55 protein-coding genes and 1 pseudogene (1 of these 56 running past the window's edge) are annotated in these 57,347 nt (G+C 62.2%); 31 read left to right on the top strand and 25 right to left on the bottom strand.

Going from position 1 to position 57,347, the window contains the following annotated elements; genetic code table 11:
* Together F6X37_RS01200 and F6X37_RS01205 are read left to right on the top strand one after the other, a co-directional pair.
* On the top strand, positions 1-362 hold a 362-nt coding region (locus F6X37_RS01200; protein WP_187610027.1), incomplete at its 5' end, for a Tim44 domain-containing protein.
* A gap of 280 nt (positions 363-642) precedes the next feature.
* Entirely contained in the window at positions 643-1,491 is an 849-nt protein-coding gene (locus F6X37_RS01205) for a hypothetical protein (RefSeq protein WP_187610165.1), read from the top strand.
* A gap of 340 nt (positions 1,492-1,831) precedes the next feature.
* Here the strand turns inward: F6X37_RS01205 and F6X37_RS01210 are convergent, their stop codons facing one another.
* Both F6X37_RS01210 and F6X37_RS01215 read right to left on the bottom strand, forming a co-directional pair.
* A complete protein-coding gene (locus tag F6X37_RS01210) occupies positions 1,832-2,695 on the bottom strand; it encodes a class I SAM-dependent methyltransferase (protein WP_187610028.1) in 864 nt (287 codons plus the stop codon).
* A gap of 95 nt (positions 2,696-2,790) precedes the next feature.
* Positions 2,791-3,684, bottom strand: coding sequence for an NAD(P)/FAD-dependent oxidoreductase (locus tag F6X37_RS01215; protein WP_187610029.1), 894 nt, complete (start codon positions 3,682-3,684; stop codon positions 2,791-2,793).
* 285 nt (positions 3,685-3,969) lie between these two features.
* Between F6X37_RS01215 and F6X37_RS01220 the strand changes: the two genes are divergently transcribed.
* From F6X37_RS01220 to F6X37_RS01245, 6 genes and pseudogenes are all read left to right on the top strand, one after another.
* Positions 3,970-4,602: a TetR/AcrR family transcriptional regulator gene (locus F6X37_RS01220; RefSeq protein WP_018421953.1), complete on the top strand. Its 633-nt coding sequence runs from the start codon at positions 3,970-3,972 to the stop codon at positions 4,600-4,602.
* Positions 4,601-4,710 (top strand): annotated as a pseudogene (locus tag F6X37_RS01225) (IS5/IS1182 family transposase); the annotation flags it as partial. The gene F6X37_RS01220 and the pseudogene F6X37_RS01225, both read left to right, overlap by 2 nt.
* A gap of 547 nt (positions 4,711-5,257) precedes the next feature.
* On the top strand, positions 5,258-5,521 hold the full coding sequence (locus F6X37_RS01230) for a hypothetical protein (RefSeq protein ID WP_187610030.1): 264 nt from the start codon (positions 5,258-5,260) through the stop codon (positions 5,519-5,521).
* A 650-nt stretch (positions 5,522-6,171) separates the two neighbouring features.
* Positions 6,172-6,393, top strand: a complete 222-nt coding sequence (locus F6X37_RS01235; protein ID WP_187610031.1) for a hypothetical protein — start codon at positions 6,172-6,174, stop codon at positions 6,391-6,393.
* Positions 6,394-6,441: 48 nt separating this feature from the next.
* Positions 6,442-7,599 carry an iron-containing alcohol dehydrogenase gene (locus F6X37_RS01240; RefSeq protein ID WP_187610032.1) on the top strand — a complete coding sequence of 386 codons (1,158 nt, stop codon included), beginning with the start codon at positions 6,442-6,444 and terminating at the stop codon, positions 7,597-7,599.
* Positions 7,600-7,754: 155 nt separating this feature from the next.
* On the top strand, positions 7,755-9,266 hold the full coding sequence (locus F6X37_RS01245; RefSeq protein WP_184066426.1) for a CoA-acylating methylmalonate-semialdehyde dehydrogenase: 1,512 nt from the start codon (positions 7,755-7,757) through the stop codon (positions 9,264-9,266).
* A 113-nt stretch (positions 9,267-9,379) separates the two neighbouring features.
* Here the strand turns inward: F6X37_RS01245 and F6X37_RS01250 are convergent, their stop codons facing one another.
* From F6X37_RS01250 to gcvA, 7 genes are all read right to left on the bottom strand, one after another.
* Positions 9,380-10,387 (bottom strand): MDR family oxidoreductase, encoded by a 1,008-nt coding sequence (locus F6X37_RS01250; RefSeq protein WP_187610033.1) that lies wholly within the window; start codon positions 10,385-10,387, stop codon positions 9,380-9,382.
* 145 nt (positions 10,388-10,532) lie between these two features.
* Positions 10,533-11,372, bottom strand: a complete 840-nt coding sequence (locus tag F6X37_RS01255; protein ID WP_187610034.1) for an ABC transporter permease — start codon at positions 11,370-11,372, stop codon at positions 10,533-10,535.
* A 4-nt stretch (positions 11,373-11,376) separates the two neighbouring features.
* Positions 11,377-12,639 (bottom strand): ABC transporter permease, encoded by a 1,263-nt coding sequence (locus F6X37_RS01260; RefSeq protein WP_090805028.1) that lies wholly within the window; start codon positions 12,637-12,639, stop codon positions 11,377-11,379.
* Between the two features lie 52 nt (positions 12,640-12,691).
* The gene (locus F6X37_RS01265; protein ID WP_187610035.1) at positions 12,692-13,729 is read right to left on the bottom strand and encodes an ABC transporter substrate-binding protein; all 1,038 of its coding nucleotides are present in this window, start codon (positions 13,727-13,729) and stop codon (positions 12,692-12,694) included.
* 39 nt (positions 13,730-13,768) lie between these two features.
* On the bottom strand, positions 13,769-14,860 hold the full coding sequence (locus F6X37_RS01270) for an ABC transporter ATP-binding protein (protein WP_187610036.1): 1,092 nt from the start codon (positions 14,858-14,860) through the stop codon (positions 13,769-13,771).
* A gap of 377 nt (positions 14,861-15,237) precedes the next feature.
* On the bottom strand, positions 15,238-17,736 hold the full coding sequence (locus tag F6X37_RS01275; RefSeq protein WP_187610037.1) for a CoA transferase: 2,499 nt from the start codon (positions 17,734-17,736) through the stop codon (positions 15,238-15,240).
* Positions 17,737-18,020: 284 nt separating this feature from the next.
* Positions 18,021-18,929, bottom strand: coding sequence for a transcriptional regulator GcvA (gene gcvA, locus F6X37_RS01280; protein ID WP_090805019.1), 909 nt, complete (start codon positions 18,927-18,929; stop codon positions 18,021-18,023).
* A gap of 333 nt (positions 18,930-19,262) precedes the next feature.
* Between gcvA and F6X37_RS01285 the strand changes: the two genes are divergently transcribed.
* The 6 genes from F6X37_RS01285 to F6X37_RS01310 are packed head-to-tail and all read left to right on the top strand — an operon-like array spanning position 19,263 to position 24,082.
* Positions 19,263-19,994 carry a succinate dehydrogenase/fumarate reductase iron-sulfur subunit gene (locus F6X37_RS01285; RefSeq protein ID WP_187610038.1) on the top strand — a complete coding sequence of 244 codons (732 nt, stop codon included), beginning with the start codon at positions 19,263-19,265 and terminating at the stop codon, positions 19,992-19,994.
* The gene (locus tag F6X37_RS01290) at positions 19,991-20,323 is read left to right on the top strand and encodes a succinate dehydrogenase (RefSeq protein WP_187610039.1); all 333 of its coding nucleotides are present in this window, start codon (positions 19,991-19,993) and stop codon (positions 20,321-20,323) included. The genes F6X37_RS01285 and F6X37_RS01290 overlap by 4 nt, the downstream gene beginning before the upstream one ends.
* A complete protein-coding gene (gene sdhC, locus F6X37_RS01295) occupies positions 20,320-20,739 on the top strand; it encodes a succinate dehydrogenase, cytochrome b556 subunit (protein WP_187610040.1) in 420 nt (139 codons plus the stop codon). The genes F6X37_RS01290 and sdhC overlap by 4 nt, the downstream gene beginning before the upstream one ends.
* A gap of 29 nt (positions 20,740-20,768) precedes the next feature.
* Positions 20,769-21,638: a fumarate hydratase gene (locus F6X37_RS01300; RefSeq protein ID WP_187610041.1), complete on the top strand. Its 870-nt coding sequence runs from the start codon at positions 20,769-20,771 to the stop codon at positions 21,636-21,638.
* Between the two features lie 46 nt (positions 21,639-21,684).
* On the top strand, positions 21,685-22,296 hold the full coding sequence (locus F6X37_RS01305; RefSeq protein WP_090805009.1) for a FumA C-terminus/TtdB family hydratase beta subunit: 612 nt from the start codon (positions 21,685-21,687) through the stop codon (positions 22,294-22,296).
* 34 nt (positions 22,297-22,330) lie between these two features.
* The gene (locus F6X37_RS01310; RefSeq protein ID WP_187610042.1) at positions 22,331-24,082 is read left to right on the top strand and encodes an L-aspartate oxidase; all 1,752 of its coding nucleotides are present in this window, start codon (positions 22,331-22,333) and stop codon (positions 24,080-24,082) included.
* Here F6X37_RS01310 and F6X37_RS01315 read toward each other — a convergent pair.
* The 6 genes from F6X37_RS01315 to F6X37_RS01340 all read right to left on the bottom strand — a co-directional run bounded on the left by F6X37_RS01315 (position 24,022) and on the right by F6X37_RS01340 (position 29,753).
* Positions 24,022-24,930, bottom strand: coding sequence for a LysR substrate-binding domain-containing protein (locus F6X37_RS01315; protein ID WP_187610043.1), 909 nt, complete (start codon positions 24,928-24,930; stop codon positions 24,022-24,024). The genes F6X37_RS01310 and F6X37_RS01315 overlap by 61 nt on opposite strands.
* Before the next feature lie 34 nt (positions 24,931-24,964).
* Positions 24,965-25,717, bottom strand: coding sequence for a sulfite exporter TauE/SafE family protein (locus F6X37_RS01320; RefSeq protein ID WP_018422887.1), 753 nt, complete (start codon positions 25,715-25,717; stop codon positions 24,965-24,967).
* A 28-nt stretch (positions 25,718-25,745) separates the two neighbouring features.
* Positions 25,746-26,666 (bottom strand): ABC transporter permease, encoded by a 921-nt coding sequence (locus tag F6X37_RS01325; RefSeq protein WP_187610044.1) that lies wholly within the window; start codon positions 26,664-26,666, stop codon positions 25,746-25,748.
* Complete coding sequence (locus F6X37_RS01330) at positions 26,659-27,468, bottom strand: ABC transporter ATP-binding protein (protein ID WP_244144794.1); 810 nt, start codon at positions 27,466-27,468, stop codon at positions 26,659-26,661. The genes F6X37_RS01325 and F6X37_RS01330 overlap by 8 nt, the downstream gene beginning before the upstream one ends.
* Before the next feature lie 2 nt (positions 27,469-27,470).
* On the bottom strand, positions 27,471-28,490 hold the full coding sequence (locus F6X37_RS01335; RefSeq protein ID WP_090804997.1) for an ABC transporter substrate-binding protein: 1,020 nt from the start codon (positions 28,488-28,490) through the stop codon (positions 27,471-27,473).
* A 477-nt stretch (positions 28,491-28,967) separates the two neighbouring features.
* Positions 28,968-29,753: a GntR family transcriptional regulator gene (locus F6X37_RS01340; protein ID WP_187610045.1), complete on the bottom strand. Its 786-nt coding sequence runs from the start codon at positions 29,751-29,753 to the stop codon at positions 28,968-28,970.
* Between the two features lie 254 nt (positions 29,754-30,007).
* On the opposite strand from F6X37_RS01340, the gene F6X37_RS01345 reads away from it, so the two are divergent.
* From F6X37_RS01345 to F6X37_RS01365, 5 genes are all read left to right on the top strand, one after another.
* On the top strand, positions 30,008-30,277 hold the full coding sequence (locus F6X37_RS01345) for a UxaA family hydrolase (RefSeq protein ID WP_018422892.1): 270 nt from the start codon (positions 30,008-30,010) through the stop codon (positions 30,275-30,277).
* 83 nt (positions 30,278-30,360) lie between these two features.
* Positions 30,361-31,536 (top strand): UxaA family hydrolase, encoded by a 1,176-nt coding sequence (locus F6X37_RS01350; protein WP_018422893.1) that lies wholly within the window; start codon positions 30,361-30,363, stop codon positions 31,534-31,536.
* 226 nt (positions 31,537-31,762) lie between these two features.
* Positions 31,763-33,097, top strand: a complete 1,335-nt coding sequence (gene dctA / locus F6X37_RS01355; protein WP_187610047.1) for a C4-dicarboxylate transporter DctA — start codon at positions 31,763-31,765, stop codon at positions 33,095-33,097.
* Between the two features lie 14 nt (positions 33,098-33,111).
* A complete protein-coding gene (locus F6X37_RS01360) occupies positions 33,112-34,095 on the top strand; it encodes a hydroxyacid dehydrogenase (RefSeq protein WP_187610159.1) in 984 nt (327 codons plus the stop codon).
* The gene (locus tag F6X37_RS01365) at positions 34,092-35,093 is read left to right on the top strand and encodes an Ldh family oxidoreductase (RefSeq protein WP_187610048.1); all 1,002 of its coding nucleotides are present in this window, start codon (positions 34,092-34,094) and stop codon (positions 35,091-35,093) included. Before F6X37_RS01360 ends, F6X37_RS01365 begins: the two co-directional genes overlap by 4 nt.
* Before the next feature lie 33 nt (positions 35,094-35,126).
* Here the strand turns inward: F6X37_RS01365 and F6X37_RS01370 are convergent, their stop codons facing one another.
* A complete protein-coding gene (locus tag F6X37_RS01370) occupies positions 35,127-36,173 on the bottom strand; it encodes a substrate-binding domain-containing protein (protein WP_187610049.1) in 1,047 nt (348 codons plus the stop codon).
* Between the two features lie 197 nt (positions 36,174-36,370).
* On the opposite strand from F6X37_RS01370, the gene F6X37_RS01375 reads away from it, so the two are divergent.
* The 8 genes from F6X37_RS01375 (at position 36,371) to F6X37_RS01410 (ending at position 44,527) form a co-directional block, all read left to right on the top strand.
* Entirely contained in the window at positions 36,371-37,153 is a 783-nt protein-coding gene (locus tag F6X37_RS01375) for an ABC transporter permease (protein ID WP_187610050.1), read from the top strand.
* Positions 37,150-38,058 (top strand): ABC transporter permease, encoded by a 909-nt coding sequence (locus F6X37_RS01380; RefSeq protein WP_187610051.1) that lies wholly within the window; start codon positions 37,150-37,152, stop codon positions 38,056-38,058. Before F6X37_RS01375 ends, F6X37_RS01380 begins: the two co-directional genes overlap by 4 nt.
* A gap of 39 nt (positions 38,059-38,097) precedes the next feature.
* Positions 38,098-38,904, top strand: a complete 807-nt coding sequence (locus tag F6X37_RS01385) for an ABC transporter ATP-binding protein (protein ID WP_187610052.1) — start codon at positions 38,098-38,100, stop codon at positions 38,902-38,904.
* A 65-nt stretch (positions 38,905-38,969) separates the two neighbouring features.
* Complete coding sequence (locus tag F6X37_RS01390; protein WP_187610053.1) at positions 38,970-40,028, top strand: ABC transporter substrate-binding protein; 1,059 nt, start codon at positions 38,970-38,972, stop codon at positions 40,026-40,028.
* A gap of 100 nt (positions 40,029-40,128) precedes the next feature.
* Positions 40,129-41,442 carry a histidinol dehydrogenase gene (hisD, locus tag F6X37_RS01395; protein ID WP_187610054.1) on the top strand — a complete coding sequence of 438 codons (1,314 nt, stop codon included), beginning with the start codon at positions 40,129-40,131 and terminating at the stop codon, positions 41,440-41,442.
* A gap of 43 nt (positions 41,443-41,485) precedes the next feature.
* On the top strand, positions 41,486-42,253 hold the full coding sequence (locus F6X37_RS01400) for an SDR family oxidoreductase (RefSeq protein WP_184066472.1): 768 nt from the start codon (positions 41,486-41,488) through the stop codon (positions 42,251-42,253).
* 32 nt (positions 42,254-42,285) lie between these two features.
* Positions 42,286-43,293, top strand: coding sequence for a galactitol-1-phosphate 5-dehydrogenase (locus tag F6X37_RS01405; protein WP_187610055.1), 1,008 nt, complete (start codon positions 42,286-42,288; stop codon positions 43,291-43,293).
* A 163-nt stretch (positions 43,294-43,456) separates the two neighbouring features.
* Positions 43,457-44,527, top strand: a complete 1,071-nt coding sequence (locus tag F6X37_RS01410; protein ID WP_187610056.1) for a DNA-binding protein — start codon at positions 43,457-43,459, stop codon at positions 44,525-44,527.
* Between the two features lie 124 nt (positions 44,528-44,651).
* On the opposite strand, the gene F6X37_RS01415 is transcribed toward F6X37_RS01410, so the two are convergent.
* Entirely contained in the window at positions 44,652-45,059 is a 408-nt protein-coding gene (locus tag F6X37_RS01415) for a hypothetical protein (protein WP_187610057.1), read from the bottom strand.
* Between the two features lie 296 nt (positions 45,060-45,355).
* On the opposite strand from F6X37_RS01415, the gene F6X37_RS01420 reads away from it, so the two are divergent.
* Entirely contained in the window at positions 45,356-46,708 is a 1,353-nt protein-coding gene (locus F6X37_RS01420; protein ID WP_187610058.1) for an MFS transporter, read from the top strand.
* Positions 46,709-46,762: 54 nt separating this feature from the next.
* Here the strand turns inward: F6X37_RS01420 and F6X37_RS01425 are convergent, their stop codons facing one another.
* On the bottom strand, positions 46,763-49,291 hold the full coding sequence (locus F6X37_RS01425; RefSeq protein WP_187610059.1) for a penicillin-binding protein 1A: 2,529 nt from the start codon (positions 49,289-49,291) through the stop codon (positions 46,763-46,765).
* Positions 49,292-49,425: 134 nt separating this feature from the next.
* Between F6X37_RS01425 and fabV the strand changes: the two genes are divergently transcribed.
* Complete coding sequence (gene fabV / locus F6X37_RS01430) at positions 49,426-50,622, top strand: enoyl-ACP reductase FabV (RefSeq protein WP_187610060.1); 1,197 nt, start codon at positions 49,426-49,428, stop codon at positions 50,620-50,622.
* Between the two features lie 130 nt (positions 50,623-50,752).
* Here the strand turns inward: fabV and F6X37_RS01435 are convergent, their stop codons facing one another.
* From F6X37_RS01435 to F6X37_RS01445, 3 genes are all read right to left on the bottom strand, one after another.
* Positions 50,753-51,097, bottom strand: a complete 345-nt coding sequence (locus F6X37_RS01435; protein WP_090804882.1) for a hypothetical protein — start codon at positions 51,095-51,097, stop codon at positions 50,753-50,755.
* A gap of 152 nt (positions 51,098-51,249) precedes the next feature.
* The gene (locus F6X37_RS01440; RefSeq protein ID WP_187610061.1) at positions 51,250-51,873 is read right to left on the bottom strand and encodes a glutathione S-transferase family protein; all 624 of its coding nucleotides are present in this window, start codon (positions 51,871-51,873) and stop codon (positions 51,250-51,252) included.
* Between the two features lie 84 nt (positions 51,874-51,957).
* On the bottom strand, positions 51,958-52,857 hold the full coding sequence (locus F6X37_RS01445; protein ID WP_187610062.1) for a LysR family transcriptional regulator: 900 nt from the start codon (positions 52,855-52,857) through the stop codon (positions 51,958-51,960).
* A gap of 94 nt (positions 52,858-52,951) precedes the next feature.
* On the opposite strand from F6X37_RS01445, the gene tam reads away from it, so the two are divergent.
* Together tam and F6X37_RS01455 are read left to right on the top strand one after the other, a co-directional pair.
* Complete coding sequence (tam, locus tag F6X37_RS01450; RefSeq protein ID WP_187610063.1) at positions 52,952-53,749, top strand: trans-aconitate 2-methyltransferase; 798 nt, start codon at positions 52,952-52,954, stop codon at positions 53,747-53,749.
* Positions 53,750-54,010: 261 nt separating this feature from the next.
* Positions 54,011-54,376, top strand: coding sequence for a hypothetical protein (locus F6X37_RS01455; RefSeq protein ID WP_026225375.1), 366 nt, complete (start codon positions 54,011-54,013; stop codon positions 54,374-54,376).
* A gap of 203 nt (positions 54,377-54,579) precedes the next feature.
* Here the strand turns inward: F6X37_RS01455 and F6X37_RS01460 are convergent, their stop codons facing one another.
* From F6X37_RS01460 to F6X37_RS01475, 4 genes are all read right to left on the bottom strand, one after another.
* On the bottom strand, positions 54,580-54,945 hold the full coding sequence (locus tag F6X37_RS01460; protein WP_184033686.1) for an ArsR/SmtB family transcription factor: 366 nt from the start codon (positions 54,943-54,945) through the stop codon (positions 54,580-54,582).
* Positions 54,929-55,390: an SRPBCC family protein gene (locus F6X37_RS01465; RefSeq protein WP_187610064.1), complete on the bottom strand. Its 462-nt coding sequence runs from the start codon at positions 55,388-55,390 to the stop codon at positions 54,929-54,931. The genes F6X37_RS01460 and F6X37_RS01465 overlap by 17 nt, the downstream gene beginning before the upstream one ends.
* Before the next feature lie 118 nt (positions 55,391-55,508).
* The gene (locus F6X37_RS01470) at positions 55,509-56,876 is read right to left on the bottom strand and encodes an MFS transporter (protein ID WP_187610065.1); all 1,368 of its coding nucleotides are present in this window, start codon (positions 56,874-56,876) and stop codon (positions 55,509-55,511) included.
* A gap of 170 nt (positions 56,877-57,046) precedes the next feature.
* Positions 57,047-57,347: the 3' portion of a bifunctional nitrate reductase/sulfite reductase flavoprotein subunit alpha gene (locus F6X37_RS01475; RefSeq protein WP_187610066.1), read on the bottom strand. Its footprint extends 3,884 nt past the window's final position; 301 of the gene's 4,185 nt are visible here — the last part of the coding sequence; its start codon lies off the right edge, out of view — the gene reads right to left on this strand; the stop codon is at positions 57,047-57,049.

Raw genomic sequence — 57,347 nt, forward strand, 5'->3', positions numbered from 1 at the left:
ATCAGGCGGCGTTTCTTGTATCGGCAAAGACCTTGTTCATGCGCCTTCAAGGCGCATGGGACCGGAACGAGCAGGGTGACCTGTTCGAATTGACGACGCCGGAGATGTTCGCGCAAATCAAGCGGGACCTCGAAGCTCGGGGTCGCCAGGTGAGTCATACGGAAGTCACGCAACTTGACGCGGAAGTGCTTGGCACAGAACGCAATGCGGATGAAACGCTGGTTAGCGTTCGCTTTTACGGTCAAATGCGGGAAGACGATGCGCCGACTGCCCAGCCGTTCCAGGAAGTCTGGAACATGGTCAGCGACGCACGTGGCAACCAGGCGTGGCGACTGGCCGGCATTCAGCAAATTGACGGATGAGAGTGTAGTTGAAACCGGCAGCGGCCTGCTGCCGGTTACTCGTGAGGGTGGCGCGCGCCGCGGAACTACCTGAGACCAACCTTTCGCCAGCGACTGTGCGTGAGAAAGTCGAGCGCCACTTGTGGAGCGGCAAACGCTGGGCGCATCAGGCGATAGTCGGCCAACTGCGGACAGCCGAAACAGCAACGAACATCGTCAGCAATCTACGATCGTTTCCGTTTCAAACAGAAGCTACAACTCGATATACTTACGGGAGTGCACTCCACCATGGACGGAGGAAATGGCGAACAACAATCAGATGACCATCAGCCGATACACCGCGATACTGGCTGAATACGATCTAATTCTGGACGAAGCCTGCGGCTTTTCCAGACGTCTGACCGGGCGAACGGTCGTCGAAGAGCATCTGAAACTTGCCGAAGTCATCTTCACGAAGATTGTCTGCCATGCAATAAGCCTGCGACGCATCTCGCCGACGTTTCAAAACGGTTCGAATCCGGAGCTGTGGGACATCGGTGCCGCATGCGCGATCGCTCGTACTCTGGTCGAGTCATTCGATGCGCTCGCGTATATCGCATTGCAACCTGTGACTGATCCCGAACGTGAAATGCGAATTCTGTTATGGGAGCTTCATGACAAGGAACATCGGCTGACCATGTTAGATGGTATCGGTGCGGCAGGTCCGGACATTGAGCAACTCCGGGATGACGCGAAAATGCTACGTGACGCTGCGATGGCCCATCCGTTCTACGGAAAACTATCAAAGAAAGTTCAGCAGAAAATTACTGCCAGCGAAGCGCCCGCGTACATCCGCATCCAAAGCGATCGCAATCAGTCGAGCGGGATCAATCACGATTACTACCTCAGCGTGATCATGCAGTTATCTCAGTACGTGCATACGCTGCCGTTCGCGTTGAGCCAATTGCGACTAACTCACGCAGGCGATCCCGGCGCATTGCGGATAATGGCGCTACCGCTCCAGTACAGTATGGCTTTCATGGCAAAGGCGATCGAAGGCATGGGGCAGCTGTGGCCAGCTCTGCGCATAAAATTGCCTGAGGACACGCAGCGCAAAATTGACCTATGGATTCTGCTAGCCGCCGACGGGGTGAAAGGCGCAGGAAAGTAGAGCTGGCGTGCTACTCCAAATTGCTGATCTGTAGCCCGGCAAATCGACCGTTGAACGGCCGCTTTACAGATAGCCATCGGGCTGCCTTGGGTCGAGTATCGCCGCCCCCCTCGCCGACGAGCAAAGCGTGAAATATGCAATTTGCATCGGTCGGCACCCGGCCACAAACTGCCGGTCACATGCGCCGCCGGAAGGCCGCTCAGGCGTCGGCTCTGCTTCGCAACCGGCCATCTGATTGTCGCAAGGCGAGCGCTCGTTCAGCGGCCAGAAGGGACATCAATCTGGCCGGCCAAAGACGCCCTGTTCCACCGAGCGGAGGCATCTCCCCTGTTAATCCCTGTCAGCTTGCCGGATTTCGTGCCATGACGACCCATGCCGCGCCGTTGATCATCACCGACCCCTCGCCGGGGAGGCTCGCGAAGGCGGCACGAACTGCGGCGGAGGCACGGGCGCGGATGTCGTCGGGCTGACCAGCGAGCGCACGCGACAGCGGGCCGACCTCAAGCGACATCCTCACTGCGTCGTCGATCGCCGCGTCCCGCGTTTCGCCCTCGCCGAATGGGACGGCCGCGTCGAAGGGCGAGATAACGATTTCGGTGAAACCGGCCGCCGTCAGGATGCGCGCCACGTGCTCCCGGTCGCCGAACGAAAACGGGCCGGGCGCTTCGGGATCGGGAAGCGCGCTCGGCGGGACGATGTCCTTGAGCGCGCCCACCGGCAGTCGCATCCAATCGTTCTCGGCCGCACCGCGCCAGCAGACGAAAGCGACCCGGCCGCCCGGCCGGAGCGCGCGTCGCATATGGGCGAACGCCGCTGTCGGATCGGGGAAAAACATCACGCCGAAACGCGAGAACAGAATGTCGAACGCGCCTTCGGGCAGCTCTGCGCTGCTGGCGTCGGCCACCTGAAACAGGGCCGGCGTATCGTGGCGCGCAAGCGCGCGCGCTCGATCGATCAGCGGTTCGGATATGTCCACGCCCAGCACTTGGCCCCCCGCGCCGACGCGAGCGGCCAGAGCCAGACTTGACGCACCCGCGCCGCAGCCGATGTCCAGCACGCGCTCACCCGTCGCGGGCGCGGCGGCTTCGATCGCGGCCTGGCCGAACACCGCCACCAGAGCGTCGAGCCGGGCCTGGTTGGCGACCCAGCGCTCCCCGCTTTGACCATTCCAGTCACCCACCTGATCAGCACTTTGCTTTGCCATGTCATCTCCTTGACTCGACGATCCGCCTTTCGCCGCGTCGATTTACGCCAACCTTTTCGAAGGCGACGACGCAACAAGAGCAGGGATCTGTGCTCTCAAACCACCATCGACTGCTGGGCGAAGATACCCGCCATCGCGCCCTGCGATGAAGCCTGGGTGACCGAGGGCAAGAACGGCGTGGCGAGGTCGCCAGCGGCGTAGATGCCGGGCATGCTGGTTTGGCGGCGCTCGTCGACTTTGAGGACGATGCCGGTGGGCGTATCGACCGTGGCGAGGCCCAGTGATTCATGCAGGCGTGCGGACGGCTTGTTGCGCGGATGGGCGAACAGGACGTCGACCGCGACATTGCGGCGGGTATCGAGATTGACGGTGTTGATATGGCCCTTGTGATGGGCGATCTCGACGATCCGGCCATCGACGACAGGTATGTTGCGACGCGCCAGATCGACTTGGATATCGGGCGCAATGTCATGACCATCGGCGAAGACAGTCAGCTTGTCCGTCCAATCGCGGAACAGCCTGGCAGACTGGTGCGACTGCGGGCTGGACCAGACGAGGCCCCAATGCTGGCCGGCGACTTCAAAGCCGTCGCAATAGGGGCAGGGCACGATGGACGTGCCCCAGCTTTCGGCAAAGCCCGGAACATCAGGCATCTGGTCGGCGACGCCATAGCTCAGGATCAGGCGGTGCGCCCTCAGGCTTTCGTTATCGTCAGTGACGACGCAGAAATCGTCGATGGCGCCAGACACGCTCTCGGCCCGGTCATTGACCAGCCTGATCGTTGGATAGCGCGTCAACTGCTGCCGCGCCTCGACCAGGATGTCCAGCGGTGGCTTGTGATCGTGGCCGAGCAAGCCATGCGAGTGGCCTGCAAAGCGGTTGCGCGGCCGGCCGGTATCGAGAACCGTGACCTTGCGGCGGGCACGGCCGAGCTGCAGGGCGGCGGCGAGGCCGGCGAAGCTGCCGCCGATGATGATGACGTCATCCATGGTGATGGGCTCCGTGTTGTGATTGGAGGGGTGGACTGGGCGTGGTGTGCAATATCGTCCAGCGATACGCGCTTGAGACGGTCAGCGAGTAGGGCTTCGGCATTGGCGAGAAAGTTGCTGATGGCTGTATTGATCGGCCCCACAATCCCGCATTCGATATCGCCAGGCGCCCCGGGGAAACCTGATTTGGGCAACTGGTTGAAACCTGTCCTTGGCTTGCACATTTAAGATACTGCGTGGTATCGTAGTGCAAGAATTTGAATACTGTCAAGTACTGGAATTGTTGTGACCGAAAACAGCCAGAGCCGGCGCGGCCGGCCCGCCAACGAGGCGCTTCGCCAAACGATCGTCGACGCCGCCTGCGAACTCTTTGTGGAATTGGGTTTTCAAGCGACGACCATGGACAAGGTCGCGCAGCGGGCGAAGATATCCAAGCTCAGCATCTATCGGCACTTCGAGAACAAGGAGGCGCTGTTCAGCGCGGCCATGGTGGCCCACTGCCATCAATTTGCACCCCAGGCCCTTTCTGAAAGCGTCGACGGTTCAGCCGAAGATCAGCTCATGGCGGTGGGATCATCCCTGCTTCGCACCCTGTTGAGCCCGGACGTCCGCAGTGTCGAAGCCATGGTTTTGGCCGACAAGACGAATCAAAAGTCGTTAAGCAAGCTCCATTACGAAGCCGGGCCCGCCCATGTCATCGCCCAAATCGAGGCCGTGTTGCGTCAGTTGCACGCGAAAGCGATTCTGAACGTACCCGATGCTCTCCGATCCGCCCGCTTGTTTGCCGCGCTTTTCAAAGGATCCGATCTTCTGCTTGTCGCACGCTTCGATGAGGCGAGAGCAGAGGATGACAACGAAATCGAATCCTATTGCCGGTCGGCCGTCGCCATGTTCATCGCCGCGCACGGTGGCATCTAAGGTGCGCTATCGCGGCTTGATGAAGAACCCGCAGAGTTGCACACGCTGTTCGCTCTAAGCAATCTGTGGATGACGCGCGAACGACTGATGCGCGAGGCCGCTGCATGAGCGCAAAAGCCGCCCGCGCGGGCAGGCAATCGGCGCCTTCCTTATGCCGAACGTAGCGCTGCATTCGAGCCAGGTGCCGCACCGCTTCCACCGCATCGGCCCTATGTGGCTCAGTGCGGCAAAACGAGTTCTGAACACCATCCCTAACCTTGCGGGCGCTTCCTTTCGATCTGGTGAACGACAAGCTGATTGCTTATAGAGAAATCAAACTTAAGTTCGAGAGCAATTCGAGGGTCGAGCAAGACGTCATCCTTGCACGGCGTAAGCCGCCTCACCAACTCACGGGTCTAAGCGTCCGCAGAGGCCGATGACTTGTCCCCCAGGCGACGGCACGGAATGACCGTTCCACTCCGATACCTACCCTTAGAACAGAGACTGCTCGACCGGCTGCAACGGGTCGATGCCGGCCTCTCGTTGCCACGCACGCCGCTCGCTCAACATACGCAATCACCGATCCAGGCACGACGCCGACAGCCACGTCGGTCCCGCCGATGCCCCACCTTTCTGGCCTAAAATATCCCAAAAGAGCATCCGCCCGGGCGGCATCATGAAAGCACTTATCGTCGCTGCGACATTGACGGCTGGCTGTTCCCTCGCCTACGCGCAGACTTACCCGCAGGAAGCGCTGGCTGACCAAAGCATGGGGGCCTATAGAGCGCAATTGGAAGCGCAGAAGCAACAGATCGAACTCCAGAACGAACAACTCCAATTACTGAAACAACAGCGCGACCTGGATTTGGTGAGGCAGCAGCGCGAACTGAATTCGCTGAGACAACAGCGCCAATTCGACTTGCTGAGACAGCGGCGCTAGATCGCTGTGAGGCGCGGCACCCGCCTCAAGATCCGGCTTGGCAACGGCCATTGCAGCGCCGAACGCTCAGTCTGTATGGCGCCACTGGAGGGCATCAGGCGTTGAAGTCCTATACGCAAGAAAGGCGTTCCTGCTCGCACCAGCCGAACGTCGCGACCGACATCGTGTTCGAAGCGGGGAAGAACTGCTTGTCATATCGATCGAGGGCGGCGGGGCGGATCAGCACAAATATCCCCGCCGAAGGTCGCTCTCGCGCGCGACGACCGCTCACATGACGTGGGCGAGGTTAATGTAACTGCTTCTTCAGATCGCTCAGTTCGGCGGGGGATGGGCAAAAATAGCCTTCCACCTCGCCCCGACGGCCATAGCCATAAGTAAAGCGGACCCATCATCGGCTTTTTTATTGCTTTACCCGCTCCTCGTTCTAACCGACAGTAACCTCAGCGCGCCGCCCCGGCAGCTTGCAGCCGAAACGCGATTGACCAGTGCTGACGGCTACCGACGACAATGATGACCTGCATTGCAGCAAATCTGCGGGTCCGGGAGACGAGACGATGAGTCATGTGGAAGCTTAATCAACTATCGGCTTACGAAGTCAGGGCCATTCACTTCGGGCAACGCACGGCCGGCGCGGCCATGGGCATATCACTTTGCCGCTATCTCTGTTAATGACGCTGGATTTATTGCGTCATCGCGATGCACGCCTGCAGGGACCTCTCGAACAGGTGATGCCTAACTGGGAATTAACGAACACCGAAAACTATACCGCTCCGGCAAGTTTCACCATTCCCAATAGCAAAGATATCGATGTCTGGTTATCTAAATTATCAGAAAGACCAGGCATCGAGATGAATACTTCAATTAATGATTAGATCCCGGATTGCTTTTTATTTTTAACCGACATTCATACTGGATTCGATATGTCTAACCATGTGATTTTGCCGCGCATCCTCCAGGTCGGCGCCAACGCCAGCGAGACAGTTCCCACGGTTCTGGCGACTCTCGGCTGCAGTCGACCTCTGATCATCACCGACAAGATGATGGTGCAGTTGGGCTATGCCGGGCGCATTCAGGAAAATCTCGCCGCCAATGGCATGACAGCCGAAATTTTCGCTGATACGGTCCCCGAGCCCACGGTTGACTCGATTCGAGCTGGCGTGGAGAAGGCTCGCGCAGGAGACTACGACAGTATCATTGCACTGGGCGGCGGCAGTCCGATCGACAGCGCCAAGGCGATTGGCATTCTTGCCAAGCATGGTGGAGAAATGCGCGACTATAAGTTTCCGCGCGTTGTTACCGAGGTTGGGTTGCCCATTATCGCGGTGCCCACCACTGCGGGAACCGGCTCGGAAGTGACCCGTTTCACGATCATCACTGACCAGCAGAACGACGAAAAAATGCTCTGTGTGGGCATCGGCTTCATGCCCGTGGCAGCCTTGGTCGACTACGACCTGACCCTCAGCCTGCCGCCGCGCGTCACCGCCGATACGGGTATTGATGCGCTGACCCACGCGATCGAAGCCTACGTCAGCCAGAAAGCCAACCTGTACAGCGACAGTCAGGCCCTGGCGGCCATGCGCTTGATTGCCCCCAATCTGCGTAAAGCCTATCGATCCGGCCAGGATACAGCCGCCCGCGAAGCCCTGATGCTCGGTTCGACGCTCGCCGGTGTGGCGTTTTCCGCTGCGTCCGTGGCGCTGGTACACGGCATGAGTCGACCGATCGGCGCCTTTTTCCACGTTCCCCATGGGCTGTCCAACGCCATGCTGCTGCCCAGTGTGACCGCGTTCTCGATCCCGGCGGCGGAAGAACGCTACGCTGATTGCGCTCGTGCCATGGGCGTGGCCGACAGGCAGGACAGTACGCAGGCCGCCAACGCCAGGTTGCTCGCTGAATTGCGGTCGATCAACGATGACCTTCAGGTGCCGACGCCCGAACAATTTGGTATCGACCGCGAGCGCTTCTTCAGCTTAATGCCGACCATGGCACGGCAGGCTCTGGCCTCCGGCTCGCCTGGCAATAACCCACGCGTGCCCTCGGTCGAGGAAATGGTCGAGCTCTACCGCGGTCTCTGGTAAGCAAATTCCCCCCTCAAAAAAACCGCATCTGAGCGATCGAAGTGAAGGTCATTCAGATGCGACAACAACTCTTGGCATCGGGAAGCAGAACCCTATTCCCATCGCCCATTTTTGTGGCCCTTAGAGCCTGTTCCGATCCCAGCAAGGAGTATGAAATGCAGCCCTTCAACGACGACGCAGACGTGGTTCACTTCATCAACGGTCGCCGCGTGCCAGGCACCGGCACTCGAAAGCAGCCGATATTCAACCCCGCGACCGGTTCTCCGGCACGCATGCTGCACCTCGGCGACGCGTCCGACGTAAGTGCCGCCGTAGCGTCGGGGAAACAGGCGTTCCAGGGATGGAGTAATACGCCACCCATCCGTCGCGCGCGCGTCATGCGCCGCTTTCTCGAACTGATGAACCAGCACAAGGACGAACTGGCAGCGATCATGACCGCCGAGCACGGAAAAGTGTTCAGCGATGCACAAGGCGAAGTGGCACGGGGCATCGATGTGATCGAGTTTGCCTGCGGCATTCCGCAATTGCTGAAGGGTGACCATACGGAACAGGTGTCGACCGACATCGACAACTGGACGACCCGGCAACCACTCGGCGTTGTCGCGGGAATCACGCCTTTCAACTTTCCGTGCATGGTTCCTTGCTGGATGTTTCCGATCGCGATTGCCGCAGGCAATGCGTTCATTCTGAAGCCCAGCGAGCGTGATCCCTCAGCGTCGCTCTACATGGCCCGCTTGCTGCAGGAAGCCGGGTTGCCTGACGGAGTGTTCAACGTCGTGCAAGGGGACAAGATAGTCGTGGATGCTCTGCTCGAACATCCTGACGTAAAAGCGATCAGTTTCGTCGGTTCGACGCCGATTGCCAACTACATCTACGAGACGGGGGCAAAGCACGGAAAACGGATCCAGGCGCTTGGCGGAGCGAAGAATCACATGGTTGTGATGCCCGACGCCGACATTGATCAAGCCGTCGACGCTTTGGTCGGCGCAGGCTACGGCTCCGCGGGTGAACGGTGCATGGCGATCTCGGTCGCAGTCCTCGTAGGCGACGTTGCGGACAAGCTGATTCCGCGGCTCGCTGATCGAGCACGCTCCGTAATAGTAAAGAACGGCACGGAGCCCGACGCCGAGATGGGGCCGATCGTCACACGTCAGGCGCTGGAACGCATTGAAAACTACATCGCGATTGGCGTCGAAGAAGGCGCGTCGCTGGTTGTCGATGGACGTGGCCTCAAAGTTCCGGGGCACGAGGAAGGCTTTTTTACCGGTGCCACGTTGTTCGACCACGTCACGCCCGAGATGCGAATCTATCAAGAGGAAATCTTCGGACCGGTGCTGTCCTGCGTCCGTGCGAAGGACTTTACAGAGGCCGTCGACCTGGTCAACGCGCACGAATTCGGCAATGGCGTCGCCTGTTACACTCGCGATGGACACATCGCGCGCGAGTTTGGCCGGAGAATTGAGGTTGGAATGGTTGGCATCAACGTACCGATTCCGGTACCGATGGCGTGGCACGGATTTGGCGGCTGGAAGCGTAGCTTGTTCGGTGACACGCACGCGTATGGAGAAGAAGGCGTCCGGTTCTATACGCGTCAGAAGTCAATCATGCAACGCTGGCCGGAGAGTATCGAGCAAGGTGCCGAATTCGCGATGCCGACGGCGAGGTAGTCTTTCCACTGCAAAACCCGCTACAGCTCCCGTGCCGCCAGATCCCGGCACGGGAGAGCACACCACCGGTCCTGAAGTCGCAGACCTTCAAATCCGAACGGAAGCGCCCGACATCATGCGCTACGGCAAATGTCGACAACCGTGCGACCGCTCAGCTTTCCATCCATCATTTGCACGGCTGCCTCCGGCACGTCGTGCAACGCTATCCGGTGCGTGAGTTCGGCGAGCTTTGCTCGATCCAGATCCGCAGCGAGCCGATTCCACGCTATCTGACGATGAGCGATCGGACACATAACCGAGTCGATGCCCAACAGTTTTATACCGCGCAGAATGAAAGGCGCAACGTTCGCCGGGAACTCCATGCCTTGCGCGAGACCACATGCCGTTACGGCGCCGCCATATTTCGTCTGTGCGCATGCGTTGGCAAGCGTATGCGAGCCGACAGAATCCACCACCGCCGCCCAGCGCTCTTTCTGCAACGGCTTGCCGGCTGCCGACAGCGAGTCCCGATCGACCACATCGGCGGCGCCGATACGCTTCAGAAAATGCGCCTGCTCCGGCTTGCCCGTCGATGCCACGACCGTAAATCCCCAACTGCTCAATAGCGAGATTGCCACGCTGCCCACACCGCCGCTCGCGCCGGTCACGAGGACTTCACCGTCGGCCGGCTTGACACCGGCCTGTTCCAGCGCAAGGCAGGATAGCATCGCCGTGTAACCGGCCGTCCCGATTGCCATGCTTTCGGCCGTTGATAGTCCCTGCGGTACCGCAATCAGCCAGTCGGCCTTCAGGCGGGCTTTCTCTGCGAGGCACCCCCAGTGTGTTTCGCCGAGGCCCCATCCGTTGACGAGGACAATATCTCCCGCTTTCCAGCGAGAATCTGTCGATGTCACCACCTCGCCGGCGCCATCGATACCCGCGACCATTGGCCAGGCGCGTACGACCGGACCGCGGTTCGTGACGGCTAGCGCGTCCTTGTAGTTAAGCGTCGAGTGCGCGATACGAATGAGCACTTCGCCGGCTGCGAGGGGATGCTTGTCGAGGGTTCGGTCATCGAGGCTGGTAACCCCGGCCGAAAAACCGCTGTCATTCTGCTGCAGATAAAGGGCTGAAAAAGCCATGCTTGTCCTCTCTGACGGTGAACGAAAGCGGGCAGGCAAGGCGAAATGGTAAATCCAGATAACATAAACCATTCAAGGATGTACCACTACGCCATGCCCGACGGCTTCCACGGGAATAATGCGACAGGTGCCGCGGCAAGCAATGTCACGTCGCTATCTGTCGCGCCGCGCTTCTGGACCTCAGCCACTCCATCGTCACCAGAAGCAGGCTGGAAAATACAATCAGAATTGTCGCAAGAGCAGCAATCGTCGGCGTAATGTTTTCCCGGAGGCCGATGAACATCTGCAACGGCAATGTACCTTGTGTCGGACCCGCGATGAACATCGTGATGACGACATCATCGAGCGACGTGGCGAATGCAAACAGGGCTCCAGAAATAACGCCCGGCGCAATGATGGGCAGGGTGACGGAGAAGAATGTCGTGACGGGCGACGCACCGAGGCTCAGGCTCGCGCGCACGTAGTTCTGGTTGAACCCGGCAAGGGTGGCGTTGACAGTGACCACCACGAATGGAGCAGCGATAGCGGTATGACCCAAAATCAGACCAAGGTACGACCCGGCTAACCCCCACTTCGCAAAGAACAGATACATCCCGACGGCAGTGACGATCACCGGCACGATCATCGGCGAGATCAAAATGCCGATCAGCGCGCCCTTGCCTTTGAACGTCGCCTTGTTGAGGCCCAACGCGGCCAACGTCCCGAGGACAGTGGCCAGGATCGTGGCAAGCGGAGTTACGATGAAGCTGTTTTTTCCGGCACGAAGCCAGTCAATCGACGTAAACAGATTGTGGTACCACTTGAACGAGAACTTGTGTATCGGATAGACCAGGAATGTATTGTCCGTGAAAGAAAGCGGGATGATCACCAGTATCGGCAAGACCAGAAAAAGCAGGATCATGACATTGGTCGATCGCAAAAAGTAGTGCCACGCGATCTCGGGAGCCGATGTATAAGGTGCAAAACGCAATACGGTCGTTTTCATGGTCCTAACCTACCTTCAGTTCGTTGCCGACGATCTTTCGATAAACACCGAAGAGTATCAACGTCACGAGAAGCAGAACCGCTCCCAGTGCGCACGCCATGCCCCAGTTCAAGGCCACATTCGTGAAATACGCGATGTAGTAGCTCACCATCTGGTCGCCGGCTCCGCCCAGCAATGCGGGAGTAATGTAGTAGCCCAAAGCCGTGATGAATACCAGCAGTCCGCCGGCGCCGACTCCTGGCAGCGTTTGCGGAAAGTAGACCTTCCAGAACGCGCCGAACGGGTGACTACCCAGCGAGATCGCTGCCTTCGTATAGCTGGCTGGCACTGATTTCATGACGCTGTACAGCGGCAGAATCATGAACGGCAGGAGGATATGAGTCATCGAGATCAGCACCCCCGTCCGGTTGAACAGCAGTGTCAATGGAGACGATATCAGGTCCAGCGACAGCAACGCCTTGTTGACGAGGCCCGATCCTTGAAGGATGACAATCCAGGCGGAGATCCGCACGAGGATCGAAGTCCAGAAGGGAAGGAGCACCAGGATCATCAGCAGATTTGCCTTACCCGCCGGCAGACTGGAGATCCAATATGCCAGGGGGTAGCCGAGGAGCAGCGCGGCGAGCGTTACCAGGCCGCTAATCACGAACGTTCGCTTGAATACCTCCCGATATGCCGAGGCGCCTGGATCAACCGGAACGATGTCACCGGCAGAATTGCGACGGTAGTCCATCGTCGCGAGGAGATACTGACTTGTGTATCGGGATGAATCTTTAGCGATTACCTGCCAGTAACCGGGATCTTCCCAACGCCTGTCGATTTCGATCAGCTTTTGTCGAACCTCGTGTGCCGGCAGCGCCGAATCATCGTCGCCGAACGGAAGTGCGCTGGAAGTCTTGTAAAACAGCGAACGGAAACCCTCCTTCTGCCCGTTCAGTCGACCGGCAGCGGTACCCGAACTGTTGTTCCCGCCGTTGCGCTCGATATCCAGCATCAGCCCGCGAAAAGCGTCATCCGGAACTGCCGATTTCCGATCCCAGTTTCGCAGCGCCGCCGTCGTGTCTGGCAACGCGTCAACGACTTCCGGACTCTGAATAGACCGCGAAATCATGGATGCAACGGGCATCACGAATACCAGAAAAATGAAAATAGCAAGAGGAGCGACCAGCGCCAGCGCCGCCATTTGCTTACGTAAATTCACGTTCCTAAGCGATCGCTTGAGCTCACGCAAATGCCAATCCTGCTGCTGAGTAGTTACCGCGCTCATGTCTCTCTCCTTCGCGTACCCATGTGTTCGAGCGATGGGTACGCGATTCGCGTTATTGCGCTGCCCACGCGGTGAAACGCTGTTCTAGCGCATCACCATGGTCGGTCCAGAACCCTACGTCGTTGGGGATAGCATCTTTGCCATTCTTCGGCGAGTTAGGCAGGTTTGCAAGAGTGGTTGCATCAAGCAACTTTAAGGCGCCCTTGTTGGTTGGCCCGTACGGAATGTGCTGCGCGAACGCAGCTTGGGACTGCGGTTCGAGCACGTAGGCAAAGTACTTCTCGGCTGCGTCCTTATTTTTCGAGCCCTTCGGAATTACGAAATAGTCCAGCTCATAGATGCTTTGGTACCACGAAATACCCAGGTTCTTGTTCCCCGCCCGCATTGCGGCATCGATGCGGCCGTTATACGCGGTGGACATCGAAACATCACCGGCGACCAGGAACTGGGGCGGCTGCGCGCCAGCCTCCCACCACTGAATGTATGGCTTGAGCTCGGCCATCTTCTTGAACGCCCGATTGACGCCAGCCTCCGTGCCCAGCACGGTGTACACGTCTTTCGCCGGAACGCCATCTGCCATCAGTGCGAATTCGAGGTTATAACGCGCCTCCTTTTTCATGCCACGCTTGCCAGGAAATTTCTTGACGTCCCAAAAATCCTTCCAGCCCTGTGGCGTGCCCTTTGTCAGCGTCGGGTTGTATGCCAGCACGGTCGACCAGACGAATGTGCCGGCAGCGCAGGGAGTCACCGATCCAGGCACCAGATCACCCTTTTTCGCGATCTTCGACCAGTCGAGCTTCTCGAAGAGTCCGTCCTGACAGCCGCGTCCGATGTCTGCCGACTCGACTTCGACGACATCCCACGTGACATCTTTGGCGTCGACCATCGCTTTGACTTTGGCCATTTCGCCCGTGTACTCAATCGCATTCGTCGGAATACCGCTCGCTTTCGAGAACGGTTCAACCCAGGCAGCCTTCTCGGCGTTCCCCACGGCGCCACCGTAATTGACCGTCGTAAGGCCGTCGGCCAATGCGAAAGCGGAACAACACATCATGGCAGCCACGCCGACCGTATTTCTAAAGAACCTCATTTCGTTCTCCTTGGCACAAGGTGATTTCGCTACGCGTGGTCAATTGAAAACTCTTAGATGATCTTCATGAAACGACAACGCGATTCGATTTCCCGGTTGGACATGGGCGGCCCCGTCCTGCCCGAGCGGAACCTTCACGAAACACTCTGTTTCTCCGGGGCAGCGGCAGCGTAGCCGGACGTGATCGCCGAAGTAGATCATCCCAAGCGTTTCGCTGTTGATGACATTGCGCTGCTGTTCGGATTGCCGTCCAATCGAGAGCCGCTCGGGACGGATCACCCCTGTGGCGCGGCTACCGACATTGAGCCCGGCAACATTCAGCGCACGTACGGTCGTACCGTCTGCAATGCGCAACTCGCAATAATTACCATCCCGGCTTACGACGGTGCCTTCCACCCGGTTACTGTCACCAATGAAGTTGGCTACAAACAGATTCCTCGGCGATTCGTAGAGCGAGTCGACCCGGTCGAGCTGTTGGATCACCCCCTGATCAAAGACCGCTACTCGATCAGACATCGTGAGCGCCTCACCTTGATCGTGTGTAACGTACACAAAGGTCAGGCCAAGAGATTCGTGCAATGCCTTGAGCTCTATCTGCATGTGCTCGCGCAGCTGTTTGTCCAGCGCGCCAAGCGGTTCGTCCATCAGCACAAGCTTTGGGTTGAACACCAACGCACGCGCAAGCGCCACTCGCTGTTGCTGACCGCCTGAGAGCTGACCTGGCATTCGCTTACCCAGCTTTTCCATGTGGACCATCTCGAGCGCCCGCTTGACGCGCGCGGCCCGCTCGTCTGCCGGCATCTTGCGAACCTTGAGGGGATACTCGAGGTTCTGTCCGACGGTCAGGTGTGGAAAGAGTGCATAGTTCTGAAATACCATTCCAATGTCGCGTTTATGCGGCGGAATACGATTAAGTAACTGACCATCCAGCCAGATTTCTCCATCGGTTGGGTATTCAAACCCGGCGAGCATCATGAGACAGGTGGTCTTTCCCGAGCCGGACGGACCAAGCAAAGTGAGAAACTCCCCCTTCTGGATGTCGAGATTCAGGTCTTTGACGACGAGTGTTTCTCCGTCGTATGTCTTCCGAACATTGCGGAAGCTCACAAATGTGTTGCCCTGGTCTTGCATGATCGTTACCCTCAATGTCTTTCGGTGCGGAAGGCACCTGGCAGCGCAGGCGGTAGTGCTGTGTCTGCAGATCGGCTGCGGCGACAGGGAGGCGCGCAGGGTACCTCCTTCCCCGTGCCTCGCCATGGGCGTTTTCGCGCCATGTGCTGCGTAGCTCGATTGAGGTTCTCGATAACGATTTCTGCGCCTCGCCGGGTGTTTTCGGTACCCGGGAGCTTGCGGTGTCGTACGTGCATCTTCGTCTCCAATCTTATAAATATTCGAACACCCCTTCGCTACAGCCTTTTTTCTTCTAGGGTGCTTGCTGCTATCGGCCGCGCCCACCCATCAGCGGAGCGGTTGCGATTTGTTCCGGCTTGCCCGCAACGGTGACGTGTTCAGCTGGGCAAGTACTCTTCGCACCAGCTTTCGCCGACCGCCCCTCGCGCAATCAACGTCGCAATCTGGGTATCGCTGTAGCCCATCTTGCGCAGAACCCCTCGGGTCGAGGCACCAAACTTTTCTGCTGGCGCCAGTGCGCGGATCGGAGCAACGTGAGGGCGAATCGCAAAAGGATCGAGTTGGATGACGCGTCGTCCACTCGGATGCTCGGCATACACACTGAATGAATAGCTGGCGTTATCGATACCCGGACGATTGTCTGCAGGGCGGCTGTAGCGTTGGCGCAAGTTGTCGATATTGTCCGGAATGGCTGCCGCCACATTGGCCGCTTGCAACCGCGTCTGCCAGGTTTCGGCGGAGGCCGTGGCGAACGCGGAACTGAGAAACGCTGCGGGATCTGCCGCGTCGCGGATGCCCGTCAGCCCCTCTACGGCGTTTAGCTTGTCCAGTTCCTTTTCGCTGGCGTCCACATACAACCAGTCATCCGCGGCCCGAAAGAAGCGTGACAGGTTGCCAAAGCCCTGGGCGCTACGGCCGGAAGGCTCATCGAACGGGGCCCGCCGTGGGTAGTCGTAGCAGAAGGGAATCTGCACCAGGTTGCCGAGCGATGCCAGGGAGGTCCGGGCGCGGCTGATCTGGCCGGTTCTGGCTTTGCGATATAACGCGGCGGCAACGCCGAGCGCTGCAGCGAACCCGCAATTCACGTCAATGGTTCCGACGTGAGCGTGTTCCTCTGGCGTTGCCATGCCGCCGCCGAAGCGCAGCATGATGCCGGTGCTGGCCTGGATCAAGTCGTCGTAACCGAGATAATCGGTCCGCGGGCCGCGACGCGGTCCCCCAAAGCAATCCAGTTGACAGAAGATCACGCCAGGGTTGACGGCCTGGAGACTGGCTTCGTCAAGACCCAAAGGTGCCAGTTGACGATCCGGTGCATTCATCACGATCACATCAACCGAACGAACCAATTGGTTAAACACCTCGCGTCCGTCAGGGTGGTTCAGGTCGACCAGGACGCTTTGCTTGCCGCGGCCCGAAGACATGCCAAAGACCACTGTGTTCCAGGGATCATAGTTGGGCGTTACGGGGTCGAGCTTGATAACCTCGGCGCCGAACCGGCCGAGGTAGGAGGTCGAATGCGGACCCGCGATGACATTGGTCAGATCGAGGACACGCACACCGTCAAGCCAGCCGCCAACATGCTGTTCAGATGGGGGCGGCAGTGCCGTGGGCGCGCACTTATCCAGGATGGCCAGGGCTTCTTTGAGACTCACCGTGCGGCGTGAGTCGGGCGAGAGCATCAAGTCGGCACTGTCTTCCAGCCAGGCGATCGCGCCGGGCTGTTTCATGTTGCCGTACTGGTGGTCGTCGACATCGACCACCAGACCCGCGGCGTTGGCGTGCTCGTCATGCAACCATTCTTGAGTCGATCGGTGGGGCGCACCGGGAAACCGGCCTTCGCCGAAAATTTTTTCCCACTCGGTCGCTGTCCTGGTCAGGAACACCTCCTTCATGCGTGCCGAAATGCGCCGGGCCCAATGGTCAGGCAACGGGTAGACACCGAGTGAGGCGTCCCCCTCCCACTGAGAGATAGGAAGGTATGGGTCGCTCACTGTCGGCAGCCCGGCAGATAGCATTTCCTCGTACAACCCCATCGCCTGAAGGCAACGCCTGGCGTGCGAGCGGTGTGACGGGCATACCGCATAGAACTTGCGACCGTCCGCGCACTCGTAGGTGCGGTAAAAGGGGTCGAGATATTCTTGCAGTTCTTCGTAGCTGAGGTTCATCGGAAGATTTTCCGACCGCCGCCGCTCAATTTCCTTTTCGCGCAAGGTCTTGTAGCGCTCGGGATAACCGTCGATCTTGATCGAGTTGTAAGAGAGCCCCTCCATCACCGCCGCGGCCAGAGGCACCTCGATTTGATCACCCACTCCCGTGCGCTCCCGCGCTTGCAGAGCGAGTGCCACCGCGGAGACAGCCAGCATGGTGCCGTAGGACGAGGCTAGCGGCAGCGGCGAAAAGCTCGGGTTTATCCCCATCAGTACGCGGTTCTGACCCATATCGGTGAATACCCCGGAGGCCGACGCAATAATCGGCTCGAGGGCGCGCCAGTGACGACGCAACTGGTCGTTGCTGGCGAAGCCAGGGATGGACAGCGTAATGAGCTCGGGTCTTTGACGACGCAGCTCGGCGAAGTCCAGACCCAACCGGGTCATGACGCCCGGCCGGAAGTTCTCGATCACGATATCGGCACGCGCGATGAATGCCATGGCCGCCTCGAGCCCCTGCGCGGACTTCAGGTCAAGCTGCAAGCAATACTTGTTGCGGTTCAGTACGGCATTGGCCGGGCTGTCCCAAAGCGGCCCAGCAGGGGGATCGACGTGAATGACGGTGGCGCCGAGATCCGCCAGGATCATCGCCACGGCCGGGCCGGCGATGTACTGGCCAAAGTCGATGACTTTCACGCCGCTAAAAGGCAGTTGATCATGCTTTCCCATGGCTCACCGACTCATCTCCAGGACCTGCAGATCCGAAACGCAGGTCGTCATTGTGGTGGGTCGCCGCCAGCACCAATCAACCGCATTTCGAATGCGAGGCGAGGGGCCTTGGCGACGAACTGGGGATCACTGTCGGATACAACGGGGAGCCGGTAAAGCAATAAAAAAAACGAGGATGGGGCTATTTTATTTATGACTGAGGCCGGCGGAGTGAACGCGCAGGAAAATGACCAGTCGATCACTGGCAGCCCCGCGAAATGGACGTGCGATGTCAACCTGCCTGATCAGTTCCGCGCACGCCCCTCCTGAGCCTTCGCACTCAACCAGGCCACGAACGCCGCGGCATCAGGGTTGACGATGCTGTGAGGAGAATAGACCAGGTAGAAAGCTTCACTGGTCGTAAGCCGGGATTTGAAAGGCGCTATCAGTTGCCCGGTGTCCAGCATCGACTGGACCAGCGACGAGCGCGCCAAGGCCACCCCTTGACCAAGCTCGGCCATTCTCAAAGCAGAGATCAAGGTATCGAACTGCATTCCCTTCGAAGAGTCGACCTGTCCCGCGCCTGCTTTCTTCAACCAGTATCCCCAGCCCTCCTCGTAGCCCAGGACGTGGAGTAGTTCGTGGTAACGGAGATCCTTCGGCGTAGCCAGTGGCGCCTGTTCGGAGGGCAAGAATGGGGCGCAGACCGGCAGCAACGTATCCCAGGTCAGCCGCTCGGCCTTGAGTCCCGTCCATTCTCCATGTCCATAGCGGATTTCCATATCGGCTTCGACGTCGGTCACGCTCGAATCGCCCCCCCATATGTTGCTGGTGATACGCAGATTGACCTCGGGGTGGCGTTCACGAAAGTCGGGTAAGCGCATTGCCAGCCAATGGGTAAAAAACACCAGGCTGACCCGAACGGTAAGGACTCTGCCGTGACCTTGCCCGAAGATCTCTTCAGTTGCGGCCGCCAGTCGCTCTACGGCCTCGTGGACAACCGGCAAATAGGCTAGCCCGGCCTCAGTGAGCTCGAGTCCTCTTGGCAAGCGCTTAAAGAGGACTGCCCCCAACTGCGACTCGAGTCCCTTCACCTGTTGGCTTACCGCCGCCTGGGTCAGGCTCAACTCGGTCGCCGCATGGGTGAAACTGAGATGCCGGGCAGAGGATTCAAATGCGCGCAACCAGTTAAGCGGAGGTAATCGTTTTCTCATTCTGCAGACCGTTTGACTAAAGCTGTCCGACTTCGTGGATTAGTTGCGTGTTGCGGCAACTCAGGATCCACTAGACCCGCGGACGCGGCGGCGTTCCCAGGCGTCGACGAGTGCGTACGCACTCCAATTGGGCAATCGAACATATGTTAGCGCGGAATTTCGAGCACTCTGAAATGACAAGCCTGGTGGGGCGGTTTCAAGATCGTTCTCACAGGCACTCGCACGCCCGCGAGCATAAAAAAACCTTGAGCTTGCAACAAGAATCTTTGGCTTTGACGGGCGGCGCGCGCCCCTTAGACTGGCTTCGCAATCATTCGAACCTCAACGGTCACGATGCGAATCACTCCCCCGCAACTCAAGGTCGACGTCTGGCGCGGTAACGACGAAGGCAGCTTTCAGCGCTTCGACGTGCCGCGCATGGAAAGTCAGACCGTGCTCGACGTGGTGATCCACATCCAGCGCCATCTGGATGCGACGCTGTCCTATCGCTTTGCGTGCCGGGTCGGCATGTGCGGTTCATGCGCAATGACCGTCAACGGCCGCGCGCGATGGACCTGCCGCACGCACGTCACCAAAGTCATGAAGCACGCCGGTGACGTGCTCGAAATCGCACCTCTCAGTCACCTGCCCGTCATCAAGGATCTGGCGACGGATATGACCGCCTTCTTCGACAAATGGCGCGACGCGAAGGGCTATTTCAAGGGCGAGCACACGCGTAACGAACCTGCCGCTTGCGTCGATCCCGCCTCCGCCGAACGCAAGGCGGCCGACGCGGGGATTGAATGCATCGGCTGCGGTGTCTGTTATGCGAGCTGCGACGTGGTCGCATGGAACCCCGACTATCTTGGACCCGCCGCGCTCAATCGTGCGTGGACGCTCGTCAACGACGTACGCGACATCCAGCAGCAAACCCGCGTCGCAGCCGTCTCCAACGACGCAGGCTGTCATTCGTGCCATACGCTCGGCTCGTGTACCGAACGGTGTCCCAAGTCGCTGCAGCCGACGGCCAGCATTGCCGGCCTGAAGCGGCTTCGCGGCCATGCGCCGAAAGGAGAACCGCGATGATGAGCGGCTGGCGGTTGCAGCGCCTGTCGGCGATGGTGCTGACCTTATGCGTGGCCGTCCATCTTGTCACCATGACTATCGTCGTGCATGGCGGGCTGAGCGCGGCGAACGTGATCGGGCGTCTGCACGGCAATACGGCGTGGGCGGTGTTCTATTCAGTGTTCGTGCTTGCGTCGTCCGCGCATGTGCCTGTCGGCTTGAGAAGGATCGCCGAGGAGTGGCTCGGCTGGCGCGGGCGCAGCGTCGGGGTGGCGAGCGTGATCGTCGGCATTGCGTTGGCGATTGCCGGTCTGCGCGCGGTCTTCGCGCTGGTAGGAGGGCCGCAATGAGCGACATGGCACGCGCAGCGAAACCGGCAACAGACACGAACCACGCCGGACACCGCACCCCTGGCCGGCGCGCCGACTCGCGCGCGCGCAACCATCCCGCGTGGTGGGCCTTTCTTGTGCACCGTCTGTCCGGACTCGCGCTCGCCTTCTTTCTGCCGCTGCACTTCTGGGCGCTCGGCACCGCTTTGCACGGCGCAGCATCGTTCGAGTCGTTTCTCGCCGTGACGAGGCAACCCGCCTTCGTATTCGCCGAGTGGGGCCTCGTCACGTTGCTGGCCGCGCATCTGTTCGGCGGCGTGCGCATTCTGCTCATCGAATACCGGCCATGGAGCGGTTTGCGCAAGAACCTGATCGCGGCGACAGCGGGCGGCGCATTGGTCATCGGGCTGGCGTTTGCGCTGTCGCTCACGTTGTGAACGCACGGTCCCCCGACGGAGATTCATCAATGGACATGCAGCAGATCGAAGAGGTCGCGAAGCAGTTGTACATACGCGCGCTGAAGCATTTGCCGCCCGACATCAAGGACGGTATCGCGCGCCTCGAACGCGCTGAAACCGACGACACCGCGCGCCGCGTGCTGGGCACAATGCGCACCAATATCGCGATTGCCGAAGATCAGGACAACCTGCTGTGCCAGGACACCGGGCTGCCGATCTACAACGTGACGATCGGCACGGGCCTCGCGCTCGACGGCGTCGCGTTGAAAGCAGCGATCCGGCGCGGCTGCGAACGGGCCACGCGCGAGCATCCATTGCGCTCGTCGGTCGTGCATCCGCTGACGCGGAACAACGAACATTCGTCTTGCGGCGTGCTGATGCCCGCGATCCATATCGACTTCGACTCGACAGCCGACACGCTCGTGATCGAAATGATTCCGAAGGGCAGCGGTTCGGAAAACAACTCGTTTCTGAAAATGGCGATTCCGGCGGAAGGTGTCGACGCGATCAAACGCTTCGTGATCGACTGCGTGGTCGATGCGGGCGGCAAGACGTGTCCGCCGACGATTGTAGGCGTGGGCGTCGGCGGTACCTCGGATCTGTGCGTGTGGCTCGCCAAGCGTGCCGCGACGCGCGCGCTCGGTACGCATTGCGACGATCCGGCGGCGGCCGCGCTGGAGCAGGAACTATCGGCCGCGGTGAACCGCCTGGGCGTCGGCCCGCAGGGGCTCGGCGGCGACGCGACATCGTTCGCGGTCCACCTCGAACTGGCGGCGACGCATATCACGATGAATCCGGTTGCCGTGAACATGCAGTGTCATTCGGCCCGCCGCGCGCGCGCCACGCTGACGCCGGCGGGCGTCGAGTACGGCTACTGACACGCGGGCTGTCCGCATCGGCACGCACACCGTCAAGGAACGATCGATGACTCATCACACCCTGTCCATGCCCGCTAGCGAAGCGCAGATTCGCGCGTTGCGCACGGGCGACACCGTTACGTTGACAGGCACGCTGTTCGGCATCCGCGACGCCACGCAGATCCATATGTTCGACCGTGGCCGCACGACTCGCTTCGATCTGCGCGGCCATGCGGTGATTCACACCGCGCCGAACGTGCGCAAGGTGCCACGCTCGGACGCACATCCGGCGGGCTACGAGCCCGTCTGCGTCGGCACGACGACGTCCGCACGCATGGAGCGCTTCACCGCGGCGCTGATGGCGCAGTACGGCGTGCGCATCGTGATCGGCAAGGGCGGGCTCGGGCAGGCGTCGAGCGATGCGTTCGCAAAATACGGCGGCGTGTATCTCGCGATCGTCGGCGGCACGGCGGCGCTGGAGACGACATGGATCGAACAGATCGAAGACGTCGATCTCGACGACCTGAACCCCGAATCGCTATGGCGCTTCAGGATCGGCGAATTCGGCCCGCTGCTCGTCGCGATGGATAGTCACGGCGGCAGCGTCTACACGAAGGTCCAGCAGAGCACGCGCGAGCGGCGCGAAGCGGTGCTCGCGTCGCTGGGCATCAAAAGCTGAACGAACGCAGCGTCGTTCATCACGGGAACCGACCATGAAGCACGTGGATACCGACATCCTGATTCTCGGCAGCGGCGGCGCAGGCCTGTTTGCCGCGCTGCATGCGCAGGCCGACGCGCCGCAGTTGCGCATCACGATCGCCGTGAAAGGATTGCTCGGCAAATGCGGCTGTACGCGCATGGTGCAGGGCGGCTATAACGTCGCGCTAGCACAGGGCGATTCGATCGAACGTCACTTCATGGATACGATCGAAGGCGGCAAATGGCTGTCGAACCAGGAACTCGCGTGGACGCTGGTGACACGCGCGGTCGAGCGGATCAACGAACTCGAAAACGAACTGGGCTGCTTCTTCGACCGCAACCCGGACGGCACGCTGAAGCAGAAGGCATTCGCCGGGCAAACCTTCGACCGCACGGTGCACAAGGGCGATCAGACTGGCATCGAGATCATCAACCGGCTTGCCGAACAGGTGTGGGCGCGCGGGATCGAGCGGCTCGAAGAACATCGCGCGGTGGAATTCATCGAGTCCGAAGACGGCAGCGCACTGGCCGGCGTGCTGATGATCGACATTCGCAGCGGCGAATTCGTCTTCGTGCGCGCGAAGGCCGTGCTGCTCGCGACGGGCGGCGGCCCCACGATGTACAAGTACCACACGCCGAGCGCAGACAAGAGTTGCGACGGCATGGCGATGGCGCTGCGTGCCGGCCTCACGTTGCGCGACATGGAGATGGTGCAGTTCCACCCGACGGGCTTGCTGGCGGGCACTCATACGCGCATGACGGGCACCGTGCTCGAAGAAGGGCTGCGCGGCGCGGGCGGCTATCTGCTGACGGGCGACGGCGAGCGCTTTATGCACCGCTACGATCCGCGCGGCGAGCGCGCGACGCGCGACATCGTCTCGCGCAGCATTTTCCGTGAACTGCGCGCGGGCAACACGACGCCGAACGGCGGCGTCTATCTGCGCATGGATCATCTCGGGCCCGACAGCGTGCGCCAGCGTTTCAAGGGCATGGTCGAACGCTGCGCGGATTGCGGCTTCGATCTGGCGGGCGGCCAGGTCGAAGTGGTGCCGACCGCGCACTACATGATGGGCGGCGTGCTGTTCGAGACCGACTGTTCGACGACGCTGCCGGGCCTCTTCGTCGCGGGCGAGGATGCGGGCGGCGTGCACGGCGCGAACCGGCTGGGCGGCAACGGCGTCGCGAATTCGACGGTGTTCGGCGGCATTGCGGGTGAGACGCTCGCGCGCTGGGTGCCGCGCCATGGGCGCCTCGCCACCGCCGATGCCAGTCAGATCGAGCGCGCCATCGAACGTTGCACGCGGCCGCTCGGCCAGCCTGCGGGCGATCTCGAATCGATACGGGACGACCTGTACGAGTTGATGTGGCGCGACGTCGGCATCCTGCGCGACGAGCAGGGCTTGCTGCGCGCGAGAAGCGCATTGATCGACATCGGCGAACGGCTGGACCGCACGGGTGTCGATGGACGCGATCTGCGCTTCAACCTGTCGTGGCACGACTGGATGAACCTGCACAACCTGACGCTCGTTAGCCGCGCGATCACCGAGTCGGCGTTGCTGCGCGAGAATTCGCGCGGCGCGCATTTCCGCGAAGACTTTCCCGACGCCGGAGATCTGGACACATCCGAGTATGTATGCCTGCGGCTTGAGCAGAACGCCTTCGAAACCAGCCGCCGGCGCGTGCAGTTCACGCGCGTGAAGCCTGGTCAGTCGCTGCTCGACGAATCATTGCCACTGGCGGAAACGTCGGCCGCCGTCGTGAAGTGACGCTTCACGGCGGCCGTGAACGCTTCGCGTCCGTGTTCGCGCCGTTCCAGCAGGCCGACGCGGCGCGGCGCGATCCGCTCGGGCAACTCGGTCACGCGCAGCCCTGATTCGTGATTCCAGTTCGCATTCGCGAGACGCGGCACTACCGAAACGCCGAAACCGCGCTTCACCATTTCGCAGATCGATTCGAGCGAGTTCAACTCCATGATGTCGTGCACGGAAGCGTCGAGGCCGCGCAGCGCGTCGTCGATCAGCATGCCTGTCCACGTCTGCCGGTCGAAACGGATGAACGGCTCACGAAGCAGCGTGTCGACGTGCGCGTGCGGATTGTCAGCCGACGAGATCAGCACCATCGGCTCGTGATACAGCACCGTCCACTTCAACGCGGCGGGAAAGCCGGTGGGCGACTGCGTGACGATGGCGGCGTCGAGTTCTCCGTTCTCCACGCGTCGCGTGAAGTCACTCGACAGGCCCGTGAAAAGCTTCAGTTCGAGGCGCGGGTAGCGGCGTTTCAGATTCAGCATCGCATCGGCGAACGCGCCCATCAGCGACGACACCAGCGCGCCGACCCGCACGACGCCCGCCAGTTCGTCGCGGCCCGCCGTGGCCAGAATCCGCCGATAGTTGGCGACCAGCGTTTCGGCGAGCGGCACGATCGTGCGTCCCTGTTCGCTCAATGCGACCGAGCGCGCGCTCCGTTCGAACAGCACCATGTCGAGATCGCGTTCCAGTGAACGCATCTGCAGGCTCACGGCGGCCTGCGTGAGACACACTTCGTCGGCGGCTGCGGCGAACGAGCCGTGGCGCGCGACGGACAGAAACGTGACGAAATAGCGAATCGCACTCATGACGCTCACTCCGCTTGACGTTGCCGCATCGGCATTACTTTATCGCGTGAACAAGCGATGAGCCCAGCAGCGCCACGCCCGAAGCGAACAGCAGCGCAAGCAGCACCCGCCGAAACGCGGTGTCCGACAGACGCCGATAAAGCCGTGAGCCGAGCCACGCAAACAGCAGCGACGACGGCAGCATCCAGGCGAAGAGTACTAACGTCTGCTTGCCGATCAGGCCCGTCAGTGCATACGTGACGAGCGTCAGCGATTGCATCGCGATGAAAAAGCTTTGGCAGATCGCGCGCTGCGTATCTTTGTTGTGACCGCGCAGCATGCACCATATGGTCGGTGCCGGACCGACGAGCCCCGCAATGCCGCCCAGAATGCCGCCGACCACACCGACGCCGCCGTCCGCCCAGGCACCGCCTGCCGTCACCGTCGGCAGATCTTTCGCGGCGAGCATCACGCCGCAATAGACGATCATCAGCAGACCGGCGCCGATCCGAAAGCCGACGGGATCGATGAACGGCAGCAGCGTCGCGCCGATCGGCACGCCGACAATGCCTCCTGCGATGAACGGACCGATGATCTTCGGCCGTATCTGCGAGCGCACCGTATGCACGGTTAGCATCTGTCCGACCAGCGAGCCGACCACCAGCATCGGCCCGATCGCTTGCGGCGGCAGCGCCCATGCCCAGAACACCATCGCGACGAGACCGAACGCAAATCCCGCCAGCCCCGACACGAAGCCCGCGACCGCGCTGCCTCCAATCACCAGCAGCGCGATGTCGGCGCTTAGCAACGAGCCTCCCGTGCGTGCACGCCATGCTTCACGACTGCATGCCCCAGCGTTGCACGGTATGGCGTTCGAGTACGCGGAAGATCAGGTTCTCGACGGCGAGGCCAATCAGAATCACTGTGAACAGACCCGCGAACACGTTCGCGATGTCGAGCAGGTTCTTGTTTTCGTAGATGAACCAGCCGAGGCCGCCGGAACCCGAACTCACGCCGAACACGAGTTCCGCGGCGATCAGCGTGCGCCACGCGAAGGCCCAGCCGATCTTCAGGCCGGTCAGAATGCTCGGGAACGCAGCGGGCACCAGAATCGCGGCGACGTAGCGCCCGCCGCGCAAGCCATAGTTGCGCCCGACCATTTTCAGCGTGTTGCTCACCGACAGAAAGCCCGAGTGCGTATTCAACGCGACCGACCATGTCACCGAATGTACGAGCACGAAGATCAGGCTGCCGTTGCCGAGCCCGAACCAGATCAGCGCGAGCGGCAGCAGCGCGATGGCGGGCAGCGGGTTGAGCATCGAGGTCATCGTTTCGAGAAAGTCCGTGCCGATGCGCGAGGTGATCGCGGCGGCCGTCAGCAACGCGGCCAGCAGCAGACCGCAGCCGTAGCCGAGCAGCAATACGTGGATCGACGCCCATGCCTTGCCGGGCAGTTCGCCGTTTGCGATGCTCGTGCAGAACGCGTCGACGGTCGCGCTGAAAGTGGGAAACAGCAACGGATTGTTGAGCCAGCGTCCGTAGCCTTCCCAGACCAGCGCGAGCAGCGCGAGGATCAGGAACTTGCGCAGCCAGCTCTGGTTGTACAGGCGCTCGAACGGTGACAGCGGCTTTTCGACGACGCTGAAATGCTGTGCATCGCTGGGTTCGCGAATGATCTCGCCGCGCGGCGCGCGCGTGATCATGTCGTCACGGGACGGATGGACGGATGAGGAACCGTGTGCGGTAGCGTCAGACATTCTCTGCCTCGTGGATTTCGTCTTCGAACAGCATGTGCTGGATGCGTTTTTCGAGCGTGGCAGCGGATTCGCCTGCCGCCGCCGTATCGAGTTCTGCCTTGACCTGCCCCGGGTGCGGCGACAGCAACAGAATCCGGCTGCCGACCTTGATCGCTTCCGGAATCGAATGCGTGACGAATAGCACGGTGAAGCGCGTTTCCTGCCATAGCGTCAGCAGTTCGTCCTGCATCTTGCGGCGCGTGAGCGCATCGAGTGCGGCGAACGGCTCGTCCATCAGCAGGATGTCCGGTTCCATCGCCATGCCGCGCGCAATCGCCACGCGCTGCTTCATGCCGCCCGATAACGTATGCGGATGGCTGTCCGAGAATTTCGTGAGGTTGACCTTGTCGATGTAATGCATCGCGCGCTGTTCCGCTTCGCGCGCCGACAGCCGGTGCGAAGCGAGCAGCGGAAACATCACGTTCTGCTTGACCGTCTTCCACGGCAGCAACTGGTCGAATTCCTGAAAGACCATCATCCGGTCGGGGCCCGGCTTCGTCACCGTCTTGCCCTTCAGCGTGATCGAACCTTCCGTCGGCAGCAGATAGCCGCCGACGCTCTTGAGCAACGTCGACTTCCCGCAACCCGATGGCCCAAGCAAAACGAAACGGTCGCCTTCGAATACCTGAAAGTCGACGCGATACGTTGCCATCACGAGATGCCGCGGCGTCTTGTATTGCAGCGTTACGCCGGCGACATCCAGTAACGGCATGCCGCTCGGCGAGGATGTGGCGCGGGTGGCTCCAGCACGCGTGCGATGCATGATCAACTCCCTTGAAGCGATTGGGCGGTCGGAAAGAACATGTCCTTCCACGAGGCGGGTTTGGTCTTGATCAGGCCCGTGCGTGCCATGAAATCCGCGTATTTGAGCGTGTTTTCGGGCGTGGTCGTGAAGGCGACATCGGGCGACGAAATCATCTTTTCGATGTCGGCGACATTGCTCTTGTCCTTGCTGATGCGCAGGTAGGCGAGTGCGGCCGCGTGCTTGTCCCTGGTGATCTGCGCTTCGGCATCGTCGAGCGCGGCCATGAAGGCTTGCACGAGTTTCGGATTCTGTTGATAGAACTTCGTCATGCACCAGACCAGATTGAATGTCGACTTGCCGCCCAGAACGTCATACGAATTCACAACGGTGCGCACGCCAGGGTGGGCCAATTCCTGTTCCTGAAAGGGCGGCGAGCCGAAATGCGCGGTCACTTCGCTATTGCCCGACAGCAGCGCCTGCTGCGCATCGGGATGAGCCAGCGAGACAGTGTATTTATCGAGCTGCCCCTGGTTGCCGGCGCCGAAGGCCTTTTCCGCGGCCATTTGCAACGTGATTGCCTGGATCGACACCTTCGCTGCGGGCAGCGCGATCTTGTCCTTGCCGGTGAAGTCTTTCAACGTTTTCACCGTCGGATTGTTGGTGTTCAACAGCAGCGGCATCGAATTGATCGCCGACAGCGCCTTGACCTCGACGGGCGTGCCGCGCGTACGCGCCCACAGCAGCACGAGCGGCGCGACGCCGCCTGACGCGATCTGCAACGAATCGGACAGCAGCGCGTCGTTCATCACGTTGCCGCCCGCGAATTCGACCCATGACACTTTCAGATTCGGCACGCCCAGTTGCGCGGCGTGCTTTTCGATCAGCTTCTGATCCTGCATCAGCATCAGCGGCAAATAGCTGACGCCGTATTGGCGCGCGATCCGGATCTCCGACAGTTCGGCGCGGGCGGGCGCACTGGTGAGAGCTGCGCCGAGAGCGAGCAGCGTTGAGAGAAATACGGCAACTTTACGAAGGCTCATCGCTGGACACTCCTTGCGACAGGAACGGCACGGCCAATCTGTTGAAATGCGACACCGGATAAACCGGATGGGTGGGGGCTGCGTGTGCCTATTCGGTCTCGCGTGGCTGCGGCCGGCGCAACGCATGCGTCACGCGGCAAGGCGCGACATGAAGGACATGAGCGGGATGACGATGAGGCGGGGTACGCATCGTGAGTGTCTCCTTGTTGCCGGCCTGCTCGCGACAAAACGGTTTGCGCGACGCGGCCGGAATCAGGTTCACAGATGGTGTGTTGTGGGCAACCGGATCGCGCGTGAAACGCCTTGCTTCGGTGACCGTGGCATTCAGCGAATTCAGTGCCGTGTGATTTAACTCATCTGTATGAGTAGCGAGTGTAGGTGATCGTGCTGTTGATTGCAAATGCGGGAAAACGTGACATGTGCGGCGCGCGGCCGGCGGCTTTTGGCGCTGCGCACCGCGCTTGGCTTCTGGCCTTGTCAGAGCGGCTCTTCGTGCGATGCCGAAGCACCGACGTATTCGTAGCGTGCGGTGTTCGCATGCGAGATCCGCACTTCGACGGGCGCCTGATGGTACGAATACGCGACGCGCCGCACTTCAAGAAGCGGTGTGCCGTGCGGCACTTCCAGCAGCTTGCTTTCGAGTTCATTGGCTACCGCGACGCGCACGCGTTCCTCGGTGCCGAGCACGTTGATGTTGAACGCATCCTGATAGAAGTTGTACAGCGTGCTCGGCCGGCTGCGCAGCGCGGCTTCCGTCAGGCCCGGAAAACGCGCCTCGGGTACGGTGATGTTGTCGATCATCACCGTTTCGCCATGCAGCGCCAGACGGTTGATGAACGTGAACACGCGCGCGCCCGTTTCGACTTTCAGCAGCGTCGCGATATCGCGCGTAGCCTTGGCCTTCCTGAACTGCACGAGCGTTACGCTCGGGTAGGTCTTGTCGCCGTCCTGGCGGACGATGCGGAAGAAGCGGAAGAAATGACGATCACGCTGGTGTTGCGCGACGAAAGTACCGAGCCCCTGATGCCGCACCAGAATGTTGTCGGCCACCAGTTCGTCGATTGCCTTGCGCAGCGTGCCGATCGATACGCCGAAGCGTTCGGCCAGCCGCTTTTCCGAAGGAATCGTTTCGCCGCCCTTCCATTCGTGCGCGGCCAGCGCGGCCAGCATCGCATTCTTCACTTCCTTGTAGCGCGTGCCGCCGATTGCCGGCGTGGTGGCCGCACCGTTCGGTAGATTGATACCCGTCGTCAACGTATTCATCGATCTCATCCTGTCGTTGCATCTTCATTGCTGCTGTCTTTCAATTGATTCTACTTCATATGGTTCATCAAACACATATAGATGATCTGGTTGACATATGCAAATGTGCCGCCTAAGATGGGTTCACGCAGGCGAACCAAACCGTACCAACAGACTGGAGACAACTGATGAGCCACACCGCAGCAGGTGCACCGCAACAATCCGGTGAAGGATCTTCCGCCGGCCCTTCGTCAGATCGCAAAACGATTCATATCGTGCTGCACGAAGCGAAAGACACCGTCGGTGTGGCGGTTGTCGAAGGCATCAAGGCGGGCACCCAATTGAACGCGTGGATCATGGACGACGACGAGCTCGTGACGATCTCGGCGAAACAGAACATTCCGATCGGTCACAAGGTGGCGCTAAAAGACATGGCGGTCGGCGACACGGTGTTCAAGTACGGCGTGGACATCGGCAAGGTCGTTGCGCCGATCCGCGCGGGTGAACATGCGCATGTTCACAACATCAAGACGAAGCGCTGGTAGCCGGCGCGAGGATCGACCAGCTCGCGCATCGACATTGCGAGCGAGCTTCCCCACTCAACAGAGCCAGATCGAAGAGAGCCACCATGAGCGTGATTGACCAGAACACCACTTTCCGCGGGTTTCGCCGTTCCAATGGACGCGTCGGCGTGCGTAACCATGTGATCATCCTGCCCGTCGACGATTTGTCGAACGCCGCCGCGCTGGCCGTCGAAACGGCCATCAAAGGCACGATGGCGCTACCGCATCCATACGGCCGCCTGCAGTTCGGCGCCGACCTCGATCTGCATTTCCGCACGCTGATCGGCGCCGGCTGCAACCCGAACGTCGCGGCGGTCGTCGTGATCGGGATCGAGGAAGGCTGGACCAAACGCGTCGTAGACGGCATTGCGAAGTCAGGCAAGCCGGTGATGGGCTTCGGCATCGAACTGCATGGCGATCACGATACGATCATGCGTGCGTCGAAAACCGCGAAAGAGATGGTGCAGTACGCCACGTCTCTCGATCGCGAAGAATGCCCGATTTCGGACCTGTGGGTATCCACGAAGTGCGGCGAATCCGATACCACGTCCGGCTGCGGCGCGAACCCGACTGTCGGCAATGCGTTCGACAAGCTCTATGGGTTGGGCACGACGCTCGTCTTCGGCGAGACGTCCGAACTTACGGGCGGCGAGCAGATCGTTGCCGCGCGTTGCGCGAACGACCAGGTGCGCGAGCGCTTCCAGTTCATGTTCGACCGCTATCAGGACATGATCAACCGCTGGAAGACCGACGATCTGTCGGAGTCGCAGCCGACCAAAGGCAACATCGCGGGCGGCCTGACGACCATCGAAGAAAAAGCGCTGGGCAATATCCAGAAGATCGGCAAGAAGTGCAGAGTCGACGGCGTGCTCGACAAGGCCGAGGAACCGACGGGGCCAGGCTTGTGGTTCATGGATTCGTCGTCAGCCGCGGCCGAGATGGTGACGCTGTGCGCCGCGTCGGGCTTTGCCGTGCATTTCTTCCCGACCGGGCAGGGCAACGTGATCGGCAATCCGATCGTGCCTGTCATCAAGATTTGCGCGAACCCGCGTACGGTGCGCACGATGAGCGAGCATATCGACGTGGATGTGTCGGGACTGTTGCAGCGCGAACAGAATCTCGATCAGGCTGGCGACAAGCTGCTGGAATCGATGCTGCGCACCGCGAACGGGCGCTTTACGTCGGCGGAAGCGCTCGGCCACCGCGAGTTCGTGTTGACGCGCCTGTTCGAAAGCGCGTAATTTCTCCGGCCCGTCCTCGCGACGGGCCGCACTGCATAGCGCATGAATCCTGATCGCGCAGGCGGCTGCGATGACAGTTAGCTTCGCGTCAGCTTCGGATCCCCTGTATTCAATGGAGTTTTCGCAGCAGCGCGCGCACGCGTGACGTCTCGGGCCCGAGAAGCCCGGCACGCGCCGCACGGCGCTGTTCCATTTTCCAGCAGCAGCGAGTGGAGGAGACACCATCTTGCGCGTGCTAAAACATCTTTACGTGCAGGTTCTGATCGGACTTGCGGCAGGCATTCTCGTCGGTTATTTCTGGCCGGATCTCGGCGTCCAGATGAAGCCGTTCGGTGATACCTTTATCCGGCTCATCAAGATGCTGATCACGCTGGTGATCTTCTGTACCGTCTCCGTCGGCATCGCGCGGATGGAGAATCTCAAGCAGGTCGGGCGCGTCGGCCTCAAAACCATCGTGTACTTCGAAGCGGTGACGACGGTGGCGCTCGTCATCGGCCTTGTCGTCGCCAATCTGCTGCACCCCGGCTCCGGGCTGAACATCGATCCGAAGACGCTCGATACGCATGCAGTCAGCCATTACGTGACGGAAGTTCACGCGCAGTCGAACACCAGCTTCCTCGAAGAGATCGTGCCGAATTCGGTCGTGGGCGCGTTCGCGCGGGGCGATCTGTTGCAGGTGTTGCTGTTCTCGGTGTTGTTCGGCATCGCGCTATCGATCATGTCGCGGCGCAGCCGCTTCCTGTCGCGCGTGATCGAACAGAGCGGCGAAGCGCTGATGCGGATCGTCGAAATGATCATGCGCCTGGCTCCCCTTGGCGCGTTCGGCGCGATGGCGTTCACAGTCGGAAAATATGGCATTTCGACGTTGCAGCAACTCGGTCTGTTGATCGTGTGCTTCTATCTGACGAGCTTTCTCTTCATCGCCCTGGTGCTGGGCACGATCTGCCGCTGGGCGGGCGTGGGGTTGTGGCCGCTGCTCAAGTATCTGCGTGAGGAACTGCTGATCGTATTGGGCACGTCTACAACGGAATCGGTGTTGCCTCGTTTGATGGAAAAGCTCGAACGGCTTGGGTGTCCGAAGCCGGTAGTCGGGCTCGTGCTGCCGACGGGCTATTCGTTCAACCTCGACGGCGCCGCGATCTATCTGACGATGACCTCGCTCTTCATCGCGCAGGCCACCAATACCCATCTCACGCTACTGCAACAGATCGGGCTGCTGGCGATATTGATGGTGACGTCAAAGGGCGGCGCGGGCGTGGCGGGTGCGGCGCTGGTCGCACTGACGGCGACACTGTCGACGCACAACATCATTCCGGTTGCGGGCATTACGCTGATACTCGGTATCGATCGCGTGCTCAACGAGGTTCGCGCGATCGTGAACATGATCGGCAATGCGGTGGCGACGATTGTCGTCGCCCGCTGGGAAGGCGCATTCGATGTGCAGGCCGCGCGCAAACTGCTGGCCGCGCCGCCGGAAGTTCAACGCGGCGAGCCGCAAGCGAACGCAAGCGACGTCAACGACATGGCGCCGCCCGCGTATGTACAGGAGCGCTCGAATTGAGCACGAACCTGAATATGAATCCGCGCGCGACGCGCAAGAAGATCGTCATCAGCGAATTCATCGATGCTTGCGCAGTCGCAGCGCTCAGCGAGCACTTCGACGTGCATGCCGATGCGTCGCTTGTCGATCAACCCGTTGCGTTGAACGCGTTGCTGGCCGATGCCGACGCGCTGATCGTGCGCAATCGCACGCAGGTAAGGGCCGCGCTGCTCGATGCCGCGCCGCGTCTGAGCGTAGTCGGGCGTCTGGGCGTCGGGCTCGACAACATCGATCTGGACGCATGCGCGCAACGCAACGTATCGGTGTTCCCGGCGACGGGTGCGAATGCACGCGCGGTGGCCGAGTACGTGCTCGCCACGGCACTGATGCTGCTGCGCGGTGCATACCGTTCGAGCATGGAGGTCGCGGCGGGCAAATGGCCGCGCGCGGCGCTTTCGAATGGCCGCGAAGCGGCGGGTAGCACGCTTGCCGTCATCGGCTTCGGCGGCATCGGGCAACTCGTTGCGCAGCTCGCTCGCGCGCTGGGCATGCAGGTGCTCGCCTACGATCCGCTGCAGCCGGCCGACGCGGCGTGCTGGGCCGCGACCGGCGCGCGCCGCGTGAGCATCGACGAAGCGTTGCGTGCCGCCGATGTGATCACGCTGCATGTGCCGCTCGTCGACAGCACGCGCAATCTGCTCGGCGCATCGCAACTCGCGGCGCTGAAGCGCCACGCGATTATCGTCAACACGTCGCGCGGCGGGATCGTCGATGAAGCGGCGCTTGCCTTGGCGTTGCGCGAAGGCCGCATCGGCGGCGCGGCGCTCGACGTTTTCAACGATGAGCCGCTCGCCGCCCGTTCCCCGCTGGCCGACGCACCAAACCTCATTCTCACGCCGCACATTGCGGGGCTGACCATGCAGTCGAACGAACGTGTCAGCACGCTCGTTGCGGCGCGCGTGACGGAGGCCCTGCTTGCGCAGCGTGCTTCACACGTAACCGAAGGAATTTCACGATGACGCGAGTCTCAGCCGACGAACTTCTCGAACTCGCGACGCGCGCCGTCCGCAACGCGGGCGCAACGCCGGAGACCGCGACGGCCACGGCCCGCGCGTTGGTGTATGCGGACTCGTGCGGGTTGTCGTCGCACGGTGTTTCGCGTTTGCCGATGTACGTCGCGCAGTTGCGCAACGGGCGCGTCGATCCGCAGGCGAAGCCCTCCATTGTTGCGACGCGCAACGCCGCCGTGCTCGTCGATGCCGCCGATGGCATGGCGTTTCCCGCCTGCGCGCTTGCTGTCGAGACCTTGATCGGCCGTGCGCGCGAACACGGCAGCGCAGTGGCGAGCGTGACCCGCAGCCATCATTTCGGCGTCGGCGCATATCACCTGGAGGCGATCGGCGCGGCGGGCATGGTGGGCCTTGCGTTCAGCAATTCCCCGGCGGCGATGCCCGCGTGGGGCGGGCGTCATGCGCTATTCGGCACCAATCCCATTGCCGCCGTGTTTCCGCGCCGCAATGGCGACGCATTGATGGTCGACCTGTCGCTGTCGCAAGTGGCGCGCGGCAAGATCATGGTTGCGGCGCGCGCTGGCAAGCCCATACCGTCCGGCTGGGCGACCGCCCGTGACGGTACGCCGACCACCGACGCCAAGGCGGCGCTCGACGGCATGATGCTGCCGTTCGGCGGCGCGAAAGGCGCGATGCTCGCGCTGATGGTCGAACTGCTGGCGGCGGCGCTGGCGGGCGCGAACTTCGGCTATGAAGCGGGATCGTTCCTGACCGAGGAGGGGGCACGCTCGCGGATCGGCCATCTGTTCTGGGCCATCGATCCGGGCGCGCTGGCGGGCAATGAGATGTACGTAGAACGGGTCGAGGCGCTTGTCGCGGCGATGTTGCAGGATGCGGATGTCCGTTTGCCAGGGCAACGGCGGCATGCGTTGGCCGACGCGGCAAGCCGCGATGGAATCGAGATTCCCGATGCGTTGCTCACACAGTTGCAGACCTTGGTCGCGTGATGCGCGAATCCGCCGAAAGGAACCAGGCGCACTTCACGCGGGCGCCGGGCCGCTCGTGCCACGCACGATCAGTTCGATCGGCAGACACTCGCGCTGCGGCGGCACGCCGTCCGAGAGCCAGCGCAGCAGTGCGCGGGCGACGCGTTCGCCGAGTTCGTAAGTGGGCAACAGCACGGTAGTGAGACCTGGCGTGATCTGCGAGACGATGGGCAGATTGTCGCAACCGACAATCGATAACTGCTGCGGCACGGCGATACCGGCCGATTGCGCTTCGAACAGGCAACCCAGCGCGAGCACGTCATTGCCGCAGAAAATGGCGGTTGGAGCAGGGCGCAATTGCGTCAGTAGCTTGAGCCCGGCGCGACCGCCTTCGAAGCCGAATGGCTGTTCGATGATGTTCGCATCAGGCAGACGGATCTCGTGCTGTGCAAGGGTTCGCCGGAAGCCTTCGATCCGCTGACGCGCGCGGTCGTTATGGCGCGTGAAGCCCGAGATCACGCCGAAGCGGCGATGACCGAGTTCGAGCAGATGTTCAGCGGCCAGTTGCCCGATCAACTGGTTGTCGAAGCCAATCGACGGCGGTGTATCTGCGTCGCCGCTGCCGGCTGCGCCGGGGCGCTCGGCGTGCGACCAGGTCAGCAGCAGCGCGACGTGGCTCGCGCGAATCAGTTCATAGGTTTGCGGCGCATGGTCGGTGCCGACCAGAACGATTGCGTCGACAGCACGTTCCAGCAGCGCGCGCACGACTTCGATTTCCGCGGACAGGTTGTACTCGTGCGCGGAGATCAGCAACTGATAGCCGGAATTCGACAGTGTGGTTTGCAAGCCTTGCACCGCACGCGCGAAGATCGCGTTGTCGAGCGTCGGCACGATTGCGCCGACCATTCGCGCACGGCCCAGCGCAAGCGCGCGCGCCGCGCCGTCGGGCACATATCCCAGCGTGGCGATCGCATCACGGATGCGCGCGCGCGTGTCCGCTTTCACCATGTCGGGGTTGGAGAGAGCGCGCGACACAGTTGCCGTCGAGACGCCGGCGAGTGTGGCGACATCGCTGATACGGGCGCGTGGCAAGGTATTCATTGCGGCAGATCAGACCGGTTTGGATAGGCTCAATTGATTGTAGTGCCCGATTGCAAGCGAACGACAGTACAACATCATTCGAATCGGTATAAATCCCGATGTGACCCGTGATCATAGCGTCTATATTCAAATGCAAGCGGTTACATTCCATTGCGCGGCGCGTTGCATTTCACGCCGCTGAACAGGCAGGAGACAATGTGTTCCCCGCATTCCGTTCACCGCGCTTCCTCTGCAGCATCGGCACGCTCGCAGCAACGCTCGCCGCGTGGTACGTGCTGACGGCTCTCACAGGCATCGTCGCAGCGTCGAGATTCCCCACTCCGTTCGATACCTGGCAGGCGCTTGCCCAGGTGGTGACGGACGGTTATGCCGACGGCCGTCTCGACCAGCACATCGTGCAGAGCGTGAAGCTCGTTCTATACGGCTTCGCGACGGCGGCGGTGACGGGCGTGCCGCTCGGCCTATGGATGGGCTACTCGCCGCGTGCGCAAGCGTTCTTCAACCCGATCTTTCTGCTGTTGCGACCCATTCCGCCGCTCGCGTGGATTCCGCTCGCGATCGTCTGGCTTGGACTCGGCGACTCCGCGAAGGTGATGGTGATCTGGTTCGCGGCGTTCGTGCCATGTGTGATCAACAGTTTCGCGGGCGTGCGCAATCTCGACGTGCCGATGCTCGAAGCCGCCGAGATGCTGGGTTTGCGGCGTTCGCGCTTCGTGCTGGAAGTGATGATTCCCGGCGCGCTGCCGATGATTTTCACAGGCTTGCGCCTGTCATTGCAGGCTTCATGGACGACGCTCGTGGCGGGCGAACTGATCGGTGCGGTCAAAGGTCTCGGGCATCTGCTGACGCAAGGCTCGCTCGACATCTATCCGGCGATGATCGTCGTTGCGATGCTGACGGTCGCGCTGTGTGGATGGTTGATGACGGTCGCGCTCGGGCAAATCGAACGGCAACTCATGCCTTGGAGAGCGAACAGATGAAACCGGGTCATCTGCGCGGTGTCGCGCATCCTGACATCGAGCCCGTCGGCGTCGATCGCGAGTCCGGCAGTGCGGCACGCACGTTGCGCCAGCGCAAGATGGTCAGCGAGCCTGGGCGTGCTGTGGCTCGACGCAACGTGCCGCTCTGGACGCTGAATGCCGCGGGGCTGATCGCATTCTTCGGCATCTGGTGGCTGGCATCGGCAGCAGAACTCGTCCCCGCGATCTTTCTACCGACGCCGCTTGCAGTCGTTCACAAGTTTGCCCATCTGCTCACGCATCCGTTTGTCGGTTACACGCTCGAAGTGCATCTGTGGTCGAGCTTGCAGCGCTATCTGATAGGCTTTTTGCTGGCCGTCGCGCTGGGCGTGCCGCTCGGTCTGATGATGGGCTGGTTCCGCTGGCTCGACTACTGCGTGACGCCGCTGTTCGAAACCGTGCGTTTCATCGCGCCGATTGCATGGGTGCCGTTTGCCGCGTTGTGGTTCGGCACGGGCATCGGTGGCCCGGTGCTGATCATTTTTGCGGGTGCGTTTCCGCCGTGCGTCGTCAATGCTTATCGCGGTGCGCAGCAGGTCGACGGCAGGCTGCTCGAAGCGGCGCGCATGCTCGGCGCGTCGAACCGGATGATCGTCTGCGAAGTGCTGCTGCCAGGCGCGTTGCCATCGGTGATCGCAGGTGTGCGCGTCGCGGCGGGACTGGGCTGGATGTCGCTGGTCGGCGCCGAACTGATCGTCGCGTCGAGCGGCATTGGCTACATGATGGTCAAGGGACAAGCGGCAATCGACACTGCGACGGTGATGAGCGCGATGATCGCAATCGGTATGGTGGGCGCGGCAATCGACCTGCTGCTTGGACGCATCGAAGCGTACGCGATGCGCAACCGGCGCGTGGCCCGGCACTAGCACCGTGGCTTCACTCTCTCAACCGTGACGGAGCGCACGATGAGCATGATTCGTTTCAATGATGTGTCCCGCATGTTCAGGCGCGACAAGGCGAGCGTCGTCGCGCTGGAACACGTCGAACTGGAAATCGCCGACAAGGAATTCGTTGCGATCGTCGGGCCGTCGGGCTGTGGCAAGACGACGTGTCTGCGGATGGTCGCGGGTCTCGAGTTTCCGACTTCGGGCAGCGTGACGGTGGCGGGCCGCAAGGTGACACGGCCAGGACCCGATCGCGCGGTCGTCTTTCAGCAGTTCGCGCTGTTCCCGTGGAAGACAGTGTGGGACAACATCGATCTCGGCTTGCGCGCGAAGGGCATGGCCGCCGACGCAAGACGCGAAACGATCGAACGCTATCTGTCGCTGATGAATCTGCGCGGCTACGAGCAGGCGTATCCGCATCAACTATCGGGCGGCATGCAGCAGCGCGTCGCGATCGCGCGCGCGTATGCGCTCGACCCCGGCGTGCTGCTGATGGACGAGCCGTTCGGCGCGCTCGATGCCCAAACCCGGGTCGTCATGCAGGAAGAACTGGTGCGGCTCACGCGCGTGAATCCGCGCACGGTGCTGTTCATCACGCACGCGGTCGAAGAGTCGGTGTATCTCGCGGATCGCGTCGTCGTGATGACGGGCCGGCCGGGGCGCGTGAAAGAAGTGATCGATGTGAAGTCCGTGCGCGAGCAGCATGGCTGGGACGCGTGCAAGCGGATCGAAGACGTGATGGATCTCGAATCGTTCGTCCGGTTGCGCACGCATATCTGGAAGTCGTTGCGCGACGAACACGGCGCTGTCGAACGTATCGCTGCATGAAGCTGCATAAAACTGCCACCGGTTCCAACGGCTGAGCGCAATACCCCATAAAACAGGAGACCAACATGAAACGTCTGCGTGCGATCCCTTTCATCGCGTTGCTCTGCGCGGGCAGTGCGGCGTTGCCGGGCACGGTGTGGTCCGCCGATCTCACTCTGATCAGGGTCAGCTATCAGCCCGCGCTGTATTGGGCGTTGCCGTTCTATGTCGCAACCGAAAAAGGGTGGTGGGCAGAGGTCGGATTGAAGCCCGAGTTTTCGGTGTTTCCCGCCGGCGTGCCGCAGATTGCGGCGGCGGCGTCGAAATCCTGGGACGTGGGCGGCACGGGTTCCGTGCCGGCGGTGCTCGGCTATAAGCGCTTCGGCATTCAGGTGATCGGCCTGACAAACGACGAATCGCAGGGCAACGTTCTGATGGCGAGCAAGGCGCGTTATGACGCGGTGCGCCGCAATCCGGCGTCGCTGAAAGGCCAAACCATCGTGTTGACGTCCAACTCGACGGGTGATTACGCGGTACAGGCATGCCTGAAAAAGTATGGGCTGACGAAGGCTGACGTGACGCTCAAGAACATGGGCCAGGCCGAGATCATTTCCGCTGTGTCGTCGGGCAATGCTGATTACGCGGGCGTGTGGGCGCCGTATGACTATACGCTCGAAGAGAAGGCGGGCGCGCGCGTGTTGTGTTCCGGTAAGGACGGCGGCGCATCGGTGCCCGGCGCGCTCGTCACGCGTGGCGAATTCGAGAAGCAGCATCCCGATGAGGTGGCAAAGTTTCTCGCCGTCTATCTGCATGCATGGGCGTGGATGAAGGCGCACCCTGACCAGGCCGTCGCGATGATGAAGAAGTTTTACCAGGAGGGCGGCGTCAACATCAGCGACGATTCGATGCGCAAGGAATTCGCTACGCGCCCGACCTTCGACCTGAAGCAGCAACTCGCCGCGATGGACCGCACGAAAGGCGCATCGCAGGCCGACGATTCGTTCACGAAGATCGCGCAGTTCATGCATGCATCGGGCGCGCTCGCGTCCGTCCCCGAAGCAAAAGACTATATCGACGACAGCGCGATGAAGCGTGTGTTGGGCGACCCTAAACTCGCGGCGTTCGCAATGGACGGCAGCAAATAACGCGCGGTCGCGATCGCGCAAAAAGGCCACGGTGTGGCCTTTTAAAAGCCCCTCGCTGCAAGCGCTTGCATTATTTTTAACATCGATGAAGGAGAAGGCGATGAGCGTGACTTACCTGAAGAAAGCAGCCAAGACGCCGGAAACCGAGACCGCGGCGGCGCAACAGGTCGTCGGTGAAATGCTTGCGCAGATTCAGGCGCATGGCGAAGACGCCGCGCGTGCGTATGCGAAGAAACTCGATAACTGGGACGGTCCGATCATCGTCTGCGCCGATGAGATCGAACGGCGTGCGCTCGAAGTGCCCGCGCACGTGAAGGCCGATATCGATTTCGCCGCGCAACAGGTATTCGACTTCGCGCTCGCACAGCGGCGCTCGATTGGGGATTTCTCGGTCGAACTGTATCCAGGCGTGACGGCAGGGCAAAAAGTGGTGCCCGTCAACGTGGTCGGCTGTTATGCGCCTGCTGGCAGGTACGCGCATATCGCGTCGGCATACATGGGCGTTGCGACTGCCAAGGCAGCGGGCGTGAAAACGGTGATTGCCTGTTCGAGCCCGTTTCGCGGAGGCGGCATCCATCCGTATGTGCTGTATGCGTTCAAGGCGGCAGGCGCCGATGTCGTGATGACGCTGGGAGGCGTGCAGGCGATCGCGTCGATGGCGTATGGGCTTTTTACCGGCAAGCAGGCGGACGTTGTGGTGGGGCCGGGCAACAAGTTCGTCGCGGAGGCGAAGCGCGCGCTCTTTGGCAAGGTTGGGATCGACGTCTTCGCGGGGCCGTCGGAAGTTGCGGTGATCGCCGACGCCAGTGCCGACCCGGCGATGGTCGCGAGCGATCTGGTCGGCCAGGCCGAGCATGGCCACGAGTCGCCGGCATGGTTGTTCACGACGTCGAAGGCGCTCGCCGACGAGGTCATTGAGCGGGTTCCGCAACTCATCGATGCGTTGCCGCCGACCGCACACGATGCCGCAGGCGCCGCGTGGCGCGACTACGGCGAAGTGATCCTGTGCGACACGCGAGAGGAAGTGGTGGACGTGTCTGACCGCTATGCATCGGAACACCTCGAAGTGCAGGCTGCCGATCTGGACTGGTGGCTCGAACATCTGACCTGCTACGGCTCGCTCTTTCTCGGCGAAGAAACGACGGTCGCATTCGGCGACAAGGCGAGCGGTCCGAATCACGTTCTGCCCACCAAGGGCGCAGCGCGCTATTCAGGGGGGCTCTCGGTGCACAAGTTCGTGAAGACGCTGACGTGGCAGCGCATGACGCGCGATGCGGCGAAGCGCATCGGCGAAGTGACGGCGCGTATCTCGCGGCTCGAAGGCATGGAAGCCCACGCCCGTACCGCTGACGACCGCCTGCAGAAGTACTTTCCCGACGAAGCGTTCGTGCGTGGCGAACCGGTACAGGTATGAACGCCATCGGCATGTGCAATCGGTACGACGAAGGAGGACACCGTTGAATATCGCTCGACTATTCGACCTGAATGGCAGAACCGCGCTCGTGACCGGCGGCAACTCGGGCGTCGGCGAAGCGATGGCGCGCGCGTTGGGCGGGGCGGGTGCGCGCGTCGTGCTGGTGGCGCGGCGAAGTGATGCGCTCGACGAAGCGGCAATGCGGCTGCGGGACGACGGTATTGATGCGCACATGCACGCGTGCGATCTCAGCGACGCGCATGCGGCGCGTGCCTGCGCGCTCGATGCAGCGGCACAGCACGGCCAGATTGACATTCTCGTCAACGCGGCGGGCGTCAATCTGCGTCAACCATTCGATGAAGTGACGCCGCAAGCGTGGCAACAGCAGCTCGCACTGCATCTTGGCGCGCCGTTCTTCATGACGCAGGCGCTCGCACCCTCGATGAAGGCGCGCGGACATGGTCGCATCATCAACATCGCGTCGCTGCAGTCATACCGTGCATTCAACGATAGCGCGCCATACGGCGCGGCGAAGGGCGGTGTCGTGCAATTGACGCGTGCTATCGCGCAGGCGTGGTCACGCTACGGCATCACGTGCAACGCGATTGGGCCGGGCTTTTTCCCCACTGCGCTGACGGCTCCCGTTTTCAACGACGCGCGCGTCGCGGACATGCACGCGCAGAACACGTGCATCGGACGCAATGGACAACTCGACGATCTGTATGGCGTCACGGTGTTTCTTGCGAGTGACGCGTCCGCGTACGTCACGGGCCAGACCATCATGGTCGACGGCGGGTACACCGCGCGGTAGGCGGTAACGCAATTGCACGACGGAGAACGCTTGTGAAAGCACTTGTCTACACGCAGCCCAATGAGGTCCAGTTGCTGGATCGGCCCGAACCGCTGGCAGCCGACGGCGAGGTGATACTCAGGATCGATGCGGTCGGTATTTGCGGCTCCGATATGCATGCATTCCACGGCCACGATCCGCGACGCAAGCCCGGCCTCATTCTCGGTCATGAGTTCGCCGGCACGATCGTGGAGACGCGCGCACCGCATCTGATGAAAGGCTTGCGCGTCACGGGCAATCCGTTGATCACCTGCGGGCACTGTGAATATTGTGTGCAGGGGCGCGACAATCTGTGCGCGAATCGGACGATGGTCGGCATGACGCGTCCGGGTGCATTTGCACAATACATGTCGTTGCCTGCGGGATGCGTTGTCGAAATTCCGCAGGAGATGCCCGCAACGCACGCCGCGGTGACCGAGCCGGCTGCTACGGCGCTGCATGCGCTGAATCTGTCGATGCGCGCGCTGCAAAGACCGTTGCCGGAAGCCCGCGCGCTGGTCATTGGCGGCGGGGCGATTGGATTGCTGTCGGCGTTGTTACTGAAATCGTATGGCTGCCGGTCGGTTGAAATGGCGGAGGTCAATCCGCTGCGTCGACGATCGGCGGAGCAGCATGCGCAGTGCGAGACATGGGATCCGTTGGACGCGCCGGCGCCTGAAAGCCGGTTTGAGTTCGTGATCGATGCCGTGGGCGCAAAGCCGACACGCGCGCTCGCGTTATCGTCGGTGAAGCCTGGCGGCGTCGTGATGCACATCGGCCTCCAGGACTGGGCAAGCGAAATCGATATGCGCAAGCTGACGCTCGCTGAAATCACGCTGCTGGGTACGTACACCTATACGATGGCGGATCTTCGCGCGACGGTTTCGGCGTTGCACGAAGGCGCGTTCGGTTCGCTGGATTGGCTCGACGTGCGGCCGCTCGATGCCGGAAGCCAGGCGTTCGACGATTTGCAGAACGGCAGGACGGCGTCAGGGAAAGTCGTCCTGACGCCGGGCTTCTAAATTTAGTATCCCGTTCCGCTGATAACGATTGAACAATCCGCACGCCAATACGGAACACGACATTATAGTACTAATGTCGTGTTGATGATTGAATAGTGTAGGATATGGTGCGTTTTACGTTGTATTATCAACATATCCATATTCCCCCAAAGCCGCTTCCACCATGACCCTCGAAGCCGACATCGAAGTCGTCCGTCAAAACGCGTCCGACACGCAGACGCTTTATCGCGAGGTCTGCGCGTTGCTGTTTTTCCGTTACGGCGAAACACCGACCGCGAACCGCCTGTACCAGCTGGTGCGCAAAGGCAGCATGAGCGCGCCGGCCAAGGCGTTGCGCGATTTCTGGACCGACGTGCGCGACAAGACGCGTGTGGACGTCGGCCGTCCGGACTTGCCGCCCGAGGTCGCAGCGGCTGCCGGCGAATTGGCGGCCCAGCTGTGGCGTCTGTCGAGCGACGCCGCGAACGCCGCGCTCGACGTGTTCAGGCACGACGCGGACGCGCAAATCGCCGCCGCGCAAGAACAGGCCAAGCAACACGACAGGCAGCGTCAGGACGCCGTCGACAAGGCCGAACAGGCGGCCAACGATGTCGCGACCCTGCGCGCGCGGATTGCCGAACTCGACGCGCGCATCGTCGAGCTGCAGACCACCAACGACATGCTGACGGCGCAACTGGCGACATCGAAGGAAGAAATCGCGGCAGGAGCCGCCGCGCTCGCCGATGCCCGCCGCGATTTCGCCGACGAACTCGCGAAGCTGCGCCGCTCGCACGAGCAGAACGAGCAGCGGCTCGCCGCGGCGGAAAAGCGCGCCTTGCTCGAAATCGACGGTGAACGAGCGGCGGCGCAACGTCTGCGCAAGGAGCTTCAGGCGAGTCACGAGCGGGCGGCGACGCTCGAAGCCGAATCGCGGGCCGAGCGCGACGCGATTCGGGACGAGTTGGCCGCATCAAAGGCAGAACTGGCTGCCTCCGCTGCGCGGCATGCCGCGACCCGCGGGCAGCTTGCGGAAAAGGATGCGTTGCTGGCTGAACGCGTGGCGGCGACCGACCTGTTGCGCGAGCGTATCGGCACGCTCTCGCGGCAGATCGAGACGGCGCGAACAGAAAAAACGTCCGCGCGCCCTGCCCGCCGCGCCCGCGAAACGTCACCCGTGCAGGGCCGCGCGACGGTGGGCTTCTCGGGCGCACCGTTCGTCAAACGTTCGACCAACGCCAAACCACGCGAAGACTGACGACTGCCGGCGTCCCGGCGGCATGTCACCACGCGAGTCGCGATAAGTGGTTACACCTGGTGACGTTCGATAAAAAGTGATCGTCATGGGGCGGCGGCACCCGCCGCCCGCGCGCAACGCTGCGTCAGAACCGCGGATGACACTCGAAACTGACCGACGACCCGTGCTCGGTCATCGCGCTGACGCCGCTGACCGTCTCCGTCTTCACGCTGCTTTGCATACCGAGACGATCGCAGTAGTCGCGCGCCTCGTTCATCGCGAGTTCGTGCGCGCGCGCCCAGGCCATGCGTCCTCCGGTCGCGCTGGCGGCGACCGTGTAGCTGCCGGGCTTGCCGCTCGCGACCACATCCGTGCTCGACGCGCACCCGACGAGACTCGCGCACGCGAGCGCCACCGCCGCCACCCCGCGCATCCGCGTGGGCAGCGGCGCCCTCTTCCTTTGCGTGCTTTCCGCTCGCGCGACGGACGCGACTTCGGGTACCCGCACCGTTTTGCGCGCCTCAGCGAGCATGTCCGAACCCTGATTCGACATCGTGGATCACCTGCATTTTTAACTGATTAGTCAGGCAGCAATTATCCGGAATCGTTCGCCCAAGATCAGCCGATACAACCGAAAACACTGTTGCGCGAGTCCTAACAATGCACGCGAGCGCCACGCCGCGACGGCGTCGGCAATGAGCGGACCACATGGTTCACAAAAGACCTTCCGGAATCCCTTTTGAGCGTCTAGTCTGTAACGATGCCTGTTCGACGGACAGGCATTTCGAACCGCAGACGGACCCCACCACATAGCGGCATACACCGGTCGCCGAACCGGAGGAGACATATATGGATCTCGAGGCACGTACCCTTCAGCGCGTCACGGTTCGGCTCGTGCCGTTCCTGATCCTGTGCTATTTCATCGCCTATCTCGATCGCGTCAACGTCGGCTTCGCGGCCTTGCAGATGAACAAGGCGCTCGATCTGTCCGCGAGCGCGTTCGGCTTCGGCGCGGGCGTGTTCTTTATCGCGTACTTCTTTTTCGAAGTGCCGTCGAACCTGCTGCTCGAACGATTCGGCGCGCGCCGCTGGATCGCGCGGATCATGTTTACGTGGGGTATTCTCGCGGGCGCGATGGCGTTTATCCCGGACATCGCGCGCTTCACCGGGCTCTCGCCCGCGCACGTGTTTTTCGGCCTGCGCATTTTGCTTGGCGTCGCCGAGGCCGGCTTTTTCCCGGGCATCATCTTTCTGCTGACCTTATGGTTTCCGGCCGCGTATCGCGGGCGCGTGGTCGGCTACTTCATGGCGGCGATTCCGCTGTCGACGGTGATCGGCGGCCCGATCTCCGGCGCGCTGCTGTCGCTCGACGGCCGCGGCGGACTCGGCGGCTGGCAGTGGCTGTATCTGATCGAGGCGGTGCCGGCGGTATTGCTGTCGGTCGCGGTGCTGTTGTATCTGACCGACAAGCCCGCCGACGCCACCTGGCTCAGCGCCGAGGAGCGCGACTGGCTGATCGCGCGGCAGAAGCAGGAGCGTGAGCATCGCGAGGCGGTGCGCCACTTCAGCGTGAAGGAGGCGCTGATCAATCCGCGCGTGCTCGCCATCGCGCTGATCTATTTCGGGGCGAACGCGACCAACTACGGCCTGAGCTTCTTCCTGCCGCAGATCGTGAAGTCGTTCGGCCTCACTAATCTGCAGACGGGTTTCGTGACGTCGCTGCCGTACGTGGTCGGCCTCGTCAGCATGATTTTGTGGGGACGGCATTCGGATCGCCACCTCGAACGCCGCTGGCACGTCGCGACTGCGCTGTTCGTCGCGGCGGCCGGCATCGCGGCCGCGGCCGGCCTCGACGATCCGGTGCAGAAGATGATCGCGCTATCGATTGCCGGCTTCGGCATCTTCGGTTGCCTGCCGGTAATCTGGACCTTGCCGGCCGCGTTCCTGTCGGGCGCGGCGGCCGCGGGCGGCATCGCCGCGATCAACTCACTGGGCAACCTGGCGGGTTTCTTCGGGCCGTTCGCGATGGGCTGGATCAAGGACAGCACCGGCGGCTTCGGCGCCGGGCTGCTATGCCTGTCGGGCGCGGGACTCATCGGCATGGCGGCGGTGTTGCTGCTGCATCACGACACGTCGCTCGAGACGACGCATGGCAATCCGCATGCGCGACCGCCGGGTGAAGCGGGGGTCGCGAGGTCTTAGCGCTAGTCCCACGCGCCGTTCAATACGCACCCGGGCAGCCCGCCCGGGTCGCCTTCAATTCGCCCCGCTGCCGTTATTCGACCCTTCTGTGCCCTGACCGCCCGCATCGGGCGGCACGATGTCGTCCGGCGTCGGGGTTGGCGCGAGCGCTGCCGCACCGCCGCCGTGCGCTTCACCGTCGACGGTATTACCCGGCGCCGGCGCGGGAGCCGACCCCGACCCCGGCGCCGGCAGCAACGGCGGCAACGCGCGCGCTTCGCCCTGCACCGCGGACGCGCCCGCTGCCTCTGACACCGCCGCCGGTGCCGCCACGGCAGACGCCGGCGGCTGCACCGACGCGACCGGCGCGCGCCGCGCCGGAGCACGCGCCACGATCTGCTTGTCCGGCTGCGCCGGCGTGCGCGTGAACAGGTGCCCGATCCAGTCGCGCAAGCGTTCGGCGCGCTCGGCGAACCAGCCCGGCTGCTGCGCGGTATCGAACTTCATGTGGCTGTCGACGAGCCGCGAGCGCTGCGCGCGCTGGAAGAAATCGCCGACGATCGGCAGCGCGCTATGCGCACCCTGCCCCCAGTAATCGCTGCGCAGCGTCACACGGCTGTCGTTGAAGCCGACCCACGCCCCCGCCACCAGTTGCGGCTGCATCAGGATGAACCAGCCATCCGCGTTGCCCTGGGTCGTGCCGGTCTTGCCCGCGACATCGCCGCGCACGCCGAAGCGCGTGCGGATGCTCGCGCCGGTGCCGCGGCTGATCACGTCGCGCATCACGTCGACGAGCGTGCGCGCCGTGTCGGCGGGCAGCTCGCGACTCGGCGTGGCCGGCTTGAATTCGGCGAGCAGGTTGCCGTTGCGGTCCTCGATGCGCGTGACCATCAGCGGCTCGACGTAGCCGCCGAGGTTCGCGATCGTGCCGTACGCCGACACCATTTCCTTAAGCGTGACCGGGCTCGTGCCGAGCGCGAGCGACGGCACCGGATCGAGCTGGCTGTCGCGCACACCCATCGCGCGCGCGAGCCTGGCGACCCTGTTCGGACCCACCGACTCCATCACCTGCGCGGTGATGCGGTTGCGCGAATAGGCGAGCGCGTCGCGCAGGCTGATCATGCGGCCGCTCGGCTCGTCCTCGTCGTTCGGCTTCCAGATTTCGCCGCCGGCGAGTTGGATCTGAACCGGATTGTCCGGCAGTTTGTCGTCCGGCTTCGCGCCGGCCTCGAAGGCCGCCGCGTAGACGAACGGCTTGAAGGTCGAGCCCGGCTGACGGCGCGCCTGCTGCACGTGATCGAACGGATCAACGCCGAAGTCGCGGCTGCCGACCCACGCCTTGATCTCGCCGGTACGCGGGTCCATTGCGAGGAAGTCGGCCTGCACGCGCGTCTTCGTGTCGCACACGCTCTGCACGAGCTTGCGATCGGCGAGCAGGCGTTTCAGCGCGTCGTCGTCGGCGAGGCCCGTGTCTTTGGCCGCGCGGAAGTCAGGCGTTTCGCGCAGGAACGTGCGCAGCAGGTCCTTATCCGCCGAGCAGCCCGCGCGCGTGCCCCACGCGGAGTTCGCGATGTTCTGCAACTGGTTGCCCTGCAGCGTGACTGCCTGGGTCGCCATCGTCTGCAGACGCGAGTCGATCGTCGTGCGCACGACGAGTCCATCGGAATAGATGTTGTAGTCGTTGCGATCGGCCCACGCGACGAGCCATTTGCGCAGTTGCTGCGTGAAGTGCGGCGCGGGTCCGGGCGGCTCGATCTGGCGCTCGAAGTCGAGACGCAGCGGCTTGCGGGCGAGCGTGTCGTACTGGGCGGGTGTCAGCTTGCCGTACTTGACCAGCTGCGCGAGCACCGTATTGCGCCGCTGCAAGGCGCGCTCGGGGTTCAGCACCGGGTTGTAGTACGCGTTGCCCTTCAGCATGCCGGTCAGCGTCGCCGCTTCGAGCACGTTCAGGTCGGATGCGGACTTGTCGAAATAGGTGCGCGCAGCCATCTCGATGCCGTACGCGTTGTACAGGAACGGGACCGTATTCAGGTAGGTTTCGAGGATCTCGTCCTTCGTATAGAACGCCTCGATCTTCAGTGCGGTGATCGCTTCCTTCAGCTTGCGCGTCAACGTCGGCGCGCGGCCGATTTCGTCGGGATACAGATTGCGCGCAAGCTGCTGCGTGATCGTCGAGCCGCCCTGGCGGTCGCCGGAGAACGTGTGCAGCGCGGCCGAAGCGGTGCGCCGCCAGTCGAGCCCGAAATGCTGATAGAAGCGGTGATCCTCGGTGGCGATCAGCGCGTTCACGACGTTCGGCGAGATGTCCTTCAGCTTGACCCACTCGCGGTTCGACGGCTTGAACTCGGCGAGCAGCTTGCCGTCCGCCGACAGGATCTGCGCGGGCTGCTCGATCTTGGCCTTGCGGATGTCGCCGATGCTCGGCGTGAACGGAATCAGCAGCAGCACGTACAGTACGAATAGCACCGGCAGCGCGGCGAGCCCCCACGCGAACGTGCGGCGGGTCGGATGGCGCAGATGCCATGCGGCCTTCGCGAACAGCGGGTTCGCGAGCGTCAGCCCTTTGTCGAGGGCCGCCAGAAAGGAGGAAAAGAGGCGCTTCACTTGCTGTCGTCGGCTGGGAAAGGCGCAATCGTACCAAGATGTGGGGGGTGCGCCGGTTTTTGCCTCGTTCGCGGCATGGAGTGCGGCTCCGGCGAGGCCACTATAATGTCGCCAATTCCGACAAGAGGTGCTTCATGATCATCAAACCGCGTGTGCGTGGCTTCATCTGTGTATCGACCCATCCGACCGGCTGCGAAGCCAACGTCAAGGAACAGATCGAGTATGTGAAGGCACGCGGCCCCATCGCCAACGGCCCGAAGAAGGTGCTCGTGATCGGCGCGTCGACCGGCTATGGCCTCGCCGCCCGCATTAGCGCAGCGTTCGGCTCGGGCGCGTCGACCCTCGGCGTGTTCTTCGAGCGCGCCGGCAGCGAAACCAAGGCTGGCACGGCCGGCTGGTACAACACCGCGGCGTTCGAGAAGTTCGCCACCGCCGAAGGCCTGTACGCGACCAGCATCAACGGCGACGCGTTCTCCGACGAAGTGAAGGCGCGCACGATCGAAGTGATCAAGCGCGATCTCGGCCAGGTCGATCTGGTCGTCTATAGCCTCGCGGCGCCGAAGCGCCAGCATCCGAAGACCGGTGAAGTGTTCAGCTCGGTGCTCAAGCCGATCGGCAAGGCTGTCAATCTGCGCGGCATCGACACCGACAAGGAAGTGATCAAGGAAACCGTGCTCGAACCGGCGACGCCGGAAGAAATCGCGCACACGGTCGCGGTGATGGGCGGCGAGGACTGGCAGATGTGGATGGACGCGTTGGGCGTTGCCGGCGTGCTCGCCGACGGCGCCAGGACCACCGCGTTCACCTACCTCGGCGAGAAGATCACCCACGACATCTACTGGAACGGCTCGATCGGCGCGGCCAAGAAAGATCTCGACCAGAAAGTGGTCGGCATCCGCTCAAAGCTCGCGGCCAAGGGCGGCGATGCGCGCGTCGCGGTGCTGAAGGCAGTCGTCACGCAGGCAAGCTCGGCAATTCCGATGATGCCGCTCTATCTATCGCTGCTCTTCAAGGTGATGAAGGAAAAAGGCACGCACGAAGGCTGTATCGAGCAGGTCTACGGCCTGTACAAGGACAGCCTCTATGGCAGCCAGCCGCATCTGGACGACGAAGGCCGTCTGCGCGCCGACTACAAGGAACTCGATCCGCAGGTGCAAGGCCGCGTGCAGGAGCTGTGGAACCAGGTGAGCAACGACAACATCTACGAACTCACCGATTTCGCGGGCTACAAGACCGATTTCCTGCGCCTGTTCGGTTTTGAAATGAAGGGCGTCGATTACGACGCGGACGTCAATCCGAACGTGCAGATTCCGAATCTCGTGCAGGTTTGATCCACCGGGGGGCGGGCCCGCTTCGCGAGTTCGCCCCTGAGGTTGCCCCTCTTTGCCTCCCTCCCCTCACTCCTTCAACACGTCAGCACGTCAGCACGTCAGCACGTCAGCACGTCAGCACGTCAGCACGTCAGCACGGATACGCGCCCTGCAACGCGCGCAGAATCGCGAGCCCGATTGGAAAATCCTCGGAAATGCCCGGATGGTTCGCGAAGAACGCGTCGAGCAACGGATAGACCGTCTGGTTGCCGATCGCGAGCGTTGGTGGCGGACAGAACAGCTGCGGCTGTTTCCTCGCGACCAGATCGCCGTTCGCCCAGCCGAACGCGTTGATCGTGCCGGTGATGTACGCCGCATAGATCGAGTTGTTGTCGGCGTGTGCCCAGCGCTTGTATTGCGCGGCCGTCATTTCCGCGCTCGCGTTCAGAGTGAAGCACGCCGCCAGCAAAGCCAGCGCGAATTTCGTTAACCGCATCGTTGAACCTTCAATGTCGCTAGATGGCCGCCATTGTAGGCGACGCGGGTGCACCGCGCAGAAGCCGTCGAGCGCGGGAATTCACAAGCAGAGCGTAAGCAAAGGCGGATTCTGTAAGCACCGACAGATTGCAGAAGCGCGCGAATCAACGATCACGGTGTGCCGTTTCGGCAATGCTTGCGATACCCGTCGCGCTCGGCCAGGCGCGCCATATAAGCGGCCAGCGCCGGCAAATCGTCGTGCTGCTGCGGCGTTTCGAGCCAGCGGTTCGCGGACAGCGCGATCGGAATATCGGCGAGCGAAAACGCGTCGCTCGCGATATACGCACCGGTGCGCGCGAGTTGCTGCTCGACGATCGCCATATGCTTGGACCAGTTCGCGCACGACGCGGCGATCTGGCGCGGGTCCTGATGCTCGGGCGAGTGCCGCACGAGCGCGAGAAACGCGTAGCTCCACGAGCGGTTCAATTCGCTCGCCTGCCAGTCGATCCATTGATCACAGCGCGCGCGCTCGACCGGATCGGCCGGATATAGCCCGTCACCCCGATAACGGTTCGCGAGGTAACGGATGATCGAGTTCGATTCCCACAACACGAAGTCGCCGTCGCGGATCACGGGGACCACCGCGTTCGGGTTCAGCGCGCGGAATTCGGCGACCTCGGTCGAGCGAAAGCCCGAGCCCCAGTCTTCCTGTTCGAACGCAAGCCCAAGTTCCGCGCAGGTCCACAACACCTTGCGCACGTTGATCGAGGTGGTCTTGCCGAGTATCTGCAGCATGAGTAGTTGGGCACCGCGTGGATTGAACGGGTTGAAGGAATGAAACTCGGAAGCCAGCCAGTTTGCCTTGCGCGCGGCGCGCCGTCATCCGGTTTTCAGCGTCGCCTGTTCGCGGATCATGTCGTACAGCGCCTGCGCGGCCGGTGACAACTGCGCGGTCTTGCGCGCGACGAGCACCAGCGTGCGCGACACGGTGGGCTGCGTGAGTTCGACGGTGCGCACGCTCGGATACGCGCCGTTCTGCAGCGCGAGCGCGGGCACCACGGCCGCGCCGACGCGTTGCGCGACGAGTCCGACGGCGGTCGAACTGCGCTGCACCTCGTAGAACGAACGCAGCGCGAGCTCGCTCGATTCCAGCGCGACGTCGAGCAGCGCGCGATTACCGCTGACCTCGCCGGCGAAAATCAGCGGGAACGGCTGCAACTGCCGCCATGCGATGCGCCGCCGCTTCGCGAGTGGATGGTCCTCGTGGCAGATCAGCACGTAGCGGTCTTCGGTGAGCGCCACGGTGGCGAGATCGGGATGATGCTCGCGCGCGATATTGATGCCGAACTCGACCTCTCTGCGCAACACGGCCTCCTCCACCGCCGACGACGCGTGATCGAGAATCTTGATGCGATTGTGCGGATAGCGTGCCGAATACGCCTGCAGGATGCGCGGCAGATACTGCACGCCGACGGTTGGCACGCACGCGATCGACACGTCGCCGCGTCGCGCGATGCCCGTTTCGCGGATCTCGACGAGCGCGTCCGCCAGCTCGCCGAGCAGCCGACGCGCCTGCGGCAGAAAATTGCGACCGATTTCGGTGAGCGCCATCGAACGCGTGGTGCGCTCGATCAGCGTGACGCCGAGATAGCTTTCGAGCTTGCGCAGCCGCTGCGTGATCGCGGTTTGCGTCACGTGCAGCGAATCCGCCGCGCTCTGGAAGCTGCCGCGATCGGCAATCGCGACGAAAGCCTGCACGCCGAGCGTGTCGATTTTCATTAGAAAAATGAAGTAATCGGGATCATAAATTCATTTTACTCTGGGCTGTCAGCGGCCGAGAATGGCCGCAACGAACCCCGCGAAGGAGCAAAAGATGACCGACAAAACCACGAACGCGCATAGCGATTGGCACGCGAAGCAGTACATGTTGTTCGAGAACGAGCGCACGCGGCCGGTCCGCGATCTGCTCGCGGCGGTGCCCTTGAACGGCGCGCGGCTCGCGGTCGATATCGGCTGCGGCCCGGGCAACTCGACCGAGGTGCTGGCCGAGCGGGTGCCGGGCGCGTCGGTCAGCGGCATCGACCGCTCCGCCGACATGATCGCGGCGGCCCGTCGGCGGCTGCCGCAATGTCGCTTCGACATCAGCGACGTTTCGACGTGGGACGCGCACGGCCCCTACGACGTGATCCTCGCGAACGCGGTGCTGCAATGGGTGCCGGACCACGAGCGGCTGTTCCCCGCGCTGGTGGCCAAACTTGCCAGGGGCGGCAGCCTCGCCGTGCAGATGCCCGACAATCTCGACGAACCGGCGCACCGGCTGCTGCGCGAAATCGCCATCGACGGGCCTTGGGCGACGAAGCTGAACGGTGTCGAGCGCACCATGCGCTACGACGCAAACTGGTACTACGCGCTGCTCAAGCCGCTGTGCGCGCGCGTCGACGTGTGGCGCACGGTCTATCACCACCCGCTCGCGGGCGCCGACGCGGTGGTCGAATGGTTCAAGGGCAGCGCGCTGCGGCCGTTTCTCGCCGCGCTCGACGACGCCGAACGCGGCGCGTTTGTGCAACGCTATCGCGACGAAATCGTCAGAGCCTACCCGGCGCTCGCCGATGGCACGGTGCTGCTGCCGTTTCCGCGGTTTTTCATCGTCGCGACGCGCGGCGAACGTTGAAGCCGCGCCGGGAACCGCTGCGAGCCGGTAAACGCCGGCGCTTCGGCTGCGGCGGGTCGTCCCGGGGCAATCAGATCGCCGGCGCACCACGCTGACGCACCGCCCGAAAACCCCACCTGTGGCGGCACCGCACGCTAAGGGTGGTCAGGAATTGCCGCCCGGGAATTCCGCATGCTAATGTTTGTAAAAAGCGTGTGTAAAAAGCGGAGGACGGCGCCCGCCGGCCTCACCGGGAAGCCATTTACTGCAGCGAGCGTCGCCATGAGTGATGTACGCCAACATCTGAGTCCCCGTGACCGCCTGGAGCTGTTGTGCTGGCTCACATGCGGAAGCCTCGGCGCTTATTATCTGAACGAAGACTGGCCCGACGCGGCGTTTCACGTGCAGTCCGCGCACAAGTGGCTCGACCGCCGCGCGCGCGAAGCCGACTGGCTGTGCGTCGCGAAACTGTCGGCCACCGCGGTCGAAATCGCGCGGCGCCACGCGCGCTTCGTCGATGCCGACTGGGCGCGCGACGCAGTTGAAGAAATTCTCGATACCGACGAACTCGACCCGCAAGCCCGGCTCGTCCGGCAGGTTCTGGCCGACTGCCAGAACGCGCTGGCCGACAAGCGGATCGCCGATTAGTCGCGGGCTCGTTTTTCTTCCTTTTTTACAGCGGATCGGGGGCCAATTTTTTGGCCCCTTTTTGCGTTGTTCCGCGCTTCCGTGCACGATGTGCCGCTCGCAGTCGGTAAAAAATGCGGCACCCGCCCTCGCGTACCGCCTACCGGCAGGCGGCCAATCCGCGTGCCGGCTCGGTTCGTGCAATCACCACGGACGCCCGCCCTTCATTCTTCGACCATCGTCTTCAGCTTCAGCAGCGCCTGATCCCACTGCCGCGAAATCGCGTCGAGCGCGCGGCGCGCCGCGTCGAGATGCGCGGGCTCGAACGCCCACAGGCGCTCGCGTCCGACCTTCACGTCGTGCACGAGGCCCGCGTCGGCCAGCACCTGCAGATGCTGCGTGACCGACTGCCGCGTGATGTCGGTGCCGGCCGTCAGCTGCGCGATCGACATCGCGCTGCCCGCGCACAACGCCGCGACAAGCCGCAGACGCGTCTCGTCACCGAGCGCCGCGAACACCGCCGCCGAACTGCGCAGTGTCGCCGCCTTGAGGCCCGCCCTCGCGGGGGCCGCCCTAGCTCGCGCCGACATATCGCTCGACGTTGACCAACTGCTGCTCCCAGCCGCCGTCGTTCAGCCGGAACGCTTGCGCGCGGCGCCCGATCGGCAACTGGTCGAAGCCCGATTCGACGACGCGCAGCAGCGTGCCCGACTCGACGTCGCTCAGATCGAATTCCACGAGCGTGGTCGGCTCAGGCGTGTAGTCGATCGTGATGTCGATCGCGGCCGGATGCCAGCGCCACGACAGATGATGCTCGGGCTCGACACGCTCGACCAGCACGTTCATCAGCAGATGCTCATAGCCTGGATAGGTGATGTGCCCCTGCGTGGATTGCCCCGGGACGAACTGCTTGCCGGTGAGATTCACGCCGAACCATTTGCCGAATTCCTCGGCGTTGGACAGCGCACGCCAGACGCGCGAGCGCGGCGCCTTCAACAGAACCTGCTTTTCGATGCGATCTGTCGATGGGTTCATATGCAGCCTCCTGACTGCATATTAGAAGCACCGCCTCCGATATGCAAGCATTCGACTGCGCTTTGTTCAGAGCGTGATGCGTGCGGCGCCGGCACGACCGGACGCCGCGCGCCGCGCCTTACTCCGTCGCATGCGCGTGCATGACGCCGGTTTGCATCGACCACGCCATCCACGGCCGGCGCAGCGCGACGATCGCAAGGAACGCGCAAGCCGACAGCGTGCCGAACGTCGCGAAGCCCATTTGATAGCTGCCGGTGCTCTCCTTCGCGATGCCCATCACGACCGGCAGATAGAAGCCGCCGATGCCGCCCGCCGCGCCGACGATGCCGGACATCAGCCCGGTGCGGCCGGCCCAGCGATGCGGCACGAGCTGGAACGTCGCGCCATTGCCGAGTCCGAACGCGACATAGAGGCACAGCAGCAACGCAATGCCGCCCGCGAGCGACGGCATCGCCGCCGCGAACAGGAAATCGCAAACCGCGATGATCGCCAGCAGCACGGTCAGCGCGCGCACGCCCGACACGCGGTCGGCAATCAGACCGCCGAGCGGGCGCACCATCGCGCCGGTCGCGGCGAGCAGCGCCATGAACAGGCCCGCGTCGATTTTCGACAGTTGATACAGGTTGGTCAGCAGCAGCGACACATACGAGGACATACCGACGAAACCGCCGAACGTGATGCTATAGACGAGCATGATGACCCACGTATCGCGCTCGGCGAGCACCGAGCGGTAGCGTTGCGGCAGCACCGCAATCGCCAGCAGCGCACCGATCACCGGCAGCAGCAGCACGCCGGTCTTGCCCGCGCCGAATAGCCCCGCTTCGACGAGCAGCACGAGCGCGATCAGGCCGACCAGCGTCGTCGCGAAACTGCCGAAGGCGCGCAGCACGCTGCCGGTTTTGACGCCCGCGTCGTTGGCCCAGAAGTACAGCGTGATCGCAGCGATCGCGAGCAGCGGCAAGGCGCCGCCCGCGGCGAGCTGCCAACCGTAGCGCGTCGCCAGTTGCGGGAACAGGAAGCCGTCGAGCACCGCGCCGATGTTGCCGGCCGCGGCCAGCCCCAAGACGAGGCCCTGCACTTTTGGCGGATAGTTACTGCCGGCCATCGGCAGCGCGACCGCGAAGCTGGCGCCGCCGACGCCAAGGAACACGCCGAGCACCAGCAGCATTTCGTACGACGGCACCGATTGCAGCAACGGCAGCACGATCGTCGGCACCGCCGACAGCAGCACGCCCATCAACGCAATGCGTTTGCCGTGCGCGGACTGATACAGATTGCCGAGCGTCACGCGCAGAATCGCCGCGGACAACACCGGCACCGCGACGAGCAGACCCTGCTGCGCGGGCGTCATCGCGATGCTCTTGCTGATGAACGGCGCGAGCGGCCCATACAGCACCCAGACGGTGAAGCCCGTGTCGAAATACAGAAAGCAGGCGACGAGTGCGCGCCAATCACCGCTTCGCAGGGAGTGCATCACGTTTTTCATCAGAGATCCTCAGTAAATAAAATGACGGGTAGTCCAGTTGCTGCGTTACTTGTGTTTTGCGCCGGCATGTCGCACAGAGTTTTCACTGGGACTCGACACGCAAGCGTCGTGCCATCGTGTTGTCCGTTACGAGGCCTTTTTAAAGGCATCTTCTGCAACGCATCGGCGGCTCAATACACGTCGCGTGCATAACGCTTTTCGCGCGTCAGACGGCTCACGTATTCGAGTGCTTTCTCTTCGCTCATGCCACCATGAGTCGTGATGACGTCCTTCAGCGCCGCATCGACATCGCGCGCCATCCGGTTCGCGTCGCCGCATACATAGAAGTGCGCACCGTCTTCGAGCCATGCCCACAGTTGCGCACCGTGTTCGCGCATGCGGTCCTGCACATAGATCTTGTCGGCCTGGTCACGCGAGAACGCGACGTCGAGCCGGGTCAGCAGACCGCTCGCGCGCATCGCTTCGAGTTCG

Source organism: Paraburkholderia sp. 31.1 (assembly GCF_014397645.1).
GTDB classification, from domain to species: Bacteria; Pseudomonadota; Gammaproteobacteria; order Burkholderiales; family Burkholderiaceae; genus Paraburkholderia; species Paraburkholderia tuberum.

Bases quoted from the DNA above. Each gene is read 5' to 3' on its own strand.
- F6X37_RS01275 (WP_187610037.1), bottom strand. From the start codon at position 17,736: ATGGGAAAGCATGATCAACTGCCTTTTAGCGGCGTGAAAGTCATCGAC.
- F6X37_RS01385 (WP_187610052.1), top strand. From the start codon at position 38,098: ATGAGCATGATTCGTTTCAATGATGTGTCCCGCATGTTCAGGCGCGAC.
- F6X37_RS01240 (WP_187610032.1), top strand. From the start codon at position 6,442: ATGTCTAACCATGTGATTTTGCCGCGCATCCTCCAGGTCGGCGCCAAC.
- F6X37_RS01205 (WP_187610165.1), top strand. From the start codon at position 643: ATGGCGAACAACAATCAGATGACCATCAGCCGATACACCGCGATACTG.
- F6X37_RS01360 (WP_187610159.1), top strand. From the start codon at position 33,112: ATGAATCCGCGCGCGACGCGCAAGAAGATCGTCATCAGCGAATTCATC.
- F6X37_RS01255 (WP_187610034.1), bottom strand. From the start codon at position 11,372: ATGAAAACGACCGTATTGCGTTTTGCACCTTATACATCGGCTCCCGAG.
- F6X37_RS01260 (WP_090805028.1), bottom strand. From the start codon at position 12,639: ATGAGCGCGGTAACTACTCAGCAGCAGGATTGGCATTTGCGTGAGCTC.
- F6X37_RS01330 (WP_244144794.1), bottom strand. From the start codon at position 27,468: ATGCATCGCACGCGTGCTGGAGCCACCCGCGCCACATCCTCGCCGAGC.
- F6X37_RS01365 (WP_187610048.1), top strand. From the start codon at position 34,092: ATGACGCGAGTCTCAGCCGACGAACTTCTCGAACTCGCGACGCGCGCC.
- F6X37_RS01230 (WP_187610030.1), top strand. From the start codon at position 5,258: ATGAAAGCACTTATCGTCGCTGCGACATTGACGGCTGGCTGTTCCCTC.
- F6X37_RS01310 (WP_187610042.1), top strand. From the start codon at position 22,331: ATGAAGCACGTGGATACCGACATCCTGATTCTCGGCAGCGGCGGCGCA.
- hisD (WP_187610054.1), top strand. From the start codon at position 40,129: ATGAGCGTGACTTACCTGAAGAAAGCAGCCAAGACGCCGGAAACCGAG.
- gcvA (WP_090805019.1), bottom strand. From the start codon at position 18,929: ATGAGAAAACGATTACCTCCGCTTAACTGGTTGCGCGCATTTGAATCC.
- F6X37_RS01250 (WP_187610033.1), bottom strand. From the start codon at position 10,387: ATGGCTTTTTCAGCCCTTTATCTGCAGCAGAATGACAGCGGTTTTTCG.
- fabV (WP_187610060.1), top strand. From the start codon at position 49,426: ATGATCATCAAACCGCGTGTGCGTGGCTTCATCTGTGTATCGACCCAT.
- F6X37_RS01470 (WP_187610065.1), bottom strand. From the start codon at position 56,876: ATGAAAAACGTGATGCACTCCCTGCGAAGCGGTGATTGGCGCGCACTC.
- F6X37_RS01325 (WP_187610044.1), bottom strand. From the start codon at position 26,666: ATGTCTGACGCTACCGCACACGGTTCCTCATCCGTCCATCCGTCCCGT.
- F6X37_RS01420 (WP_187610058.1), top strand. From the start codon at position 45,356: ATGGATCTCGAGGCACGTACCCTTCAGCGCGTCACGGTTCGGCTCGTG.
- F6X37_RS01440 (WP_187610061.1), bottom strand. From the start codon at position 51,873: ATGCTGCAGATACTCGGCAAGACCACCTCGATCAACGTGCGCAAGGTG.
- F6X37_RS01290 (WP_187610039.1), top strand. From the start codon at position 19,991: ATGATGAGCGGCTGGCGGTTGCAGCGCCTGTCGGCGATGGTGCTGACC.
- F6X37_RS01315 (WP_187610043.1), bottom strand. From the start codon at position 24,930: ATGAGTGCGATTCGCTATTTCGTCACGTTTCTGTCCGTCGCGCGCCAC.
- F6X37_RS01285 (WP_187610038.1), top strand. From the start codon at position 19,263: ATGCGAATCACTCCCCCGCAACTCAAGGTCGACGTCTGGCGCGGTAAC.
- F6X37_RS01335 (WP_090804997.1), bottom strand. From the start codon at position 28,490: ATGAGCCTTCGTAAAGTTGCCGTATTTCTCTCAACGCTGCTCGCTCTC.
- F6X37_RS01300 (WP_187610041.1), top strand. From the start codon at position 20,769: ATGGACATGCAGCAGATCGAAGAGGTCGCGAAGCAGTTGTACATACGC.
- F6X37_RS01415 (WP_187610057.1), bottom strand. From the start codon at position 45,059: ATGTCGAATCAGGGTTCGGACATGCTCGCTGAGGCGCGCAAAACGGTG.
- F6X37_RS01210 (WP_187610028.1), bottom strand. From the start codon at position 2,695: ATGGCAAAGCAAAGTGCTGATCAGGTGGGTGACTGGAATGGTCAAAGC.
- F6X37_RS01445 (WP_187610062.1), bottom strand. From the start codon at position 52,857: ATGAAAATCGACACGCTCGGCGTGCAGGCTTTCGTCGCGATTGCCGAT.
- sdhC (WP_187610040.1), top strand. From the start codon at position 20,320: ATGAGCGACATGGCACGCGCAGCGAAACCGGCAACAGACACGAACCAC.
- F6X37_RS01270 (WP_187610036.1), bottom strand. From the start codon at position 14,860: ATGCAAGACCAGGGCAACACATTTGTGAGCTTCCGCAATGTTCGGAAG.
- F6X37_RS01455 (WP_026225375.1), top strand. From the start codon at position 54,011: ATGAGTGATGTACGCCAACATCTGAGTCCCCGTGACCGCCTGGAGCTG.
- F6X37_RS01410 (WP_187610056.1), top strand. From the start codon at position 43,457: ATGACCCTCGAAGCCGACATCGAAGTCGTCCGTCAAAACGCGTCCGAC.
- F6X37_RS01370 (WP_187610049.1), bottom strand. From the start codon at position 36,173: ATGAATACCTTGCCACGCGCCCGTATCAGCGATGTCGCCACACTCGCC.
- F6X37_RS01380 (WP_187610051.1), top strand. From the start codon at position 37,150: ATGAAACCGGGTCATCTGCGCGGTGTCGCGCATCCTGACATCGAGCCC.
- F6X37_RS01265 (WP_187610035.1), bottom strand. From the start codon at position 13,729: ATGAGGTTCTTTAGAAATACGGTCGGCGTGGCTGCCATGATGTGTTGT.
- F6X37_RS01390 (WP_187610053.1), top strand. From the start codon at position 38,970: ATGAAACGTCTGCGTGCGATCCCTTTCATCGCGTTGCTCTGCGCGGGC.
- F6X37_RS01215 (WP_187610029.1), bottom strand. From the start codon at position 3,684: ATGGATGACGTCATCATCATCGGCGGCAGCTTCGCCGGCCTCGCCGCC.
- F6X37_RS01460 (WP_184033686.1), bottom strand. From the start codon at position 54,945: ATGTCGGCGCGAGCTAGGGCGGCCCCCGCGAGGGCGGGCCTCAAGGCG.
- F6X37_RS01435 (WP_090804882.1), bottom strand. From the start codon at position 51,097: ATGCGGTTAACGAAATTCGCGCTGGCTTTGCTGGCGGCGTGCTTCACT.
- F6X37_RS01305 (WP_090805009.1), top strand. From the start codon at position 21,685: ATGACTCATCACACCCTGTCCATGCCCGCTAGCGAAGCGCAGATTCGC.
- tam (WP_187610063.1), top strand. From the start codon at position 52,952: ATGACCGACAAAACCACGAACGCGCATAGCGATTGGCACGCGAAGCAG.
- F6X37_RS01350 (WP_018422893.1), top strand. From the start codon at position 30,361: ATGAGCGTGATTGACCAGAACACCACTTTCCGCGGGTTTCGCCGTTCC.
- F6X37_RS01340 (WP_187610045.1), bottom strand. From the start codon at position 29,753: ATGAATACGTTGACGACGGGTATCAATCTACCGAACGGTGCGGCCACC.
- F6X37_RS01245 (WP_184066426.1), top strand. From the start codon at position 7,755: ATGCAGCCCTTCAACGACGACGCAGACGTGGTTCACTTCATCAACGGT.
- F6X37_RS01465 (WP_187610064.1), bottom strand. From the start codon at position 55,390: ATGAACCCATCGACAGATCGCATCGAAAAGCAGGTTCTGTTGAAGGCG.